This is a genomic window from Shimia thalassica, from assembly GCF_001458215.1.
In the GTDB taxonomy this organism is placed as follows: Bacteria; Pseudomonadota; Alphaproteobacteria; order Rhodobacterales; family Rhodobacteraceae; genus Shimia; species Shimia thalassica.
Genome location: NZ_CYTW01000001.1, coordinates 1,775,560 through 1,830,589 on the forward strand (window position 1 = coordinate 1,775,560; position 55,030 = coordinate 1,830,589).

Sequence of the window (55,030 nt, forward strand, 5' to 3'; positions counted from 1 at the left end):
CGATCATGTCCTGCTGCACAAAGCGGCGCCCCTGTTGGTTGCTCAGGATAAACGAGGGCAGGTTCACCTGCTTTTCCCGTGCAATCTTGATAAACGAATCCAAGGGCATTGTCCGCAATGGAACCTGATTGCCCTGAACCTCATAGGTCAATCGTGGGTCGGAAAACTTTAGAATGATCGTTCCCACGATTCCGAAGTTTTCGGATTGTTGGTCAATCGAGGTGATCTGGTCGACCTTGATCCCCACGCCGACGGTCTGTGGCTGATCCGGAATATAATAGGGTTCCCACGATCCGTTTTCGCCAAACCCCATGGCATGACCTGACGGAGACAAGGCAAGGACCGCAAGAGCTGCGTAGATCAATAGAGCCAGAGATGCGGAAAGTCGTGACGTGAAAGGCAACATAGGCGGCAACAATCCTTTGAGCAGATGCGTTAAACATCCGACAGAACCTGCCTTCTGACAACCCTTCGATTTCCAAAGAAAAGGGCCGCTCGATGGCGGCCCTTACTTTTACTGTGCTGCGCGCGACTGGCGCTTGCGCTCGTGCGGGTCAAGATAGCGCTTGCGCAAACGAATGCTGTTTGGCGTGACTTCTACCAATTCGTCGTCGTTGATATAGGCAATCGCCTCTTCCAAGGACAGTTTCATCGGAGTTGTCAGGCGAACGGCCTCGTCGGTGCCCGAGGCCCGAACGTTGGTCAGCTTTTTGCCTTTGAGCGGGTTCACTTCAAGGTCATTGTCGCGGCTGTGTTCGCCGATGATCATGCCCTGATACACCTGTTCCTGCGCGCCGATCATCATTTTGCCACGGTCTTCGAGGTTCCACAGCGCATAGGCCACGGACACACCGTCTTCCATCGAGATCAGAACACCCGAGCGACGTCCAGGAATGGCACCTTTGAAGGGGGCCCAGCCGTGGAACACACGGTTCAGAACGCCTGTGCCGCGTGTGTCGGTCAGGAATTCGCCGTGATAGCCGATCAGACCACGTGACGGCACGTGAGCGATGATACGGGTCTTGCCTGCGCCAGCGGGGCGCATTTCGACCAGTTCGCCTTTGCGTGCGCCAGTGATTTTTTCAATCACCGCACCGGAATATTCGTCATCCACGTCGATTGTGGCTTCTTCGATGGGTTCCATGCGCTGACCGTCGTCTTCCCGCATCAGAACCTGCGGACGAGAGATCGACAGTTCGAACCCTTCGCGGCGCATGTTTTCAATCAGAACACCCATCTGAAGTTCGCCACGACCGGCAACTTCAAAGGCTTCGCCGCCGGGTGTGTCCGAAATCTTGATCGCAACGTTGGATTCGGCTTCTTTCATCAGACGGTCACGGATCACGCGCGACTGAACCTTTTTACCATCGCGGCCCGCAAGGGGGCTGTCATTGATGCCAAAGGTCACGGTGATGGTGGGAGGGTCAATCGGTTGCGCATCAAGCGGTTCGTCCACGGCAAGGGCACAGATCGTGTCTGCCACGGTTGCTTTGGACATACCGGCCAAGGACACGATGTCACCGGCTTGGGCTTCTTCGATGTCCTGCTGGGCCAGACCACGGAACGCCTGAATTTTTGTGACGCGGAACTGTTCGATTTTCTGGCCCATGCGGGTCAGGGCCTGAACAGTTGCACCCACACGCAGGGTGCCGGTTTCAACTCGACCGGTCAGAATACGGCCCACAAACGGGTCAGCGCCCAATGTGGTGGCCAGCATACGGAAGTCTTCTGCTTGACGCTTGATCTGCTTTGGCTCGGGAACGTGGTTCACGATCAGGTTGAACAGGGCATGCAGGTCTTTGCGCGGGCCGTCCAGCTCTGCATCGGCCCAGCCGTTACGGCCAGAAGCATACATGTGCGGGAAGTCGAGCTGGTCATCGTTGGCATCCAGCGATGCAAACAGGTCAAAACATTCGTCCAGCGCGCGATCGGGTTCGGCGTCTGGTTTGTCGACCTTGTTCAGCACAACAATCGGACGCAGGCCAAGGGCAAGCGCCTTGGAGGTCACGAATTTGGTCTGGGGCATCGGGCCTTCGGCCGCGTCAACCAGCAGAACAACACCGTCAACCATGCTCAGAATACGTTCAACTTCGCCGCCAAAGTCGGCGTGGCCGGGCGTGTCCACGATGTTGATACGTGTGCCTTTCCACTCGACCGAAGTCGGTTTGGCGAAAATGGTGATGCCGCGCTCGCGCTCGAGATCGTTAGAGTCCATGGCGCGTTCGGCCACGTCTTGGTTTTCGCGGAATGCGCCGGACTGCTTCAGCAACTCATCCACAAGGGTGGTTTTGCCGTGGTCAACGTGCGCAATGATCGCAATGTTACGAAGATCCATTTGAGGTATGCCTTTCCTATTCGCGCCCCGCCTAACGCGGGTACACGGAAAAGGCCAGCCCTTTTAGTGCGCCACAGTCTTAGAAAACAGGTGAATGACAAGAATGCCGACAAGGATAAGCCCCATCCCGAGAACTGCGGGCAAATCCAGTTTCTGTCCAAAGACAAAATACCCGATCACGGCGATGAAGACGATGCCGAACCCCGACCAGATTGCATAGGTGATCCCGACCGGCAGAAACTTGAGTGTCATCGCCAGAAGATAGAACGAAACCGCATAAGCCACGACCACAATAACCGACGGCCACAGGCGCGAAAACTGTTGGCTCGCTTGAAGGGCAGACGTGCCGATGGTTTCCATCAAAACGGCAGCAATCAAGAGCAAATAGGCTTTTTGCATGACCAGAAACGTCCCTGTGTCGGAGTGGCTTTCTCTCAGCCCTAGACGTTTTTGATCAAATGGGAAATCCTGTTTGCGTCACGACAGTATAAATTTGCGCAACTGCCTAATTCTGTATCAGTCCAGCGGCGCGGCTGGCCTTTGGGTTTTCAAATTCATAGCCGAACATGGCGATGTCACGTTGATGGCGGCGGGCCACGATATCGACGCTTTCCGCGCAATACTCGCTGCGATAATCCCCCCAGAACGACTGGTTACGCCGGTTTTTGGGAATGGACAGCAACAGGTTATGTTTGGCTTGCAGTCGCTCGAGGTCTTCGACAAGTGCCTCCTGGCGTAAAATGTCGGGGACCCTGACAGCTTCATTTTCATCGATGAACCAGTCCGACACCTGATTGAGATAATACTGGTTGGGTTTGCCGGTGATCAGTGGATCATCGAGCCAGCGCAAATAGTCGAGAAAGGAAAAGTTGACGAACAAGGCGTGCTCGTCCGGGAGCCCCGATTTTTTGCCATCGGTGTCTTTGCGGATATAGTTGAACCAGCTCAGATGCCATTGCCACGGATTGCGAATGACCGAAAACAGGGCATAGTCGTCCAGATCCCAGCCGTTCTTTTGAAACGCATCGCGATATTGCTGCCATGTGAGGTGGCCGCGCAAATCGGGGTGGTGCAGGCTAAAGCACTTGCGGAACCTTCGGCCAAAGGATGCCCCGATGAATTTGCCCCCGCATTTCGGCGTGTGGATGAAAAGCATCTTTTTTCCGGCCTTGGGAAACAGGCGCTCGATCGGCTTTTGGGGCACATACATGGCTGTACAGTCCTTAAAGGGGCGTTTGTTCCGAAGTGGCCTGCACGGTGAGGCAAGTCAAGAGATCAGCGAGCGATATACCGGTCGCGTCTGTGATTGGTGACGATCACGATGTTCGTGACAACAGCCCCCAAAAGAGACCAGCCCACTACGGGCAGGGGGAACAGCATCAGGGCCAACGTAAAGACACAAGCGTCAAACCCCAGTTGAACCCAGCCGGCCTTGATCCCTCTGGTGTCCTGAAGCCAGACTGCGACGATGCCGACACCGCCCAGAGTGGCCCCGTGCCGGAACAGCGCCAAAAGACCCGCGCCAGCTGTCACTCCGGCCAGAACGGCGGCGGCGGCAGGATGAATGGTGCCGATGGTAAACGCCTTGGGCAGGATAAAGGTCCAGGCGGTCAGGGTGCCGACAGCCGCAAAGGTCTTGAGCGTGAACCGCAAGCCCATGCGCCACATCGCAATGCCGTAAAACGGCAGGTTCAGCACAAAGAACACGGCACCAAAACTCCAGCCGCCCCAATAGGCGCCCAGCAGGGACAGGCCCGCGATTTGTCCGGTGATGAGATGGCTGGCTTGCAGGAATTGCACCGAGAGGGCCACCAACAAAGTGCCCACGATCAACCCTTGAACGTCTTCATTCAAAGAGTGGCGGTCGGCAGGGGGTGTTTCAAGCAAGAAAGTCATGATGCGATGTGTCCCGATTGACCGCTCATGTCCAGAGGGCGCAGACGCTAAAACGCAAAACGCGATGCATAACCGGTATGCATCGCGTGAAATTTAAGCAGTCAAGGCGGGTTACCCAACCAAAGCCTTGTTCAGGTTTTCGTCGATTTTTTCGAGGAAGCCCATGGTCGTCAGCCAGCCCTGATCAGGACCAACAAGCAGTGCCAGATCCTTGGTCATGAAGCCGCTTTCAACGGTGTCGACGATGACTTTTTCCAGCGTTTCGGCAAAAGTCATCAATTCGGCATTGTCGTCCAGCTTGGCACGGTGCTTGAGACCTCCGGTCCAGGCATAGATCGAGGCGATCGAGTTGGTCGATGTTTGCTCGCCTTTCTGGTGCTGGCGATAGTGGCGCGTGACGGTGCCGTGTGCGGCCTCGGCCTCGACGATTTTCCCGTCAGGTGTCATCAACTGCGACGCCATCAACCCCAGAGAGCCGAACCCTTGGGCCACGGTGTCGGACTGTACGTCGCCGTCATAGTTCTTGCAGGCCCAGACAAATTTGCCGTTCCACTTCATGGCGCAGGCCACCATGTCATCGATCAGGCGGTGTTCGTACCAGATGCCTTTTTCCTTAAAGCGTTCTGCGAATTCTTCTTCATAAACCTGTTCGAACAGATCCTTGAAACGTCCGTCATAGGCCTTGAGGATTGTGTTCTTGGTCGATAGATACACCGGCCAGCCCACGTTCAGACCATAGTTCAAAGAGGCGCGTGCAAAATCGATGATCGAACTGTCGAGATTATACATCGCCTGATATACACCTGCGGACGGCGCGTCATAGACTTCGCGTTCGATCACGGTGCCATCTTCGCCTTCAAACTTCATGGTCAACTTGCCCGCACCGGGAAAGGTGAAATCCGTAGCTTTGTACTGATCGCCAAAGGCGTGACGCCCCACAACAATCGGAGAGGTCCAGCCCGGAACAAGGCGTGGCACGTTTTTACAGATGATGGGCTGGCGGAACACGACACCACCCAGAATGTTGCGGATCGTGCCATTGGGGCTGCGCCACATCTTTTTCAGGCCGAATTCTTCAACGCGGGCCTCGTCAGGGGTGATGGTGGCGCATTTGACCGCGACACCGACCTCTTTGGTTTTTTCGGCAGCGTCGATCGTGATCTGGTCTTCGGTACGGTCACGTTCTTCGATGCCCAGATCATAATACAGCAGGTCAATGTCCAGATAGGGCAGGATCAGCTTGTCCTTGATGAACTGCCACATGATGCGGGTCATTTCATCACCGTCCATTTCGACGATGGGATTGGCAACTTTGATCTTGGTCACGGGGATTACCCTTTTCGGTTGGCTGGGGTGTTGTCCAATCCTAGCGCAATCACAAACGGATGAAAAGGCTTTGTATGCTATTGTATACCGAAAAGAAAATCTCGGTTGTCGACCCCTCGAATAAAAGACGCTACGCTTTGACCAATTATCGGGGAAAGTGGCATGGATTCATCTAAATCAATTGGCGTTTACGAAGCTTACGGGCTGGCATGGCGACTCAAGTGGCCGTTTCTTTTGAGCAACCTCATGTTCAATGTCATGGTCACGGCCTTTGTCGCACCTTTGATGGCTCTGGTTGTGCGCATGGCGATTTCGCTGTCGGGCAATCCTGCGCTTTCAGATTTCGATATTGCTTTTTTCCTATTGTCTCCAGTGGGTTTCGGGGCGTTCTTATTGGTTATCAGTTTGGTGATCGCCCTGTCCGTGATGAATTCGGCCTTTATGATGGCGGTCGCGTTGCATGACAGAAAGACGGGGGAACACCGCTTTCAAGAGGGGTTGCTGCTTGTCTTGCCGCATCTGCCCAAGATCGCGATTTTCGGCGCGTTGCTTGTCCTGCGGGTCCTGGTCATCACCTTGCCGTTCCTGATCGCAGCGGCCTTGATCTATAAATTCCGTCTGACCGAATTCGACATCAACTATTACCTGAGCGAACATCCACCGGAATTCATGGTGTCCGTCGCGGTGATTGGCGCGATTCTTGCGGTTATGGCGTTGATTTTGCTGCGTCGGTTGCTGGGGTGGGCGGTTGCACTGCCCATGGTGATTTTCGACGGGGTGAAGCCACGGGACAGTTTCGAGCAAAGTGAGCTGCGCATGGAAGGCAACCGCCGCCTGTTGTTTGTCAGGTTGATTGGCTGGGCGATCAGCGCCTCGATCGGGTTGGCGATTGCCTTTGCCATCGTCAACTGGATGGCAGAATGGCTTATTGGGGGCGCTGCTCAGGATCTGGGCATGCTGGCTCGTATGCTGTTGATCTTTGGGCTGGTCTGGAGCGCGCTGAACCTGTTGATCACCACCATCATCAATGGGGCCTTGTGTATCATGTTAATGGACGAAGCCGATTGGCCGGGGAAAGCGGCCACGCCCGCAGAGACACCCGGTTGGGTGATGCCGGCATTGATCGGTGCAATCGTCATCACCGGGGGCGTGATGCTTGGGGCGGTGATGAACCTTAACGGATTGAAAACCCTGCAAGACGCCGAAGTGATCGCGCACCGTGGCGCGGCGGGGGCGCGGCCGGAAAACACAATGGCGTCGATCGAAAAGGCGCTTGAGGACAAAACCGATTGGGTCGAGATCGACGTTCAGGAAACAGCGGATGGCGAGGTTGTGGTCATCCACGACAGCGACTTTATGAAAATCTCCGGTGTGGATCTCAAAATCTGGGATGCGACCATGGCCGATCTGGAAGATATCGACATCGGAAGCTGGTACGGACCCGACTATGCGGATCAGCGTACACCGACCCTGCTTGAGGTTCTTGAAACCGCCAAAGGGCGCAGCAAGGTATTGATAGAATTAAAGTATTACGGTCATGATGTGATGCTGGAACAGCGGGTTTCGGACATCGTTGTTGCGGCGGGCATGGCCGATTCCGTCAAGATCATGTCCCTGAAATACGATGCGGTGCAAAAGATGAAGGCGTTGCGCCCCGAGTGGGATTCTGGGCTGTTGGCGTCGGCCTCGGTGGGGCGTGTCTGGGAACTGGACACGGATTTCCTTGCTGTGAACAAGGCGATGCTCACCCCGCGTTTGGCGCGCGAAATGAAGGAACGGGACAAGGATCTGTATGTGTGGACGGTGAACGACCCGCTGAGCATGTCCCATGTGTTGTCTTTGGGGGCGACGGGGCTGATCACGGATGAGCCGGCGATGGCGCGTGACGTGATCCGGCAACGTGCCGCGCTGAGTAATACAGAGCGTCTTATTTTGACCTTGGGCAGCCTGATGGGCGTCGATATGGAACAAAAGGTGTATCGTGATGACTCTCCGTAAACTCGTTTTTGCCGTATCTCTGGTGGTGGCAACGCCTGTATTGGCCGAAGACGCGGGCTTTCTCAAAATGTTCGAGCTGAAAAGCCACGAAAAACTGGCGGATGTGCGGGCGCAATCAACGCTTGCGCCCTTTACCACAGACGGGTGTTCCGGCGGCATGTCTGCCACGTGGTCGGTGGTGGCCCATCTGTTCCCGACGTTCGAAGACATCCATATGGAAACACCGCCATGGCAAGACTGCTGTGTCACGCATGATCGGGCCTATCACCTTGGAAACGAAGATCCGACACCAAACGCCAGTTATACCGCGCGGCTTGTCGCGGACCAGGCATTGCAGGCCTGTGTCGCAGAGACCGCCGAATCGCGCAGGGATGTTTTGAAGTCGGAATATGGCATGTCGGACAGCCAGATCGACATGGCCTTTCGCATGATCGGGGCAACCATGTATGACGCTGTGCGTTTTGGTGGCGGACCCTGTTCTGGGCTGCCGTGGCGATGGGGCTATGGCTGGCCAAGTTGCCTGATCGATTAGGGATCAGGCGGCGGCGAACCATGCCCTGATGCGTGATTGCAGATGGTCCCAAATCGCCGGGGCGCCCTTTGCGACTTTCCATCCAACGCGATCTTCAAGCTGTTGGGCGGTCACGTTATATTCAGGCCATGTCCCGCCACCAGTTTCCAGATTGCAGATCACGGGCTGGACCCGATCAATGGATTTCGCAAAGACGGCATCGTCGCTTGTCGCCGCTTCAAACTCGTCCCAAAGCGCACGCAGGGCGGTGCCTTGTTCGTCAGGCAACAGGCCAAAGATGCGGTCGGCAGCGGCCTGTTCTGCAGCTTCCATTTCGGAAATGTCGTGATCGCCGTGAATCGGGCTGTCGCCAACATCGATTTCAACAAGATCGTGAATCAGCAGCATCCGGATCACGCGGTCCAAATCGACGGGGCGCTTTGCGTGCTCGGCCAGAATCAACGCATAAAGCGCGATATGCCAACTGTGTTCGCCCGAGTTTTCACGGCGGCTCGCGTCCAGAATGCGGGTGGCGCGATAAACGGATTTGAGACCATCCGCCTCGGCCAGAAACGCCAGACGTCGTGACATATCCGTGTCTTGGTCAGGCTGCCCCCCTTTGGCCATCAGGCTGGCTTGGACAAAAGCCTCGGGGAAGCTGGATTTGAGGTAGGACGCGCGACCCGTGGACAGGTTTTCGTGCACAATGCCCATGTGATCTGCCAAAGGCTCTTTTGCGTAAAGCACCTGAAACAACGGCTGGCTGTGATCCAGCATCTTTGCAAATTGCGCATCGGGCGTTGTGCTTGCTTCGAACTCGGACCAAAGCGCGGTGAGATCCGCAGCCTGGTCTGGCGGCAAAAGACCAAACACGCGCGCGGCGGCCTCTGTTTCGGCCTGCGCCACGGCGTCCCAATCGGTGTCGAGATGAATGGGGTGGTCCCCAACATCGATTTCCACAAGATCGTGCAGCAAAAGCATGCGGATGACACGCGCTATCGATACCTCGGGGGCAGCGATAGGCGCAAAGACCAACGCATAAAGCGCAAGATGCCAGCTGTGTTCGGCCGAGTTTTCCGCCCGTGACAGGTTCATCAGGACATTAGAGCGCTCAACGGTCTTGAGCTTGTCGGCTTCGTTCAGAAACGCGATGTGTGACTCAATACGCGATGTCATGACTTTCGCAGGGCAAAACCCTTGGCCTTGAGACGGGCATCAAGCTGCGCACGTGCGCGTTCTTCAGAGATGTGAACGCGCACGGCCGTCATGAAGGCTTCGTGCATGGTTGACGAACTCGCCTCGAGGGTGGCGGCGATATCTTGAATCAACTGGTCGTCATCCAGCGCTTTTTGCGCCTCGATCACGTCCCTTGCCAGCTTGTCCGCAAGCTCGTCAAAATATGCCATGTCTTAGCGCGAGGTTTCGGTTAGGCGGCGTTTCACATACTCGGAAACATTGCCAACCATCGTGTCCATATATTCGTCTGTTTCGAAGAAATGGCCCGCACCTTCGATCTGTTGGTGCGTGATGGTGATGCCTTTTTGCTCGTGCAGTTTGCCAACGAGGTTTTCGGTGTCCGCAGGTGGGGCAACACGGTCTGCCGTTCCGTTGATCACCAGACCCGAAGACGGGCAGGGCGCGAGGAACGAGAAATCGTACATGTTTGCGGGCGGCGCGACGGAAATAAATCCGGTGATCTCGGGGCGGCGCATCAAAAGCTGCATACCGATCCAGGCCCCAAACGAGAAACCGGCAACCCAGCAATGCTTGGAGTTGTTGTTCATCGATTGGAGGTAATCAAGCGCCGAAGCTGCGTCCGACAGCTCGCCAACACCTTGGTCGTATTCGCCTTGCGAACGACCGACACCACGGAAGTTAAAGCGCAACACGGTAAAGCCCATGTTGTAGAACGCGTAGTGAAGGTTATAGACGACCTTGTTGTTCATGGTCCCGCCGAATTGCGGGTGCGGATGAAGCACGATCGCAATGGGGGCGTCACGGTCTTTTTGTGGGTGATAGCGGCCTTCGAGGCGGCCTTCGGGTCCTGGAAAAATGACCTCGGGCATGTGTGTCCCTGTCTCCTGCGCAAAGTGTGACAGAAATTCTTGACGAATTTGCTAAGTCACTTTAGAACGTTTCTAAACTTACAGACATATTGTCGGATGCGTTTCTAGCGGCTTAAGGGGTGACGCGCGTCCAGTCAATCAATTCGCTTTGGGAGGCTGCCATGAAACTATCCACGAAGGGACGTTACGCCGTCGTAGCATTGGCTGATATCGCCTTGAAAAAGGATGATGGCTTGGTGACTCTTGCCGAGATTTCAGAGCGTCAGGACATTTCATTGGCTTATCTTGAGCAGTTGTTTGTCAAACTGCGCCGCGCTGGTCTGGTCGAGAGTGTGCGCGGACCCGGCGGCGGATATCGGCTTGCAAAGACGCCGTCCGAAATTCGGGTCGTGGAAATTCTGTCGGCTGTAGATGAGACCGTATCAGCGTTGCACACGGGGGCAGGGGCTTCTGGTGGGGCGTCTGGCACACGTGCGCAGTCGTTGTCGAACCGTTTGTGGGAAGGGTTGTCTGCACAGGTTTATGTTTTTCTTCACCAGACACGCCTGTCGGATGTTGTTGGAAATGAACTGGCCCCGTGTCCTGCGCTGCCCAGCTTGTTTGCCGTGGTGGACGAGGCGTGATCTGTTTCAATTGCCATAAATCGGATGCTTTTCAGCAGGTTTGGTGTGACCAAGACCTACTGCTTTCTGGCCCATGCCAAAGGTGGCTAACATGAAGCCTCGTGTGTATCTGGACCATAATGCGACAACCCCGCTGCGCGCCGAGGCGCGGGCGGCGATGACTGACGCGATGGATGTCATTGGAAATCCATCAAGCGTGCACGCCGAAGGTCGCAAGGCCAAATCGGTTCTTGAACGGGCGCGCGCTGACGTGACGACGGCCTTTGGGGCGGATGGCGCGGATGTGATTTTTACCGCAACCGCGACCGAGGCGGCGGCCTTGGCCCTTCGGGATCGGGCATTTCATGCCGGTGATATCGAACATGATGCGGTGGCCGCTTGGGTTACTTCGGATCTGTCGGTGGGGCTGGACGGCGCGGTCACTGTAACGGAACCGGCGCAAACCGTTTTGCAGGCTGCGAATTCAGAAACGGGAATCGTGCAGAAACTGCCCGAAGGTCTGGCCGTAAGTGACATGACGCAAGCCTTTGGCAAACTGCCTGTGGCCTTTAACTGGTCTGGTTGCCAGATGGCGATGATCTCGGCGCACAAGCTGGGTGGTCCCAAGGGGATCGGTGCGTTGGTTGTCAAACGTGGCACAGACATCGAGGCCCAGATCCGGGGCGGCGGACAGGAAATGGGCCGCCGGTCGGGTACAGAAAACATCATTGGTGCGGCGGGCTTTGCGGCGGCGGCGAAAGCTGCGGCAGATGACCTCGCGAACGGGGTTTGGGATCGGGTTGCATCTCTTCGAGATTTACTGGAAGAGACCCTTGTCGCAGAAGCCGATGACACCATCTTTGTCGGAGCTGGCGTGGATCGATTGCCGAACACGCTCTGCCTCGCGACACCGGGCTGGAAAGGCGAAACGCAGGTCATGCAGATGGACCTTGCCGGATACGCCATTTCCGCCGGATCAGCCTGTTCATCGGGCAAGGTCCGCGCCAGTCGGGTGCTAAAGGCAATGGGATACGCGGAAGAGATCGCCGCAGGGGCGATCCGGGTCTCTTTGGGACCTGAATCAACAGAACAGGACGTACTGGGTTTTGCCGAAAGCTGGCTGGCCCATTACAGGAAACATCGCGCCCGCGCGGCGTAAGCGAACAGGAGAGACGATCATGGCCAGTCTGGACCAGACAGAAGTCAAAGAAGGTGTCGATCAGGAAACCGTGGATGCCGTGCGCGAAGTCGGCGGCAAATACAAATACGGTTGGGAAACCGAGATCGAAATGGAATATGCCCCCAAAGGGCTGACCGAGGACATTGTCCGCCTGATTTCCGACAAGAACGAAGAACCCGAATGGATGACCGAATGGCGTCTTGAGGCGTTCGCGCGTTGGAAAAAACTGGAAGAGCCCGACTGGGCGATGCTGGATTATCCTGAAGTCGATTTTCAGGATCAATATTACTATGCCCGTCCCAAAAGCATGGAAGAAAAGCCCAAATCGCTGGACGAGGTCGACCCAAAGCTGCTGGCGACCTATGAAAAGCTGGGTATCCCGCTGAAAGAACAGATGATTTTGGCAGGTGTCGAGGGCGCGGAAGATGCACCCGCAGAAGGCCGCAAGGTTGCTGTGGACGCTGTGTTTGACTCGGTTTCAGTCGGAACAACCTTCCAGAAAGAATTGCAGGACGCGGGCGTCATCTTCTGCTCGATCTCTGAAGCAATCCGCGAGCACCCCGAGTTGGTCAAGAAATATCTTGGCTCGGTTGTGCCTGTGTCGGACAACTTTTATGCGACGCTGAACAGTGCTGTGTTCTCGGACGGCTCGTTTGTTTACGTGCCACCAGGTGTACGCTGCCCGATGGAGCTGTCGACCTATTTCCGGATCAACGCCGAAAATACAGGTCAGTTCGAACGCACCCTGATCATTGCTGACAAAGGCTCTTACGTGTCTTACCTCGAAGGCTGTACTGCGCCTCAGCGTGACACCTCGCAACTGCACGCAGCGGTGGTCGAGATTGTCATCGAGGAAGACGCCGAAGTGAAATACTCGACCGTTCAGAACTGGTATCCCGGTGATGAAAACGGCAAAGGCGGCATCTATAACTTTGTGACCAAACGTGCCGATTGCCGTGGCGACCGTGCCAAGGTGATGTGGACACAGGTTGAAACCGGGTCTGCCGTGACATGGAAATATCCGTCGTGCATTCTGCGCGGGGACGACAGCCAGGGCGAGTTCTACTCGATCGCGATCACCAACCATTATCAACAGGCCGATACCGGCACCAAGATGATCCACCTTGGCAAAAACACCAAGTCTCGGATCGTGTCCAAAGGTATCTCGGCGGGTTTTGCCCAGAACACCTATCGCGGGCAGGTGTCGATGCACCCCAAAGCGAAAAACGGCCGGAACTACACCCAGTGTGACAGCCTGCTGATCGGTGACAAATGTGGCGCGCACACCGTGCCCTATATCGAAGTGCGCAACAACTCGGCCCGTGTCGAGCACGAAGCCACCACGTCGAAGGTGGATGATGAGCAGATGTTCTATTGCCGCCAGCGTGGCATGGACGAGGAAGAGGCCGTGGCGCTGATCGTGAATGGCTTTGCCAAGGAAGTGCTTCAGGCGCTGCCGATGGAATTTGCCATGGAAGCGCAACAGCTTGTGGCGATTTCGCTCGAAGGGTCTGTTGGCTGATGCAAAACAGGTTGGATAGGGAAGTCACAGGGGCCTTGGCTGGTTTGGGCGTGCAGATTTGCGCGTTCCAGATCACGCCGTCGGTGTCTGCTTCCCTGTTTGATCCCGTTTTTGGTGGCGACGAGGGCAAGGCCTTGTCGCGCCAGATTTCTGGTTTTGCGGACGCAAAAGGAAGATAGGCATGGAAACCATTCATCAACTTATGCAGCAGTCTGCCGGTATCGGTGCGGGCATCGCATTGGGAAGTGCCGTGGGTTTTGTTATTCGCAAAAAGCGGACCGGATCGGGCAAGGGCCTGATCGGGGGATCGGTTTTTGTGACCTCTGCCGTTTGCGGCATGGTCGCGATGGGCGCTTACATGCTGGTTCTGTATCTGGGGTTCGGATCGTGACAGTCTTTGGTGCGCAATCTTCCCCCTTTTGTTTATTAAATTTAAGCACTTGCGCCATGTACTTTGTGCGCGACGAGGACGATTGGAATGAACCAAAGCCAAGGCGGACCACAGAAGTCTTTTCAGGAACGAATTCAACGGATCAACGCGCAGCACGAAGAGGCGGCGCCACCACAAGGCGCGTCTGCGTCGCGGCGAAAACGCGCGGCCCCCGAGGACAAGCCAAAGCTGCCCGTGGTGCCCTTTCTGATTGCCGCCGTTCTGGCCGCAGCGTGCGTTCTGATTGGCAGCATTCTGGCGTTTCATATGAAAGCGATCACGCCGAATGCGCGCAACCTGTTCGAAAACTCGGCCGCCGTGCTGGGGCCGTTCGGGCTGGCGGGGCTGTTTCTGGGCGTTTTGATGATCGGGTTCGGAATGCGCGACAAGCCGCATGTTCTGGGCATCGTGGCCGGAGCGGGCGTGATGTATTTCGCCGAGCCCTACCTGGCTTATCTGCTGCCGGACCTCTGGTCGGGATTTTATACGCCACAGCATCTGGAAAACATGCTGATGCGCACCGGACTTGTTACCCCGTTGGGGCATTAAGCGGAGATTTCGCATGATTGTGACAACCACCCCCTCGGTCGAGGGCCGCAAGATTGTCAAATACAACGGCATCGTCGTCGGCGAGGCCATTATGGGCGCCAACGTGGTGCGCGATGTATTTGCGTCGATCACCGACATCGTTGGCGGTCGCTCGGGCGCATATGAAAGCAAACTGCAAGACGCGCGTGAAACCGCGTTGCGAGAACTTGAGGGCCGCGCGGTGGCCCTCGGAGCGAACGCCGTTGTCGGCGTCGATCTGGACTATGAAGTCGTGAATGGCTCAATGCTGATGGTCTCAGCAAGCGGCACGGCTGTGACATTGGGATAATAGAGCGGCTTTCGGGCCGTCTTTGGAAACGCGAAGGATGGAAAACATGCTGGAAATCAAAAACCTGCACGTCAAATTGGAAGAAGAGGACAAGCAAATCCTCAAAGGTGTCGACCTGACTGTCGAGGCAGGCAAGGTACACGCCATCATGGGGCCAAACGGGTCGGGTAAATCGACCTTGTCTTATGTTCTTTCGGGCCGCGACGGCTATGAGGTGACAGAGGGCGAAGCATCTCTGGAAGGGGAAGACCTGCTGGATCTGGACGCAGAAGAACGCGCCGCCGCTGGCCTGTTTCTGGCATTCCAGTACCCTGTGGAAATTCCCGGTGTCGGCAACATGACGTTCCTGCGCACAGCGGTAAATGCACAGCGCAAAGCGCGCGGCGAAGAAGAAATGAGCGCCACAGAGTTCCTCAAAGTGGTGCGTGCCAAGGCCAAAACTCTCAAGATCGACGCGGACATGCTGAAACGTCCTGTCAACGTGGGCTTCTCGGGTGGCGAGAAAAAGCGTAACGAAATCCTGCAGATGGCCATGCTTGAGCCAAAGATGTGCATCCTTGACGAAACAGACTCGGGTCTGGATGTTGATGCGATGAAACTGGTCTCCGAAGGCGTCAACGCGCTGCGTGACGCAGGCCGGAGCTTCCTTGTCATCACCCACTACCAGCGTCTGTTGGACCACATCAAACCTGATGTTGTGCACATCATGGCCAACGGTCGTATCGTCAAATCCGGCGGTCCCGAGCTGGCGCTTGAAGTTGAGCACAACGGATATGCCGACATTCTGGCGGAGATTGCATAATGGCCGTATCGCAACGCAAACTTGACGCCACCGAAGCGCGTTTGTCAGCGATGGCTCTGCCCGAGGGTGGTGCATGGCTGACAGAAGCCCGCGAGACCGCTTTGGCCCGCGTGCGTGACATGGGATTGCCGGCACGTCGGGACGAATACTGGAAATACACCCGTCCTGACACGTTGGTTGACGCGGCTGCCACGACAGCGGCTGTTTTCGATCATGGTGAGGCGCCGGTTTTCGGAGATATCGACCGTCTCAAGATCGTTTTTGTCGATGGTGTCTTCGATCCTGCGCAATCGGATGCGCTGGACGGGGAAAACCTGACCATTGAACGTCTGGCCGACATCGGTGCTGCGGACATTCATTGGGCCAAAGATCTTTATGGTGCCCTTGAAGCCAAGGGTCAGTCTCCGGTTGAGCGTCCTCTTGCTGCTTTGAACACCGCGTTTGCCACGGATGGCATCGTTATTCGTGCAACCGGTAAGGTGGCCCGCCCGGTGAGCCTGATTTACCAACATGTGTCGGAATCTTCTGATGTAGTGTTGCACCACATTATCAAGATGGAAGAAGGCGCAGACCTGACATTGCTTGAAAACGGTCCGGCAGCGGCACGGTTCAACAAAGTGATGGAAATCGACGTTGCAGACGGGGCAGGGTTCCACCATGTCCGCGCTCAAGGCCGAGATCACGAGCGTCGTGCCATCACCCACATGTTTGGTCGTCTGGGCAAGGAAAGCACGTTCAAATCCTTTACGCTGACGGTGAATGGCGTGATGACACGTAACGAATGCGTGCTTGAACTGACCGGTGATGACGCGATTGCACATGTGGCAGGCGCGGCGTTGGGCGATGGTGATTTCCATCACGACGACACCGTCTTTATCACGCATGACGCTGTGAACTGTGAAAGCCGTCAGGTTTACAAAAAGGTTCTGCGCAACGGCGCAACCGGTGTGTTCCAAGGGAAAATCCTTGTGCAGCCCGGCGCCCAGAAAACCGATGGCTACCAGATCAGCCAGGCGTTGTTGCTGGATGATGACAGCCAGTTTTATGCCAAGCCCGAACTGGAAATCTATGCCGATGACGTGGCCTGTTCGCATGGCTCGACCACTGGTGCGATTGACGAAGAAGGCCTGTTCTATCTGCGTGCGCGCGGGGTTCCCAAGGATATCGCAACCGATCTCATGACGCTGGCATTTCTTGCCGAAGCCGTTGCTGAAATCGAAAGCGATGAATTGTCCGAGGAAATCTCGAGCCGCCTTGAAGGTTGGCTGATCCGCCGGCGTCAGGCTTAAAAACCGGATGTCCGTAATCCGCGATATCGCTGCAACCTATGCCGGTCCACACAAGGTGGTGGACCGGCATCTGGCCATTGGAGAACGCGAAGACCGTGCTTTGGTCTTGGTGATGGCGGCCTGTCTGCTGTTTTTCGTATCCTCTTGGCCGATCAATGCCCGCATTGCCCATCTGGAAGGGCGTGAATTGAACCCGCTTCTGGGCGGTGCCTTGATGGGCTGGATCTTTATTGCGCCACTTGCCTTTTACACACTGTCTTTTGTGGTTGGCCTTGTGTTGTCCGCATTAGGTTGGAAAGGCGGCACCTATGGCAGCCGTATCGCGTTGTTCTGGGCCTTGCTGGCCTCATCGCCTCTGGTCTTGATCCACGGTCTTGTCCTTGGATTTGCCGGGCCGGGAATGGCGCAACAGGCCATCGGTTTGATATGGGTGCTGGTGTTCTTCTGGTTTTGGAGTTCCGGTCTCATGCAAGCAGGCAGGAGCGCCAAATGATTGATCTGATCAAGGTGCTGTTGGTTCAGACCCTGCGCAATCCCACGCAGGCGGGCGAACTGTTGTGCGCCATGAACCTCACACGCGAACAAGGCTGGGCGGCGCTGTTTCTGGCCTGTATTCTCAATACGCTGGCCTATTTCGCGTCGATCACCCTGTTTCCGGTTCCGCCGGAAGCCATGTTGCCGATGATGTCGACGCCGGTCATGGTGCTGGTCACCCTGTCTTCGGCAATGACGGTCAGCGTGTTCGCTCTTTTCTGGACGGGGCGGATGCTGGACGGCAAAGCCCGGTTCGGCGACATCCTCACCATGATCGCCTGGTTACAGTTCTTGCGTGTGCTGCTGCAGCTGGCCACGATTGTTCTCATGTTTATCGTTCCCGGGATCGCCTATATCCTTGTGATGGCGGCAAGCCTTTATGGTCTCTGGGTTCTGATCCACTTTCTCAAGGTGGCGCACCGGTTCAGCTCGACCGGTAAAGCCATTGTGACCCTTGTTTTAGCAACCCTTGGCATGACGATGGGCCTGTCCCTGTTCTTGTCCGTGATGGGTGTTGCAGCCATAGGAATTAGCTGATGTATGATGTCGCGAAAATTCGCCGGGACTTTCCAATTCTGTCGCGAGAAGTGAACGGTAAGCCATTGGTTTATCTTGATAACGGGGCGTCTGCACAAAAGCCGCAGGTTGTCATCGATGCCATCACGAACGCCTATTCAAATGAGTATGCCAACGTGCATCGCGGGCTGCATTTTCTGTCCAATTTGGCAACCGACAAATACGAAGCCGTGCGCGGCACAATTGCGCGGTTCCTGAACGCGAAAACCGAAGACGAGATCGTTCTGAATTCGGGCACCACCGAGGGCATCAACATGGTTGCCTATGGCTGGGCCATGCCGCGGATGCAGGCGGGCGATGAAATCATCCTGTCCGTGATGGAACACCACGCCAATATCGTGCCCTGGCACTTTTTGCGCGAACGTCAGGGCGTTGTTCTCAAATGGGTCGATGTGGACGCCACGGGTGCGCTTGATCCACAGGCCGTGATCGATGCAATTGGCCCCAAGACCAAGCTTGTCGCGGTGACACAGTGTTCCAATGTTCTGGGCACGATGGTCGACATCAAGGAAATCACCGCCGGGGCACACGCCAAGGGCGTGCCTGTTCTGGTGGATGGCTCTCAAGGCTCGGTTCATGCGCCTGTCGATGTGCAGGATCTTGATTGTGATTTCTACGCGATCACGGGGCACAAGCTCTATGGTCCGTCGGGATCCGGTGCAATCTTCTGCAAGTCCGAGCGGATGGCCGAAATGCGCCCCTTTATCGGCGGCGGAGATATGATCAAAGAGGTCTCGAAAGAGGCGGTGGTCTATAATGACCCACCCATGAAATTCGAAGCCGGCACGCCCGGAATTGTTCAGACCATCGGTCTGGGCGTCGCGCTTGAGTATATGATGGACCTTGGCATGGACAATATCGCGGCCCACGAAGCGGGCCTGCGGGACTACGCTGCGCAAAAACTGGGTGGTTTGAACTGGTTACAGGTTCAAGGCACAACCGCGGACAAGGCCGCCATCTTCTCTTTCACGCTGGACGGGGCCGCCCATGCGCATGATATTTCGACGATTCTGGACAAAAAAGGTGTCGCGGTTCGCGCTGGTCATCACTGTGCGGGTCCGTTGATGGATCATCTTGGCGTGACAGCCACCTGTCGGGCGTCTTTTGGTCTCTATAACACCACGGAAGAGGTCGACAAACTGGTCGATGCTCTCGAACTGGCTCACGAACTGTTTGCCTGAGTGCAAATAGCGATTGCGGGGCGCGCCGAGGCTGGCTATACCCCGCATAACGCACCTTTAGCTCAGCTGGATAGAGCGCTGCCCTCCGAAGGCAGAGGCCAGAGGTTCGAATCCTCTAAGGTGCGCCACTCTTTCTGTAAATTCGGTCTATGATGCTGGTTTTCCGCTCTGGAATTGGCACTTTGCATCGTTTCTGAAAGGTTCACTGCGCGATAGTGCAAAGATAGGGGCGCAGAATGCGATGCTGGATGATGGCCACCACCCAGACGCGCCGGTAGGCAAGTGCGATCTCAGCTGGGATCGTCGGCGCGTATGCCGGTGACTTAAAAACAGGTCGTCAACAGCAGGCTGAAACCCTTTATGCGCACGCAAACGAACCGGCCGGTGTCATTGTTTTGTTTACAGGCGGAATCGGGTGTTCGCGACGCTACTCTTAGTGGCGATTGAGCGGAACGGAGCAAAAATTCGCTGCAGTTGCGCCGATGTCGGCTTCAGGGTTTTCCGTCAAGATAAAGCTGGATGCCTTGTCCATCATCGACATACTCCGCTTTTATCACAGTAAGGTTGGTACTACCGCCGCCAATTCTTATACGCCCTGCCAAGTCAAAATGTCCTGCATACAGGCCCTCAAAGAATCCCTCGAAATCACCACTTCTCAGGATCAGGTGTTGATAAGGGTTTGAAAACTCTGCCAACGCAAAGAACCATTCACCTTCCAACGTTACATTTGTATCGTCGGCAAAGACAGTCTGTGCCTGACCCAAAACCCTTGAATTCTGATGTCGCCAACCTTCGGGAGCGTTTTGGCTTGCCGCAAGTGTCCTATCAGTTTCATTGCGCCTCCAGACAATCACTCTACGATTGTTCAGGGATATAATCTCCACATCTCCGGGATTGAAATCAGAGACTTTGATAATTGGTCGGCTTGCCTCTTGCCGTGCAATTACATCCGCTGACGGGAGACCCGTTCGAGCAATGAAAACAATTCCCAGAATGAGTGAGAACACCACCGCTGCCGTGGTCACGCGATATAGAGTGTTTGGACGTCGCATGCTGACAATATGTGTAGACCACATCTGCTCACCCGCAAAACCGAAATGGACCGCAAATCCGAACGGCAGCGCAAACCGATTTAGGCAACAAAGCCAAAGCGGTCATCCGAGCATCACGCAGAATCAAGCATATTGGGCTCATTCCTGCTGTTCGCGGCGCGTTTCGCCGGTGTCCGAATTAGGTCAGATGCATTGGGAAACTTGCCCGTTGGTGTTTTGATCTGGCAAGACTGCGCGTGCTGAGGTCGTGCAGTCTCTAACGAGAAACCGGTAGAGGCCTCTAGCCGCAAAGCAGGTCATCAGGCAAAGGCGTAATCGCCGCCTTTTTCGATGGCGCGTTGATATGCCGGACGCGATTGAATATGGGCCACGAAGGCGGCCAGCTTAGGCAGTTTGTCGCCAAATCCCTGTCGTATGGCGATTTCTGCGGGAAAGCTCAGCATGATGTCTGCAGCGGACAGTTCATCTTGGACGAAATGTCCGGACGGGCGCAGGATGTTTTCCATATATTCAAAGTGGCTTTTTAGCTGATGGGTGATCCGCGGGGTCAGTGGCGCGGCGGCCTCGCCAAGTTTGCTGACATAGAGGTTCAGGAGGATTGGCGTCATGGCCGAACCTTCGGCAAAGTGCATCAGTTCCAGATGGCTGATATAGGCATCCGTGTCTTTTGCGGGCACCAGTTGAGGCCCGTAGTTAGCGCAAAGATATTCTACAATCGCACCGCTTTCCGTGATGATACGGCCATCCACATCGATCATGGGCGATTTGCCCAATGGGTGTTTGGCGATCAGAGACGGGGGCGCGAGGTTTGTCACTGCATCGCGCTGGTGGATTTCGAGGTCATAGGGAACACTGAGTTCTTCCAGCAGCCATAAAACGCGCTGGGACCGAGAGTTGTTCAAGTGGTGGACCGTGATCATGACAATCTCCTGATGTTGACTGTCTGATGCTGACCTGCGTGCGATCATCATGCCAGAACAACGTTGGGTCACTTCGAAAGGTGATGGCCAATCCGCAGAAACGTTATCGGGGCTTTAGTGCGTTGGGCACAGTGTCATTGGCTTTTCACAATGGGCTGTGACAAGCTGCGGGTCTGCGTCCTGCCAGAAGCACTGGATGCCCTAATCTGATTGCAAAGGCGACACGTGATGACAAATACGAAACTGAGTGAGCCGCTGGTTCTGCGCTGTGGGGCGCGGCTGAAAAACCGGTTTTCCAAAAGTGCGATGACAGAAGCCTTTGCCGACGCAAGCGACAACCCGATCAGGGGGCATGAGGTACTTTACAAGCGGTGGGCCGAAGGGGGCATGGGCGTTCAGGTCACGGGCAACGTGATGATTGACCGGCGTTACCTCGAGCGCCCCGGCAATGTGGTTGTCGAGGACGAAAGCAACCTTGACGCGCTGCGGCGTTGGGCCGAGGCCTCCAAGGTCGACGGGTGCCAGGTCTGGATGCAAATCAGCCATCCCGGCCGGCAATGCCCGATCGTTGTGAACATGCATCCTTTGTCGCCGTCTGCCGAGAAGCTTCAGATGCTGGGGCTGTTCGGGAAACCTCGGGCGATGACACCGGAAGATATCGAAGACGCCATTGGACGGTACGCCGAAACTGCGAGAATTGCGCAAAAAGCAGGGTTTGAGGGCGTTCAGATCCACGCCGCGCACGGGTATCTGATCAGCCAGTTCTTGTCCCCGATCACCAATCGGCGGACGGACGAATGGGGCGGGCCTCTGGAAAATCGCGCACGATTTTTACGACGTGTTTACAGCGCGATACGAGACGTTGTTGGTCCGAAATTTGCCGTCGCGGTCAAACTCAATTCTGCCGACTTTCAAAAGGGTGGATTTACCCTTGAGGACAGCTGTCAGGTTGCAAGATGGCTGGAACAGGACGGCATTGATCTGATCGAACTGTCTGGTGGCACATACGAGCAAATGAGTTTTGTGAACGACGCCCCCGAAGAGCAACGCGATAGCACGAAACGGCGCGAGGCCTATTTTCTGGAGTATGCCAGAGAGGTGCGAAAGGCCGTCGATGTGCCTTTGATGGTGACGGGCGGATTTCGCAGCCTGTCAGCAATGGAAGAGGCGATTTCCGAGGACGGCATTGATGTGATTGGTCTTGCGCGGCCCTTGTGCATTCAACCGGACGCCGTTGCGTCGCTTCTCGACGGGTCGGTGGACACGATTGCAGTCAACGAAGAGGGGCTCATGATGGGGCGCGGCCGTTTTGGTGCAAATACCAAAAGCTGGCTGATCAATCTGATCAATACGGTGTCGCAGGTGGAATTTTATGCATGGCAAATGACCCGCATGTCACGCGGTCAGGCACCACAGGACAAGATACGCAACAATGCGATCGGGTATTTCTTCTGGTATCTCAACCGGACCACAATGAAGGGGCTGCGTCGCAAGTTTGTGCGCCGTGGCTAGGTGGCTGGTGCCCTAGGGCTGTTGTTGGATAGCGCGCGAGTTTCGCACGCGGCGCAAAACCAGATGGGCGATCCCACCGGCGCAATAAAGACCGAGAACCGTCATCAGCATGGCCGGTGGTCCGCCGTTCGCCAGAACCACAAGCAAGATCGGAGTGCCGATCAGGTTGCCAAGGTTGCCCATCTGGGCAACGGCCCCGTTTGCCGTGGCGCGGGCTTCGTTTGTGAGGTTGAGTTCTGGCACAGAGGCGAAACTCGCGCCCTGAATCAGACCCAGCGCCGAAAACAGGCCGATGCAAACAAACGGCAGTGAAAACCCTGCAAAAAAGAGCGCAATGGCCACCGCTGACAAGGCAAAACCCAGAACCGTGACGGCAACCGCCGAAAACCGTGAAAGCAGTGCGGACACAAAAAAACAATGAGACAGCGATGCTCACCAAGGGCAACAGGCCCGCAATTGTTGCGCGGCTTTCGGGCGGCAACAGTTCGGGCAGAAGCGTCAGCAGCGACACGAAGGTCAACGTGTAGAAAAACCACCCGACCGCAGGCGCGGCCACATTTGGCGAGCGATAGGCGTCGAGATGTTTCTTGAGGACAATAGCAAGGCTTATGCCTTCGGCAGGCAGGGAAAGGGTTGGGCCAAACCGGTTCAGGCAAACCCAGATCACCAGCCCGGTGATGACCATGTAGACCCCGTGCCCCGTCAAAAGCGCGCCAAGGCCCTGATCCTCGACAAAGGACAGACCGAACCACGCCATCAACGCAAACGAGACGCCAAAGAACGTGCTCCACAACGTCATGCACAGGCCGCGATACCGGTCCGACGCAAGCTGTGCCATCAGGGTCGGGGCCGCGACCACGATCATCAGGTGGGAGATGCCCTCAAAGACGCGGCTGAACAGCATGACAGGCAGAGCGGGCAGGGTGGACTGCCACAAAGAGATAGCCCCACCAAGAAAAAGCGCGGTGACAACCGTGCGCCCCAGACCCGCTCTTGCAACAAGAACTCCTGCCGTCATGCCCAGCACCGCCCCTACGGAGCTGATTAGGGTCAACAACCAGCCGAGTTCTGTTCCCGTGTCGGGGTATTGCAGGTGAACATAGGAAAAAGGGACCGCAAATTTTGCAAATTGCGCAGAGGCCCCAAGGCCCGCCAGCCATAAAGCAAGAACAAGAGTAACGGTGCCAAAGGAAGTGCGCGACATGGGTACGGGATAGAGGATTTGAAAGGCACCTGCCAGAGGTCGCAGCGTAATGTCAGACAGATTTCACATCATCGATACATGGTTTGGCAAGTGGGAGTCTTTACGGCTAAGCCTCTAAATATATTGTATAAATTGAATTTGTATCCGGTTTTCTCAAGGTTTTAGGGTGTCAATGCAAAAGGGTTTTCAAAAACGCCATTTTTTTGAAATTTGCCCTCTCGTCGAATGCGGGAAACTTGTTTAATCGATTGCCATGTCCATGCTTTCGACATCATTTCTGAGGATTCTAACCTCGGTCGCAGTGATCTTTGCGATGGCGGCTTCCGGATTTGCGCATTCCGGCGCACGTCCGGCTTTGAGCGCAGAGCTTGAGGCCTATGTTGCCGCGGGCGGGTCTCTTTCTGATATTTGTGGCCTTGGCGGAGAACAGGGCGGCGGGCTTGGGCAGGAGTGTTATGCCTGTCAGCTGATCGGGGCCGCGCTTGTGCCACGCGTCTGCCATGGCGTTCCCTTGGTTCTGACAGATCAAACACGTGTTCTGTCCTTTGTCGCAAAGCGCCTTCATCAACGTCATCCGCTTGATCCTGCACGTCTGACACGCGCGCCTCCAAAAGCCTGATCTCACCCATTTGAGTTCAATTTCCACCCGCAGTGTGCGGGCCAAAAGGCTTGGAGCCAACATATGACACAGACTGACACTCACGCGCAGCCGGAAGGCGGCGCCAACAAACTCTATTTCGCTGCGTGGCGCTGGCATTTTTATGCCGGGCTTTGCGTAATCCCATTTCTGACAATCCTTGCCATCACCGGCATGGCGATGTTGTGGATCGCATGGATTGACGGGCGTGACGGCGAACGCACCGCGGTCATTCCGCAAGAGATCGCCTTGCCCGTATCCGCGCAGTCCCAAGCGGCGGTGGCCGCAATTCCCGACGGTACCCTAAAGCAGTATATCGCCCCGCGCACCGATGACGTGGCCGCGTTGTTCCGCGTCGACGCAGAAGGCGACGCCATCATGGTCGCCGTTGATCCCTACACGGCCAAGGTCATCGAAACCTTTCCGCGTCGAAGCGGGTGGTATGATTTTGTCCACGGTATCCACAGTGATCTGATGCTCGGGGTGACAGGGGACAGGATGCTGGAAACCGCAGCGTCGCTGACGCTGGTGCTGATTGCGACCGGCCTTTACATGTGGTGGCCGAGACAGGCGGGCTGGCGCAAGGCGCTTGTGCCCGGCTTTGCCAAAGGGCGGGCCTTGTGGAAGTCGCTGCACGGGGTCGTCGGTATCTGGGTCTCTTTTTTTCTGGTGTTTTTCCTGATTTCGGGCCTTGCATGGGCCGGAATCTGGGGCGGCAAACTGGTGCAAGCCTGAAGCCAGTTTCCGGCCGAAAAATGGGACAATGTCCCGTTGTCGGATGAAACCCATGCCAGCATGAACCACAAACGCCGCGAGGTGCCTTGGGCGCTTGAACAAACCCCGCTGCCTGCCTCGGGAGGTGAGGCTGGTGCCGTTGGCGTGATCGGGGACATGGTCTCGATTGATGCGATTGATGCCCTTGCCCGCGAGATCGGGTTTGAGGCCCGTTACCAGTTGAACGTGCCCCAGTCCGAAACCGGTGTCTGGACCCTGAGCCGCGATTCCATGAGCACAGACAGCACCGATCCCCTGTCGGACCGCACCGTGCATGTGGATCAATTCTCGGGCAAGATCCTCGCGGATGTGCGCTATGAAGACTATTCGCTCGCGGGCAAGGCGATGGCCGTGGGCATCGCGCTTCATATGGGCACGCTCGGGTTCTGGAGCGTCGTCGCGAATACGCTGGTGTGTCTCTCGGTGATTTTCCTGAGCGTCAGCGCGATTGTGTTGTGGTGGAAGCGGCGTCCTGCCAAGGCGGGGCGTTTGTCCGCACCTCCGATGCCCAAGGAAATGCCCCTTTGGCAAGGGGCTGCTCTTGTGGGGCTTGGTGTCTCGATGGCCTTTCCAATGGCGGGGGTGGCCTTGCTCTGCGTTTTGGCGCTGGATGTTGTGATCCTGTCGAAACTGCCAAAGCTGCGTCATAGTCTGACGTGACCTCGCGTTCTGCGTCGCTTGGCAAAGGCGGCGCAGAACCTTTTCCAAAATAGCCAATCTGGCTCCATTCGGCGTACAGGCGTGGCGCTAGATTTGGGTGAGAAAACGCCGTACCCCTTACTTATTGGCAAGGTCACGAGGCAAAACATGTGCAGCGCAACAGGCACCGCAATTCCCACTGTCATGATCCAGAACGAGCGTGTTCTCGTGACCGAGTGGCGCTTTAAGAAACGGGGCGACAATACCGGCTGGCATCGCCATGCCTATGACTATGTTGTTATTCCGCAATTTGACGGGGTTCTGGAAATCGATTTGGGCAATGGCGAGCGTATCACCGCACAAATGCAAAGCGGCGTGCCCTATTTTCGCGAAATCGGTGTTGAGCACGACGTCATCAACGCAAATGACTTTGAATGTGCCTTTGTCGAAGTCGAACTTCTCGAACCTCGTAAATAATACGCTCTCATTTAAATACATGCGGGCAGACAGGCGCTCCATTGGGCAATGGATCTGATGCCGGTATTGGTGCACCCGCAGCTTGACCCAGAGGTTTTGGCCTGTGATCCTGTTATTGGCAATTTGGGCCGAAACGGAACATCGGTAAAAGGCAAGCAGGGTAAATGGGCTGGACTGGGATCATACGGTTTGGATGTGCGGGGCTGATCGCGGCGTCGGCCGTATGTGCAGAACCGGACACGCCCGAACATGATCCTTTGCCGCAAAACGTCCGGTTTTATGGACACTTTACCCCATCGGTCTTGTCTGTTGATGATGGAGTGTCACACGAGCACGATCTGGTGGACAATTCGCATTCCGGTGGGCGCATCGGGGTCTGGTGGGACGATTTTCTGGGCTACAACAACCTGCGCTTCAACGGAGAGCTCTCTCTCGGGCTGCGGTCTTCATCGGGGATCAGCCAGGGATATCAGCCAGACATCATTGATTTTGGCACACATAGTATTCGCAAACTGGAAGTGACCCTTCAAACCGACAGGTGGGGGTCCGTGTCCATCGGGCAGGGTGCGATGGGATCAGATGGTGTGACGGAATCCGATCTGTCGGGCACCTCTCTGGCGTCCCATGTCGGGATCGCGGATACGGCGGGCGGTTTTCTGTTTCGCACCGGATCAGGCACCATTTCGACCGTGCGCGTCAAGGATGCCTTTCCCACATTTGATGGCGGCCGAACACGGCGTATCCGCTATGACACGCCCGACCTGAACCTGTCGTATTTTGGAAAACTCAGGTTTGCGGCATCAATCGGGGTTGAAGACATAAACCGCATTGAAACCCTGAACGAGTCCCTGACCGACGCCGGCGTTTTCTATCACAACATGCTTGGCAATTTCAGCATTGCCGGAAGCGCCGGCCTGTCTTTGGCCGAAACCAGCACCGGACGCGAGCCACAGGTCGCCGGATCGTTCAGCATTCTGCATATTCCAACGGGGCTGAACCTGACCTCAGTAACGGGCAGCCGCAACAACGGTGGGGCCTATGGGTACACCAAGGTGGGCATCCGGCGCGACTGGTTCGGAATTGGCGAGACCCGCTTTTCGGTCGACCTCTATGAAGGATATGACACGTTTGGCAAGGGAACGCGGGCCCGTTCCGTGGGGGTCGGGATCGTGCAGGATCTGGAACGTCAGAACATCGAGGTGTTTCTGGGCTACCGCGAATACTCGGCCGACGGTGGTTCGGTTGTGAATTATCGCGACATGCAATCCGTCATGTTTGGAATGCGTTGGAAGTTTCGCAGATTGGAAAATCGCAGAAGCGTTTTCGAAGGTTTGTGGCAAGGCTAACGGAAACAATCCGCCAGTTGCCGAAAACTCGTGCAATGCCTCTTGCGCAGGCCGCTTGGGACCAATAGAAGGGCAAAAATTTTCGCCCGCGCGCGACCATGCGCGCCCTTAACCTATGGGGAACCGACATGCAGGTCACCGAGACTCTGAACGAAGGTCTGAAGCGCGCTTACGCGATCACCGTAACCGCAGACGAGCTTGACGCTAAAGTCAACGATAAGCTGGTTGAAGCTCAGCCCGAAATCGAAATGAAGGGCTTTCGCAAGGGCAAAGTCCCTATGGCGCTTCTGAAGAAGCAATTCGGCGAGCAGCTGCTGGGTGAATCGATGCAGGAAGTCATCGACGGTGCCATGAACAAGCACTTCGAAGACTCGGGCGATCGTCCTGCGATGCAGCCAAAAGTCGAAATGAAAAACGGCGAAGAGTGGAAGCCAGGCAGCGACGTAGAAGTCGAAATGGCCTACGAAGCTCTGCCCGTCATTCCAGAAGTTGACATGTCGGGTATCTCTTTGGAGAAACTGGTTGTCAAAGCTGACGACGCAGCCGTTGAAGACGCGCTGAACAATCTGGCCGAAACTGCACAAGATTTCAAATCGCGCAAAGCTGGCGTAAAAGCCAAAGACGGCGATCAGGTTGTCATGGACTTCGTGGGCAAAATCGACGGCGAAGCCTTTGAAGGCGGTTCCGGCGAAGATTTCCCACTGGTTCTGGGTTCTAACCAGTTCATCCCCGGTTTCGAAGAGCAGCTGGTTGGCGTAAAAGCCGAAGAGGAAAAAGACGTAACTGTTTCTTTCCCTGAAGATTACCAAGCGGATCACCTTGCCGGTAAAGAAGCTGTTTTCTCTTGCACCATCAAAGACGTGAAAAAGCCCGTTGCCGCGAAAATCGACGACGAGCTGGCCCAGAAATTTGGCGCAGAAGACCTCGAAGGTCTGAAAGGTCAGATCTCCGAGCGTCTCGAAGCAGAATACGCTGGTGCGGCCCGTGCCGTCATGAAGCGCGCTTTGCTTGACCAACTGGACGAGCTGGTCTCCTTCGATCTGCCACCTTCGCTGGTAGAAGCAGAAGCCGGTCAAATCGCTCACCAGCTGTGGCACGAAGAGAACCCAGAGGTTCAGGATCACAACCACCCGGAAATCGAAGCGACCGACGAGCACAACGCTCTGGCCGAGCGCCGCGTACGTCTGGGCCTGTTGTTGGCCGAGCTGGGTCAAAAAGCAGAAGTCGAAGTGACCGACGCTGAAATGACACAAGCGATCATGAACCAGGCACGTCAGTACCCTGGTCAAGAGCGTCAGTTCTTTGAATTCATCCAGCAGAACCAGCAAATGCAACAACAGCTGCGTGCGCCTTTGTTCGAAGACAAGGTTGTAGACCACGTGTTCGATCAGGCCACGATTTCTGAAAAAGAAGTCAGCAAAGACGATCTGGAAAAAGCTGTTGAGGCGCTTGAGGACGAATAAGTCCACACCGCTTTATGCTTGAAAAATCGGGACCCGGTGCAGATTTTGCACCGGGTCTTTTTTATTGCACGTGATTTATTGGCGACAGGTGTGATGTGCATTGGGACAGTGAAATTTCCTCCATCCATATGAAAAGTAACATTTATATTGGAATTGGGTTCGGGTTTGCATTTCGAAAAAACAGGAAAGCTGATCGTCGGCCTGCGACATTCACGCGCAGCGTGTGAGATGTCTGTTATCGTCCCGGCACTTTGTAATGGGTAATGCAACGGGGAAGACAAAATGAAAAACAAACTTATGGCCGAATTTTTCGGCACATTCTGGCTGGTGTTTGGCGGCTGCGGAAGTGCCGTTCTGGCCGCGGGTGTCGCGGATGTGGGTATTGGCTGGCTGGGTGTCAGTCTGGCTTTTGGTTTGACGGTTTTGACCATGGCATTTGCCGTGGGTCACATTTCCGGAGGCCACTTTAATCCGGCGGTTTCTCTGGGCCTGATGGTCGCGGGCAAATTCGACAGCAAAGAGTTGTTGCCCTATTGGGTGGCTCAGGTCATCGGCGCCATTGCCGCGGCGGTGGTGTTGTACACTATCGTGTCCGGTGCGCCGGGTTTTGAAGGGGTAGGCGGCTTTGCCTCGAACGGATATGGCGAGGCGTCACCGCAAGGGTATTCCATGATGTCCGCGCTGATCATCGAAGTAGTCCTGACGGCCTTTTTCCTGATCATCATTCTGGGGGCCACTTCTGCGGGCGCACCAGCGGGTTTTGGACCCATCGCGATTGGTCTGGGTTTGACGCTGATCCATTTGATTTCGATCCCCGTCACCAACACGTCGGTTAACCCTGCGCGCTCAACCGGCGTTGCACTGTTCGCGGATGGTCCGGCGTTGTCACAGCTTTGGCTGTTCTGGGTTGCTCCATTGGTGGGGGCTGCTCTGGGTGGATTGATCTGGAAAGCGATGAGCACAGACGACTAAACCAGTCATGTTTTTTGGAATGGGCCGCTGCGGCGTTCAGCGGCCCATTTTCTTTGGGACGCTACGAAACAATTCGCGAAGCGGAAACGCGATGCTAGGCTTTGCTGACACATACGAGCGAAGGAAACGCACCATGCCGCATCTGTCATTTGGGAAAGAAGATTTCGAGGCCTTCAAAGCGAATGACCGCGAGGGGCCCATCCATATGCTCAATCTTGTCAACCTTTTGCCAAAGGCGAAATATGAAGATGGCACCGAGGTGGACGGCGCCGAGGCCTATGCCACATACGGGCGTGAAACAGCGCCTATTTTTCAACGTGTTGGCGGCAAAATCGTTTGGCGTGGAAAGGTCGAGCAGATGTTGATCGGCCCATCCGATGACGAACAATGGGATGTGTGTTTTATTGCCGAATACCCGTCGCCTGCAGCCTTTATCGCGATGATAAGCGATCCCGAATATCGCAGGGCAATGGTTCACCGACAGGTGTCTGTCGCGGATTCCCGGTTGATCAGAATGGCCCCGACCGAGACACGCGAGACCTTTGCCGACTGATCAGGATTTCAGACCGGTCTCTTCCAGCAATCCCAGTCTTTTGGCTTCGTAATAGTAGCCTTTGGCGTACCACCCGATGGCTTCGTCGATATCACCACCTGACACCAGCCACGCGCCGCGCAGGTATTTTCCGGCATAGATCAGGTTGGTTTCCGCATCGAGAAGCCCGTCGGGCGAGCCTTTGTAGCCCATTGAGCGCGCAGTGGCCGGCAGGATTTGTAGCATCCCATAGTAGGGGCGGTTCACGGCCCACGGGCGGTGCGTGCTCTCGCGGATCGCCAGCTTGTGAAGCAATTCTGTCGGCAGCTCGTAATGGGCGGCGTATTTGTTAATCAACGCCCGTAATTCAGGTGTTTCATTGGGGTATAGCGGTGGGTTGAATTCGGACCGCTCAAGCTTTTCCGGACGGCTGGAACGACGCCCGCCACCGCACGCAGACACAAACGCAACCGCGCCGAATACCAAAAAATTGCGTCTCGAAAACACAGACATTCCAAACCTCACTAAGCGGATGTTCCGGGCTGCGACAGGCGCGAGCCGGAACCGAAAGACCGGCGCAATCAGTAGGACTGCGCCAGCTGTATTTATGAAAACAGGGTCAGTGCCCGCCCGAGAAGACCAGCATTTTGAACGGGAGCAGAACCGAACGGAACCGCAGGATCAGCGCATGGGCATATCCAACGGTATCAATGACATGCAGGCCGACATAGGCCGCTGTGCCAAGGTCCGGATCCTGCAGGCGTTCATGATTGCTTGTGTACGCGTTGACGGCGCAGCGGCTGCCGGGTGGGATGCCGTCTGCCTGACCCTCATAGAGCGGCTCGAGATAGGCGATGAGCGTTCCGGGGCGCGGATTGTCCTGCGGATCGCGAAGCGTGTCTGAGGGGCGGATTTGCCCTGCTGGGATGACATCCTGCACATTGGTGATCACCATCGGAATGATCTTGAACGGTGCTGTGATACAGGACATTTCAGCAACCATACCGGGTTTGATCACCTGTGCGGACAGCTGGCCAAATCCGGCCTGAAACCGCGTGCGTCCGCTGTCGCTTGGGACAAGGATACCGGCGGGGCGCAAGATCGGATTGATATAGTCGCCAACCCGCAGATCAAACTGTTCTATGCGCCCGTCAACGCCCGCATAGACCGTCATCTTGGACAGTTCGATTTCGGCCTGATGCAGAGCGGCTTCGGCGCTCTGGCGTTGGGCCGGAATTTGGGCTTCCAGCCGGTGCGTCGCGGATGTGACCGCTGATTTCGCCGCATCGATGCCCGCCTGTCTTTCGTTCAACAGGTTTTCCAGACGCTCGACCTCGCGCGCAGAGACCGCGGCAGAGTTTTCAAGGAACAGGGTGTTCTTGCGGTAGTATTCGTCGCTTGTCTGTTCATAGGCCGCTTCTGCGGCGTCGAGATTGGCCTTGGCAGAGCGAAGATCATCCCGCGCCAAAAGCTCGGCTGATTCAAGCTCGATCAGGTTTGCACTTGCCGTGGCTTCGGCGGCTCTTTGACGGCTGTCATTCAGCCGGAAAATGGGTTCGCCCTTTTTGATGCTTTGATTGTTGACGATCATCACTTCTTCTACGCGTCCGCTCAGCTCTGGCAGAATGGTCACGGTGCGGAAATAGGACGACACGTTTTGCGTGGACGGGTGGAAATACAAAATTGTTGTGATGAGGCTGACAGTCAGCACAAAACACGCGCTCAACCCGTAACGAAGTTCGTACCACATTGAAAACAATGTGATTTCCTGCCCGATACGTTTGCCTTGTTTGAACCGGCGAAACAGATAATCGGGAAAGATTGTCAGAAGGGAGCAGCAAATAAACTCAAGCATGGATCAGGCCTCCTCTTCTTTAGGTTCGCTCTGAGGCTGCGGTTGCGGCGCGGGCTCAGGCGATTTTTGGCGGTCCAGTGCATCCGCAATCCGTAAAAGCGGGGTCTCGTAATCGGGGATTTGGACGACGGCCAGCAGCAGCGCGGCGACCCAGTAGAGGTTATTGTGGGTGAACAGGGCAATCAGACCCAGAATGCCGACGATCTGTAATTGGGTGGCCCCAACTTTATGCGCAAGTTTTTCCGGCAATGAGTGCAGGTGAAGAAAGGCCGTCACCAACAGAAAGATCATCACAGCGACAAAAAGGATCATGTGAACCATAATTGGATCATGACCGGCCGCGTCGGGCAGGAACCCGGGAAGGTGTTCCGGAGCAAGGGGATGCAAGTTGGGGGCAGGGGTGTCTGACATACTAAGCCTGTAAAATCTTCAATAAACCTGTGAAGCCCGTTCTTTCGCGGTGCAGGTCACACGTTGATCATACCGGCCTTGATCTGGTGTTAAAAGAAAACCGGCGCGTTTGCACGCGCCGGTTCAGAATTTCAAAAAGAAATGCGGGCCGATTAGGCTTTTGTTTCTTCTTCTTCAGCTGGGGCGTCGCCCATGTCGTCGTCAGACGCAGCAGCACCGATATCGTCGAACAGTTCGGCGATTTCGAATTCTGCTTCAGCTTCTGCCTCAGCGGCCAGCTCTTGAATCGATTTGCCCGACGCTTGAAGCTCAGCTTCTTCTTGCGAACGTGCAACGTTCAATTCGATGGTGATGTCGACTTCGGGGTGCAGCAGAACGTGAACGTCGTGCAGACCCAGGTCTTTGATTGGCTTGGCCAATACAACCTGTTTCTTGTCAACAGAGAACCCACCTTCGGTTGCAGCGTCTGCGGCGTCACGAGGTGTGACCGAACCGTAGAGGGCGCCAGCATCCGATGCCGAGCGAATCACGATGAACTGTTGGCCATCGAGTTTTTCGCCAAGAGCTTCGGCTTCTTTTTTGGTTTCGAGGTTGCGTGCTTCCAGCTGTGCTTTCTGCTCTTCGAAGCTCGCAATGTTTGCGGACGAAGCAGTCAGGGCTTTGCCTTGTGGCAGCAGGAAGTTACGAGCGTAGCCGGATTTAACGTCAACGACGTCACCCATTTGGCCAAGCTTGGCAACACGTTCAAGCAGGATAACTTGCATATCAGGGTCTCCTTACTTCACTGCGTAGGGCAGAAGGGCGAGGAAACGAGCGCGTTTGATAGCACGGGCCAGTTCACGCTGCTTCTTGGCCGAAACGGCGGTGATGCGCGAAGGAACGATTTTGCCGCGCTCAGAAACGTAGCGTTGCAGAAGACGTGTGTCTTTGTAATCGATCTTCGGTGCGTTGTCGCCCGAGAAGGGGCAAACTTTACGACGGCGGAAAAACGGTTTTGCAGCCATGATTTAGTGTCCTTTCTTCAAGCGTTGATCAGCGGCGCTCGCGACGGTTGTCGCGTTCGTCACGTTTTTGCATTTGGACCGAAGGGCCCTCGGCATGTTCGTCGACCTTGATGGTCAGAACGCGCATAACGTCGTCATGCAGGCGCATCAGGCGTTCCATTTCCTGAACCGCACCGGAAGGCGCATTGGTTCTCAGGAAGGCATAGTGGCCCTTACGGTTCTTGTTGATCTTGTAGGCCATCGTTTTGACACCCCAGTATTCGCTGTCAACGACGGTGCCGCCATTGTCTGCAAGTACGGTGCTAAAGTGTTCAACGAGGCTTTCAGCTTGCGCGTTGGACAGGTCCTGGCGCGAGATGAAGACATGCTCATACAAAGGCATGTGAACTCCAGTCATTTTAAGGCGCATTTCAACGAGCGGGACTATGTTCCTTCCGCTCCCACCCACGAGAGACTGCGCGGTTCAAAAACTTTGCGAAAGGAAGGCGCTGTATAGCCGAATTCGAGAGGGTTGCAAGCCTTGTTTCCAAGGCGGGGTCTGGCGTTCGAATTTGTATCTTTGCGGCACGCTGGCAGGGTAATTCCCTTTTGCTGCCTCATTCTCGCCCGATTTCACCGCCAATCTGATCTTAGTTAATTCTTAACCCGTAATCCAAGGAGTTTCAGGGGATGGCTGCTGCATCGGAATACCTGACACAATTGAACTTGAAAACCGCCAAGCAAACGCGGTCCGGACACACGTTTCTGGTACGTGTTGCCTCGGTCGTTTTTGGCTTTGGGTTTATTTGGGCCGGGGCGGGACTTTGGTTCGTGCCGGGTTTGGAAATGGAACCTTCGATCCTTGCGTCGAAGATGGTTTTGTCTGTTTTGATGGTGACGGCCGGTGTCGGTATGACCCATATCGCAACCGAACGCGCACAGCAGGACCTGCATTTTGATCCGCGTCACCGTCAGATTCACCTCGTCGAAACACTGGCACGTGGCCGGACCAATGTTGTGCAATCGATCAATTACGAAGAGATCGGCCGTGCGGATGTAACGGATTCAAGTCTGAAATTCCTTGATCACAAAGGCCAATGCCTCCTGGAACTGCCGCTGGACGGACCACATGCCCGTCTGGACGCCATCGCACGTCTGCGCAGCCAGGCCCTTATCCAGACCTGATGTTCATTCCTCAACACGTGATGTTGAGTTCTGTTGAATTGAGGGAAGAACCGTAAGAGCGCACATTGAGGATATCTAAAACGTCTTCAATGGAGCTCCAATGAAACTTCCCCTTTTTGCAGCCGGTCTGATTGCCGCTGCCGGACTTGCCTACGCCGAACCCGAGAAATACGTGCTGGACGCCAGCCACAGCCAAATTCTGTTCAATTACAACCACCTCGGCTATTCCACCACATACGGCATGTTTTCTGGCTTTGAAGGCGAAATCATGTTCGATCAGGAAAACCCTGCTGGTTCTTCGGTAAAAGTATCCATGCCGCTCAGCTCGATGTTCACCGGTTGGGAACAACGCGATGCGCACTTTATGTCAGCAGACTTTTTCGGTGCCACCGACGGTGAGCTGGTCTCGTTCACGTCGACATCAATCGAAGTTACTGGCGACATGACCGCAAAAATCACAGGCGACCTGACCCTGAATGGCCAGACCAAATCTGTGGTTCTGGATGCCAAGCTGAACCAATCCGGCAAACACCCGATGGCCGGCAAGGAATGGGCAGGCTTTGACGCGACCACTACTTTGCTGCGCAGCGACTATGGCGTTGAAAAGTTCGCACCGTTCGTCAGCGACGAAGTTCAGGTGATGATTTCAATCGAGGCAATGAAAGCCGACTAAGGGCGCTTCATTAACCAAAAGAAAGGCCGCCGATTACCTTCGGCGGCCTTTTTCGTGTTTGGGTCGGCACTCAGAAACACGAAGATTGGCTTCGTTGTCGAGGAAGTCACCTCAGCCCTTGTCGCGCTCGGCGACAAGAGAGATATCGACGTTGACCGCAAACCCGAGAGAACTTTCGTCCGGCATATTTGCGCCGATCCCAAAGTCCAGACGGTTCAGGGTGGTTTGGCCCTGCATGGTCGCGGTGTCCCCGTTGATGGTGAGATCGAACGGTAAGGTTACCGGCTGGGACGCTCCTTTGAGCGTCAAAACACCTTCGGCCACAAAGGCGCCCGTGACGGATTTCAGAATATCCGCTTTGAAGGTCGCAACCGGATGCACCGTGACATCAAAGAAGTCTGGCCCAAGCGCCTGGTCCGTTACGGACCCCAAAGTCAGGGAATCGATGGCGATCGACACATCGACATTGCCATGTTTGTCCGAGGTGGCCGTTTCATCAAAGGTGATGGCGGCAGTCCAGTTGGTGAATTGACCGTCTACCTCAGATCCGAATTGCACCACGCTCAGATAAAGAGTGCCGTCCTGAACCTGCCAGCCGGACGCGACAGCTTGAAGTGTTGTTGCTGGGGCGGCGTCTGTGTCTGATGCCAGACCGCCTAGTCCTGCCGTTATGCCAATGCCAACAGCACCGGCCCAGATGACGAGCGCCGAAACCAAAGGTGCACGAGAGGGGGATTCAGGTTCGGGATCGGGGGCCGTGTTGGTGCCGGGCAACATCCGCTGAAGCGTCTGGTCCCGATCAATGACCGCGTGTTTCAGTGCCCCACCAACATGGGCAAGGATCGAAAGCGCCAGCACAATCATAAAGGTGAAGTGCATCATCGCGGTGATGTCAGCCAGCGCTTCGTTTTTGGGGACAAGCGGCAAATCCTGCCCCAAGGGCCAGAGGATCGGCGCGAATCCGGTTGTGGCCGCGTGATGTATCCACCCTGTGAGGGGCACCAGAAGCATCGCACCATACAAAAGCCAGTGCACAAGATGGGCTCCGAAGGCTTCAAGACGGTTGTCCGCATTCAACAGCCCGGGACGCGTTTGGCCAAGTGCCCAGAGAATACGGAGCAGGGACGTAAAGAAGGCGGCGATTCCCACCGTTTTATGCAGGCTGAACAACATGGCCTTGCGCGCGAGTTGATCGCCATCCGCAAACGGCGCGTTTTCGGCCAGCAATCCAAGAGGAAGCGCCGTCAGGATAAAAAGTGCCGTCAGCCAGTGGAACGTCTTTGTCAGACCGCCATATCGGCTTGGGGAATTGCTTAGGGGCATAAAGGGTCTCCGCCACATGTGATTGCCGTGACAATACGGGGTTAAGGGGCGGGGCGATAGCGCGTGACTTGCACATGCTTCGTGCAGGAATGCGCAAGGCCGTTGCGCCGATGCGCGACACGGGGTATCTGCCTACACGACCTAAAGTAAACGAGGATCAAATGAGCCGAGCATTCGTATTTCCAGGGCAGGGTGCCCAAACCATCGGAATGGGCAAAGCACTCGCAGATGCCTATCCTGCTGCCAAAGCCGTTTTTGACGAAGTGGATGACGCGCTGGGGGAAAAACTGAGCTCTTTGATCTGGGAAGGCGAGATTGACGCGCTGACATTGACGCAGAACGCGCAACCCGCCCTGATGGCGACCTCATTGGCGGCAATGAAGGCTTTGGAATCCGAGGGTGTCACCATCGAAGCGGCGTCTTACGTGGCGGGCCACTCGCTGGGTGAGTATTCGGCTTTGGCTGCTGCTGGCGCCCTGAGCATTTCCGACACAGCACGTTTGCTGCGGACACGCGGAGAAGCCATGCAAGCGGCTGTGCCGGTTGGTGTTGGCGCGATGGCGGCCTTGCTTGGATTGAACTTCGAGACGGCGCGTGATGTTGCCGCCGCCGCCGCAGAGGGTGATATCTGTCAGGCCGCAAACGACAACGATCCGGGACAGGTTGTTGTCTCTGGTCACAAGGGCGCTGTTGAGCGCGCTGTGCTGCTTGCCAAGGAGCAAGGCGCGAAACGCGCGGTGTTGTTGCCTGTGAGCGCGCCTTTCCACTGTGCATTGATGGGCCCCGCTGCCGAGGCAATGGCCGTTGCGCTGGCGGGTGTTGATCTGAACGAACCATCGGTGCCTGTCGTTGCGAACGTGATTGCCGAGCCGGTGAAAGATCCGGCAACGATCCGGTCTTTGTTGGTGGATCAGGTGACAGGGTCGGTACGCTGGCGCGAGTCGGTAAGCTGGATGAGCGAAAACGGCGTGACAGAGATTTGGGAAATCGGTGCGGGCAAGGCGCTTTCGGGCATGATCCGCCGTATCGATCGTTCGATTGGCTGCAAAGCGGTCGGAACGCCCGATGATGTGAAAGCCGCCGCTGAAAGCCTGGCATAACTCGAAACGACAAAGTTTCTGGCCCGTAAACCGCCATTAGGCATTGCTGGTCGAATAGGAAGAGTAAGGAATTATAAATGTTTGATCTTACTGGAAAGACCGCTCTGGTCACTGGCGCATCTGGTGGCATTGGTGGCGAAATCGCCAAAACGTTGCATGCCGCGGGCGCAACGGTTGGCCTGTCCGGCACACGCGTTGAACCTCTTGAGGCGCTGGCAGCGGAACTGGGCGAGCGCGCGCATGTTCTGCCTTGTAACCTAAGCGATTCTGAAGCGGTTGATGCCTTGCCCAAACAAGCCATCGAAGCCATGGGTCGTCTCGATATTCTGGTGAACAACGCCGGTATCACGCGCGACCAGATTTTCATGCGCATGTCGGATGAAGAGTGGCAAAGCGTTCTGGACGTAAACCTGACATCAACGATGCGCCTGTGTCGCGGTGTGATGCGTCCGATGATGAAAGCCCGTTGGGGACGGATCATCAACATTTCATCCATCGTTGGTGCCACAGGCAACCCCGGCCAGGCCAACTATGCGGCCTCTAAGGCGGGGATGGTTGGTCTCACAAAATCAATCGCTTACGAGGTGGCAAGCCGTGGCATTACCGCCAATGCCGTTGCCCCCGGATTTATCGCGACAGCGATGACTGACAAGCTGACTGATGAACAAAAAGACAAGATCAACGTTCAGATCCCAGCGGCCCGCATGGGCGCGCCCGAAGAAATTGCGGCGGCTGTCTTGTACCTTGCCAGCAACGAGGCCGGTTACGTTACCGGATCGACATTGCACGTGAATGGTGGCATGGCCATGCTGTAAGATTTCCCCGATCTGATATTTTTCAGGTTGGGGTTGTTTTTTCGCCGTCGACGCACACATGCTGAAAGCGTTTGCCTCTGCATGAACATGTGCTATAGGCGGCGGAGATTTACCAAGGGTCCCATGCTGGTTCTCTTGGAGATACCGGTTTACCGGACTTAAGAGCCGCCCCTTGGGGCACAACAGAACCCGCTACTGAAGTCACTTGGGGGCTTTCCGGGGTGGGAGATCACAGGGCCAGAGCGCCCATGACGAATGAGGAATTGACATGAGCGACGTCGCAGACCGCGTGAAAAAGATCGTTGTAGAGCACCTGGGTGTTGAAGAAGATAAAGTAACTGAAAACGCTTCGTTCATCGATGATCTGGGCGCAGACAGCCTTGACACCGTGGAACTGGTTATGGCTTTCGAAGAAGAGTTCGGCATCGAAATTCCGGACGACGCGGCAGAAACAATTCAGACTTTTGGCGACGCAGTGAAATTCATCACTGAAGCTTCCTAAGTTAGACGCCCTTTGCAGGGCATCGGAAAACCCCTGCCATCCGGCGGGGGTTTTTCTTTTTTCGATGGTGTGCGGTGCGTTGAGCGACCCGGACATGAGAGAAAATCTGCCGAAATCGGATATGCATCCTGCGGAATGTTTCCGGTAAACATGGCAGAAGCCCGCGGATAAAGCGGGTTAGACTTGCCCATCAGGGGCAAGGCACGGTAATAGCGTGCAAGAACAAAGGCGGTTTGCGAAAAACTTGGTACAAAAGTTTGCCGTAGACTGCTTGGAACCAATAGATGTTATGGGCGTTTCGTGCGCGGGTTGTTAGTCAACTTTGTCGCGAAGCGCTTTTGAGGAAAGGGCAGCTATATGCGTCGTGTCGTAGTCACAGGACTTGGACTGGTAACCCCACTGGCATGTGGTGTTGAAGAGAGCTGGTCGCGTATTTTGGATGGCAAATCGGGCGCAGGTCCGATCACCCGCTTCAATGCGGAACGGGTCGCAACAAAATATGCCTGCGAAGTACCTTATGGTGATGGATCGGACGGGACCTTTAACCCTGACGACTGGATGGCCCCGAAAGAGCGTCGCAAGGTCGATGATTTCATTCTGTATGGCGTCGCTGCGGCAACGCAAGCGGTACAGGATTCTGGCTGGATGCCCGAAGACAAGGAAGATCGTGAACGCACCGGCGTTATGATCGGATCCGGCATTGGTGGCCTGCAATCGATTGAGCAGACAACACTGTTGATGGCTGATAAAGGCCCGCGTCGTGTGTCGCCTTTCTTTATTCCCGGTGCACTGATCAACCTGATCTCGGGTCAGGTCAGCATCAAATACGGCTTTAAGGGCCCGAACCACTCGGTTGTGACCGCCTGTTCAACCGGCGCACACGCCATTGGTGATGCGTCGCGACTGATTATGCATGGTGACGCCGACGTGATGGTTGCCGGTGGTGCAGAAGCAGCGATTTGCGAGATCGGTATTGCCGGTTTCAACGCTTGTAAAGCGTTGTCGACCAGCCGCACGGAAGATCCGGCATCTGCCAGCCGCCCTTATGACGCCGATCGTGACGGGTTCGTCATGGGCGAGGGCGCAGGGATTGTGGTTCTGGAAGAATATGAGCACGCCAAAGCGCGCGGTGCGAAAATCTATGCAGAAGTTCTCGGCTATGGTCTGTCGGGTGATGCATACCACATCACGGCCCCGGCGGACGATGGCGAGGGCGGTGAGCGGTCCATGCGCGCTGCCTTGAAGAACGCGGGCCTCGAGCCGAAAGACGTCGACTATATCAACGCACACGGCACCTCGACCATGGCAGACGTGATCGAATTGGGCGCGGTTGAGCGCATGATGGGCGAGGATGCAGGTACAGTGACCATGTCGTCGACCAAATCGATGACCGGCCACCTGTTGGGCGCGGCTGGCGCGATTGAGGCGATTTTCTCGGTTCTGGCCCTGCGCGATCAGGTTGCACCACCCACAATCAATCTGGACAACCCTGCTGTTGATACGGCGGTTGATCTGGCCCCGAACAAGAAAGTTGAGCGCGAGATCAATGTTGCGCTGTCAAACTCGTTCGGATTTGGGGGCACCAACGCATCGGTGATCTTCGGAAAGGCTGACTGATGGCGCGCCATATCGCCTCGAACGCGATAACGCTGCTGATCGTGGTTGTGTTTCTCTTTGGGGGGCTGATCCTCTGGGGCAAGAACGAATACTACGCTGAGGGGCCCTTGGACGGCGCGATCTGTTTGCAGGTCGAGCGCGGCTCTAACATGAGAGCCGTGTCGCAAGACCTTGAGAAACAAGATGCAATTTCGAATGGTCTGATCTTCCGTATCGGCGTCGACTATGACGAAAAGGCTGACAAGCTGAAGGCGGGAAGCTTTTTGGTGCCTGCGGCGGCCTCGATGGAGGATATCGCAGACATCGTGACGCGTGGCGGGGCAAGCACCTGTGGAACAGAGATCGTATATCGCATTGGCGTAACCCGTCAGGGCGTTCAGGTGCGCGAGCTTGATCCGGCGCAAAACCGTTTTGTCGAAATCGCGGCGTTCAATCCGGTTGAGGATGAAGTGCCGCCCGTGTTTGTTGAAAAGCGGGACGCGGCCGATACGCGGTATCGGATTTCTGTCGCGGAAGGTGTGACCAGCTGGCAGGTTGTTGATGCGTTGAACAAAATTGATCTGCTGGAAGGTGAGGTCGAGGTGCCTGCCGAGGGTGCTCTTGCGCCTGACAGCTATGAAGTGCGCAAGGGCGATACGCGGGCGTCGGTGATCACGCGGATGCAAGAAGCGCAGTCGATTCTGGTCGCCGCAGCGTGGGAAAGCCGGTCAGAAGACACGCCATTGAAATCGCCGGAAGAGTTGTTGATTCTGGCGTCGATCATCGAAAAAGAGACTGGTGTTCCAGAAGAGCGTCGCCAAGTGGCAAGTGTTTTTGAAAACCGCTTGAACCGTGGTATGAAACTGCAAACGGACCCGACCGTGATTTATGGTGTCACCAAGGGGCAGGGTGTGCTTGGCCGTGGTTTGCGCCAGAGCGAATTGCGTCGTGAGACACCATGGAACACCTATGTGATCTTTGGTTTGCCGCCGACACCGATTGCCAATCCGGGCCGTGCGAGCCTTGAAGCGGCCGCCAATCCTGATCAGACAGAGTATATCTTCTTTGTGGCTGACGGGACGGGGGGGCACGCCTTTGCGGCGACGCTGGCCGAGCACAATCGGAACGTTGTGAAATGGCGCGAGATCGAAAAGCAGCGTAAGGAACAAAACCAGTAAGCTGTTGAAAGTCAAATTAGAAAAGGCGCGGAAGGGGAAACCTTTCCGCGCCTTTTTCGTTTGCAAACGCGGCACCGTCACGGTGCCCTAAGACCACGTCAGCCTGTTGGCACTAGAGTGATCTGTGCTGGATGGGCGTGGACGGTGGGTCACGTCCACTTGTGCGGAGGGGAACACCACGCATGAGAGGCAACGAGCATACATGGACACATTCAAACCGCCAACAGGCGAGGCGCCGCTGGATGGAGAGATCGAGCAACTGCGTCATCTGCTGTCTGACCTGAGATTTATTCTGGATGGCGCCAGAATGCGCATGAAACAGGAAGACACCCTGGCACCGGGAGAGCTGGGCAAGGCGCTGACCGAATTGCGGCATACCCTGCGTTCGGCCATTGATACGGAGAAGATTTTTGAAAAACGTCGAAAGGAAATGGACGGGATCGTCCACACCTACAAACTTGACCTCGACGAAGCCCGAACTTCGATCGGGCGCCGTCTGGCTAGCTTGCGCGCCGCAAGCAGTGAGGGACGGGTTTCTGAATGAACTCAATGAGGGAGAGCTTCTGGCTCTCCCGTATTTGTTCGAATTCTGGGCCTTTGATCATCAGTTGCCGCCAGAGGGGCATTGGAAGTCCTGGGTCATTCTTGGCGGGCGGGGTGCCGGGAAAACACGGGCTGGTGCGGAATGGGTGCGCAGTATGGTTGAAGGTGCAGGCCCCATGGATCACGGGCGCGCCAGACGGGTTGCGTTGATCGGGGAAACCATTGAGCAAGTGCGCGAAGTCATGGTCTTTGGCGATAGCGGCATTTTGGCCTGTTCGCCGCCGGACCGTACGCCGGTTTGGGAAGCCACGCGCAAACGGCTTGTTTGGCCCAACGGGGCCATTGCGCAGGTGTTTTCGGCACATGAACCCGAGAGCCTGCGTGGACCACAGTTTGATGCCGCGTGGGTTGATGAGCTGGCCAAATGGAAGAAGGCGCAAGAGACCTGGGATATGTTGCAATTCGGGCTGCGGTTGGGATCGCATCCACAGGTCTGTGTGACAACCACACCGCGCAATGTCGGCGTTCTGAAGGACCTGTTGGAGCAGGAGTCAACGGTTGTCACACATGCCGCAACAGAGGTGAACAAAGCCTTTCTGGCCGATAGTTTCCTTGAGGAAGTGCGGGCGCGATATGCGGGCACGCGGTTGGGCCGGCAAGAGTTGGATGGCGTCCTGCTGGATGAGGTTGAAGGCGCATTGTGGACACTGGCTGGGCTGGAGAAGTCCCGCGTCAAGAAAGCCCCTGACATGGATCGGATTGTGGTTGCAGTCGACCCGCCCGTCACAGGGCATGCAGGATCCGATGATTGCGGCATCATTGTTGCGGGTGTGGTGATGAACGGGCCGGTGCAGGATTGGCGGGCCTATGTTCTGGATGATGTGTCGTTACGCGCGGCGAGCCCTGCAAATTGGGCGCGTGTTGCGATAGCAGCCATGGAAACCTGGGGCGCGGACAAGCTTGTGGCGGAGGTCAATCAGGGTGGTGACCTTGTCGCCGAAGTGATCCGGCAGGTGGACCCGTTGGTCCCCTACAAGGCTGTAAGGGCGTCCCGCGGCAAGGTCGCGCGCGCCGAACCTGTGGCGGCCCTCTATGAGCAGGGAAAAGTGCACCATGTGGGTGCCTTTGACACGCTTGAGGATCAGATGAGCCAGATGGCGATGGACGGTTATTGGGGCAAAAACAGCCCTGACCGTGTCGATGCGTTGGTCTGGGCCTTGCATGAGCTGATTATCGAACCGTCGGCCAAATGGCGCCGTCCGAAAATGCGCAGCCTTTGAAATCTGCACCGTACGGTGGTCACGGACCAAATTAACAAAGTTGTGGGAAAACTGATCTTGTCCAAGGCGTTAGAGCCCGCAACGGACAGGGCAAAAGCAGGAGCGACACATATGGTATTCGACTTTCTACGCAGGCAGACAACTGAGGCTCCGGAACACAAAGCCAGCGCAACCGGACCAGTGGTCGCCTATCACAGTGCCGGTCGCGTGGCCTGGAGCCCGCGTGATACGGTGTCTCTGACCCGCACAGGGTTCAGCGGTAATCCGGTGGGGTACCGGTCGGTGAAATTGATCGCGGAAAGTGCGGCGGCTTTGCCTTTGGTTTTGCAGGATGGTCAGACGCGGTTTGAAGAGCATCCGTTGCTGGGGCTGTTGACGTCGCCCAATCTGGCGCAGGGGCGGGCCGAACTGTTTGAAACCCTGTTCGGACAGCTGTTGTTGTCAGGTGACGGATATCTCGAGGCCGTGGGGGACGACGACGCCGTGCCGCTTGAGTTGCACGTGTTGCGATCGGACCGGATGAATGTTGTTCCGGGCACGGATGGTTGGCCTGTGGCCTATGAATACAAGGTCGGGGCCAGGGCGCACCGGTTTGATGCCACGCAAAGCAACACGATTTGCCACGTGCGCAATTTCCACCCTCAGGATGACCACTACGGGTTTTCCCCGTTGCAGGCGGCGGCCATGGCGGTGGACGTTCATAATGCGGCATCGCGGTGGTCGAAGGCGCTGCTGGACAACGCGGCCCGCCCGTCTGGGGCGATTGTTTACAAAGGAATGGATGGGTCAGGCAGCCTGAGCACGGATCAGTATGACCGGTTGGTGTCTGAAATGGAAAGCCACCATCAGGGGGCGCGCAACGCCGGGCGGCCGATGTTGCTGGAAGGGGGACTCGACTGGAAACCGATGGGGTTCTCTCCGTCTGACATGGAGTTCCAGAAAACAAAGGAATCTGCCGCGCGCGAGATCGCTTTGGCCTTTGGGGTGCCGCCGATGTTGTTGGGTATCCAGGGGGATGCGACCTATGCCAATTATCAGGAAGCCAATCGGGCCTTTTATCGGCTGACGGTATTGCCCCTTGCGACGCGCGTTGCGGCAACGGTGGGCACGTGGCTGTCGCGGTTCACGGGGGAAACACTGGTTTTGAAACCCGATCTGGATCAGGTTCCGGCGCTTGCTGCGGAACGCGATGCCCAGTGGTCGCGGGTTCAGGGCGCGGATTTCCTGAGCAAAGCGGAAAAGCGCCGTCTTTTGGGGCTGCCGGCCGAGGCGGATGGGACATCGGATGGCTGAGCAAAAATACGGGTTCGAAGCCTTTGATTGTGCACCCGCCTTGCGATTGGAAGCACATGAACGGGTCGCGAAATTACAGTTCGACGGGCTGAACCGGCGTCTGGACAAGATTGAAGAGCTGATTGAGCGGCTGGAGAAGCGGCTTTGGTTGACGGTGTATGGCGTGGTGGGCGTGATCCTCGCGCAGGCGTTTCAATCGCTGCTGACGGCGACCCCCTAGCGGGCAGGATGATGGAAAGGGTGAGAGATGACAGAGAAAAGCAATCTTGAACACAAGTTCGCGCAGTTCGGGGACGAGCTGCAGGTGCAGGACGGCCATGTCATCGAAGGATATGCGAGCCTGTTTGATGCCAAGGATCAAGGCGGCGATATCGTTCAGAAGGGGGCTTATGCGGCCTCGTTGCAGCGCCTGATTGCGTCGGGGCGCGCTGTTAAGATGCTGTGGCAGCATGATCCGGCACAGCCCATCGGGGTTTGGGACGAGGTGCGCGAAGATCAGCACGGTCTTTGGGTCAAGGGACGGCTTTTGACCGAGATCGAGAAAGGGCGCGAGGCTGCTGCCCTGGTGGGTGCAGGTGCGATTGACGGATTGTCGATTGGATACCGCACCCTGCGCGCGAGCAAAGATGAAAAGGGCTGTAGGCTCTTGCAGGAACTGGAGCTTTGGGAAGTGTCACTGGTGACGTTTCCGATGTTGCCCAGTGCGCGGGTGTCCGCCAAGGGAGAAACCCTTGCGGTGGATGTGTTGCGCGAATTGGCGGCGGCCTTTGAGGGCGCCCGTCAGGAGATGAAACGCCCCTGAGGCGTTTGCATTAACCAAATCGAGGAAGAACCGATGGGTAAGACCGAGACCAAGTCTCGGACCGGAGAAGGTGTGTCTCCGGTTTCCGAGGTGAAGTCTGCTGTGACGGGTTTCATGAGCGACTTCAAAGACTTCAAAGATGACATTCACCAACGACTTCACAAACAGGAAGAACGACTGACCATGCTTGATCGTAAATCGCAAACTTTTGCACGTCCCGCACTGGCTGTGGAAACGGATTTCGAAGCCCCCCACAAGAAGGCGTTTAATGCCTATCTGCGCTCGGGCGAAGATGATGGCCTGCGAGGTCTTGAATTTGATGCCAAGTCGATGTCGACGGCAGTCAATAGCGACGGTGGATACCTTGTGGATCCGCAGACCAGCGACACGGTGAAGTCGGTGTTGAACACTACGGCATCAATCCGCGCCATTGCCAATGTGGTGAACGTAGAGGCGACGTCATACGATGTGCTGATTGACTCAACCGACGTTGGCGCAGGCTGGGCAGATGAAACCAGCGCCAGTTCGGAAACCGGAACGCCGACCATCGAACGGATCACAATTCCGCTGCATGAGCTTTCGGCGCTGCCCAAGGCGTCGCAGCGTCTGTTGGATGACAGTGCGTTCGACATTGAAGGCTGGTTGGCAGGGCGCATTGCCGACAAGTTCGCACGCGCCGAAGCCGCGGCCTTTGTGACGGGGGACGGCATTGATAAACCTACCGGATTTCTGACCCATCCGGATGTTGCGGATGCATCGTGGTCCTGGGGGCAGATCGGATATGTGGCAACCGGCGTAGACGGGGCGTTTGCCGGCGGCGATGCATTGATTGATCTGGTTTATGCGCTTGGTGCCGAATACCGCGCCAATGCAAGCTTTGTCATGAATTCCAAGACGGCAGGCGCCGTGCGCAAGCTCAAGGACAATGACGGGCGTTTCCTGTGGTCTGACGGGCTGGCGGCTGGTGAACCGGCACGTCTTCTGGGGTATCCGGTGCTGATTGCCGAAGACATGCCCGACATTGCGTCCGGCGCCAATGCCATTGCCTTTGGTGATTTTGCTTCGGGGTATACCGTTGCCGAACGCCCCGATCTGCGCGTGTTGCGCGATCCGTTCTCGGCCAAACCGCATGTTCTGTTTTATGCGACCAAGCGCATCGGGGGCGATGTCAGCGATTTTGCAGCCATCAAAGTTTTGAAGTTCTCGGTCGTTTAAGTGGCCGGGAAAGGTCAGGGCGGCCTGTGTCGCCCTGATTGACGGGCGCGTGTTCGCTTTTGCGTTGTCTGGCAATCCCCTCCGTTCGAGCGACGTATGGGACACGCGTCCAACCCTTCGGAGCAGCCGAAATATTCGGAGTAATTCCATGATGTTAGTCGAAGAAACCTCGGTGCCGTCGGCGGCCCTTCCGGTTGAAGAATTCAAGGCCCATTTGCGGTTAGGCAGCGGGTTTTCAGATGAAAGCCTTCAGGACAGTGTTCTTGAAAGCTTTTTGCGGGCGGCGATGGCCGCCATCGAGGCCCGCACAGGTAAGGTGTTGTTGGAACGGTCCTTTTCCTGGACGCTTGTGGCATGGCGCAATTCTTGTGCGCAGCCTTTGCCCACGGCGCCGGTGAATGCGATTGAATCGGTCTCTCTTGAGGATCGTCTTGGAGAGCAGGTCGTTGTCGCGTCAAGTGCGTATCGCCTGTTTCCGGACCTGCAATCGCCCGAACTGCGCCCGGTTGGAAACGCCTTGCCCACAATTCCGAATGACGGTCGTGTCGTGGTCGGGTTTCTGGCGGGCTATGGTCCCGAGTGGTCCGACCTTCCGGCAGATTTGCAGCAGGCGGTGCTGTTGTTGGCGGCGCATTATTACGAATACCGCGATGAAACAGCGTTGAGCGGAGGATGCATGCCCTTTGGTGTGACCTCTTTGATTGCGCGGTATCGTCCGGTGCGATTGGGGGCAGGCAGATGAAGGATGTGCATCTGTCGCGAAAGTTGGAACTGGAGGGCGCGCAACGTGTGTCTGACGGGGCTGGCGGGTTCGAGGAAACCTGGATCACGTTGGGCACACTGTGGGCTGATATGCGCGCCCGAACGGGACGCACGCGGGATGGTGGCGAGCTGTCGCTGTCGTCGACGGGATATCGGGTCATTGTGCGCGCCGCCCCCGTTGGTGCGCCGTCGCGCCCCGTCGCAGGGATGCGGTTTCGCGAAGGACACCGCGCGTTTGTCATCAATGCCGTGTCGGACCGTGATCCCAAGGGACGATACCTGACCTGTTTTGCAACCGAAGAGGTCGTACAATGAGCTATGCACTTTCTGAAGCCCTTCAATCGGCAATCTTTCAGCATTTACAATCGGATGTAGAGCTTTCCGCATCTTTGAACGGAGCGATTTACGACGCTGTTCCGCAAGGGGACGTACCCGCAACATATGTGATGTTAGGGGCCGAGACCGTGCGCGACCGGTCGGACATGTCCCAAAGCGGTGCAGAACATCTGCTCACGTTTTCGGTGCTGTCCTCAGAGGTAGGTTTCGCCGGGGCGAAATCAATCGCGGGACGCATCAGTGACATTTTGCAAGAGGCGGATTTGTCGTTGAGCCGAGGTCGTCTTGTCTTTCTGAAATTTGATCGTGCCACGGCACGTCGGGAAGGCAGCGCCAACACACGTCGTATCGATCTCAAATTCCGCGCGCGTGTGGAAGACAATTAATCAATCGGAGAAGAAGCTATGGGTGCCCAAAACGGCAAGGATCTTTTGATCAAAGTGGACCTGACCGGCGACGGTCAATTTGAAACCGTGGCAGGACTGCGTGCAACGCGGATCAGCTTTAACGCGGAAAGCGTGGATGTCACCAGTCTGGAGAGCCAGGGAGGTTGGCGCGAACTGCTGGCAGGGGCAGGTGTCAAAGCCGCCGCAATTTCCGGATCGGGTATTTTCAAGGATGAAAACACCGATGAGCGCACTCGTCAGATCTTTTTTGACGGCGAGATGCCAGACTTTCAGGTGATCATTCCCGATTTTGGCACAATCGAAGGTCCGTTTCAGGTGACGTCGATCGAATATGCCGGAAGCCATAACGGCGAGGCAACGTATGAGCTGTCATTGGCCTCTGCCGGGGCGCTGACATTTGTGGCGCTGTGACGATGGCGAACCCTTTTGCTGGCGAAGTGGCGCTTGTGATTGATGGGCAGCGTCACGTGCTGAAACTCACGCTTGGGGCTTTGGCGGAACTTGAGGGCGATCTGGGAAGCAGATCTCTTGTCGATCTGGTTGAGCGGTTCGAGGGCGGCGCCTTTTCAACGCGAGATGTGCTTGCGTTGATTGTGGCGGGTCTTCGCGGGGGCGGCTGGCAGGGGGATGCGTCCACCTTGCTGGCCGCAGAGATCGCCGGCGGTCCTATCCACGCCGCCAAAGTTTCGGCGCAACTGCTCGCTCGGGCGTTTGCAACGCCGGAGGGGGCCGTGTGACGATGTTCAACTGGCCAGAACTTTTGCGTGTCGGGCTTCAGGGGCTGCGACTGAAACCGGAAGAGTTCTGGGCGCTGACCCCATTTGAGCTACGGATCATGCTGGGTGAAAGCGGTGTGTCCCGAACGCTGAACCGGACCGGGCTCGAGGCTCTGCTTGAAGCCTATCCCGATAAACAAAAAGGATCCGAAGATGAGCGACACTGACGTTTTAGCGGATTTCGAGGCGCAGGTTGATGCGCTTGAGATATCTCTTGGTCAAACGGCAACCGTTGCCGCCAGTTTCGATACGGAATTGCGCAGCATGCGGCAGGCTTTGTCAGACACGGGCAAGGATGTGAAAACACTGGAGCGCGGTCTGAGCAAAGGGCTTCGTCGGGCGTTTGATGATGTGGTTTTCGACGGTGCCAAGTTGTCGGATGCGCTGAGTGACATGGCGCGGTCGATGATGAACACCGCCTATAACGCAGCGATGAAGCCGGTCACCGATCAAATTAGCGGCACCATTGCCAGCGGCATCGGGACGTTGATGCAGGGCATTCTGCCATTTCAAAACGGCGGCAGCTTTTCGCAAGGGCGGGTGATGCCCTTTGCCAATGGCGGCGTTGTGTCGGGACCTGTGAGTTTTCCGATGCGCGGCGGCATGGGTCTTATGGGGGAAGCTGGGCCAGAAGCGATCATGCCTCTGACACGGGGCGCAGATGGCAAGTTGGGTGTGCGGGCCGCAGGCGGCGCGGCGCCGGTCAATGTGGTGATGAATATCCAAACCCCTGATGCAGACAGTTTTCGACGCAGCCAGGGACAAATGGCGGCACAGATGGGGCGTGTTCTTGGGCGCGGTCAACGCAATCGGTAAGAGGGGATAAGGCAGATGGGATTTCATGAGGTCCGGTTTCCGGCAAATCTGAGTTTTGGGTCCATCGGGGGACCAGAGCGGCGCACGGATGTTGTGACGCTGGCCAACGGTTTTGAGGAACGAAACACACCATGGGCACATTCGCGTCGGCGCTATGATGCAGGGATCGGGGTTCGGTCGCTGGATGACATCGAAACGCTGATCGCCTTTTTCGAAGCCCGCCGCGGTCAGTTGTTTGCCTTTCGGTGGAAGGACTGGTCGGATTTCAAGTCGAGCAAAGCCAGCGGAGACGTGGATTACCGGGATCAGGTGATTGCCGTTGCAGACGGGGTTCAAACCGAATTCCAACTGCTCAAAACCTATAAGTCCGGCGCGCAAACCTATCAAAGACCGGTTTTCAAACCTGTTGAAGGAACCGTGCGCGTGGGTGTTGCGGGGGATGTGCTGCAAGAAGCGGAACATTTTGTCGTGGATACGAGCACGGGTCTTTTGACGTTTGAAGAGCCGCCGACACGGGATCTCGAAATTACAGCCGGGTTTGAGTTCGATGTGCCGGTGCGATTTGACACCGACATGATCCAGACCAGTGTCGCCAGTTTTCAGGCTGGCGATGTGCCCAACGTCCCAGTTGTGGAGGTCCGCGTGTGATGACGTTTCATGATGATCTTTTGCAACATCTCAAAACGGGTCTGACAACCGTGGCGCGGTGCTGGGGCATTCGTCGCACGGATGGTCAGGCGTTTGGATTTACCGATCATGATTGTGATCTGGTATTTGACGATATCACGTTTCGCGCCGACACCGGTGTCACGGCCGCTTCACTGGAGCAGACAACGGGGCTGTCGGTCGACAACACCGAGGCGCTTGGGGCTTTGAGTGATGCAAGTCTGACCGAGAGCGATATCGAGGCCGGACGTTTTGACGGGGCCGAGGTGATCTGCTGGCTTGTTAACTGGGCGGATGTGGCCCAGCGCAGTATTTTGTTTCGCGGATCCATTGGCGAGTTGCGCCGTTCCGGCGGGGCCTTCCATGCCGAATTGCGCGGTCTGACAGAGGTTCTCAATCAACCTCTGGGGCGTGTTTTCCAGAAAACTTGTTCCGCAGACGATAATAGCAGTTGCTGTCAGGGGCTAAGCGACGCTGCGGGTTATTTCGACATTCGAGACATCGAGGTGATCGAGGACAACCGCGAGTTCAAATGGGAGAACATGACAGAATACGATGCCGGTTGGTTTCAGCGCGGTCGCCTGACGGTTTTGTCGGGGGAGGCGATTGGATTGGCCGGAGCCATAAAACGGGACGTGTTCGATGGGGCACGTCGCATCATCGAGTTGTGGGAGCCGATCCGAGCCCCGATTGGGTCCGGTGTGCGGGTTCGGCTGGATGCGGGGTCCGATCATCGTTTCGAAACCAGCCGCCTCAAGTTCAACAACGCGGTCGGGTTTCGCGGATTTCCGGACATTCCCGGTGATGACTGGTTCACCACCTATCCGTCAAGCAGTGCCATTAACGATGGCGGGAGCTTGAGAGAATGAACGAGGTCGTGACGCTGGCGCGGCGCTGGATTGGCACACCTTATGTTCATCAGGCGGCCTGTATAGGGGCGGGCTGCGATTGTTTGGGGCTGATCCGCGGTATCTGGAGCGAATTGCTCGGCCACGAACCCGAGCATGTTCCGGCTTATAGCATGGATTGGTCCGAACCTCAGGGGGATGAACGCCTTTGGCGGGCGGCGCGCCGGTGGCTGATCCCATCCCCGCTTCAAGAAGAGCTGGCTGGACAGGTCTTGTTGTTTCGTATGCGTGATCGGGCCGTCGCGAAACACCTTGGGATCGCGGCAGACATAGGGGCAAACGCCAGTTTCATCCACGCCTATTCCGGACATGCGGTCACAGAAAGTCCGCTCAGCACGGCGTGGCGTCGCCGGATCGTGGCGCGGTTCAAGTTTCCTTTGGAGGTAAAGTAATATGGCAACGATGTTGTTATCTGCCGCAGGTGCGGCCATCGGAGGCTCTCTTGGCGGGGCCTTTGCAGGACTGTCTTCTGTCGCTTTGGGGCGGGTTGCGGGTGCAACATTGGGGCGCGCAATCGACCAGCGTATTCTGGGGCAGGGTGGCTCGGTCGTGGAAAGCGGCAAGGTTGACAGGTTTCGGATTTCGGGCGCCGCCGAAGGCAGTTCGATCCCGCAGGTTTACGGGCGCATGCGGGTGCCGGGCCATGTTATCTGGGCAACCCGTTTCAAGGAAACGGTCAAACGCTCTGGCGGGTCGGGCAAAGGCATGTCGTCGCAACCCGAGGTGGCAGAATACAGCTATTCTGTTTCACTGGCGCTTGCGCTTTGCAAAGGTGTTGTTTCACACGTCGGGCGTATTTGGGCAGACGGTCAGGAGATCTCACCGGAAGACCTGAATATGCGCGTTTACAAGGGCACCGAGGATCAACTGCCAGACTCGTTGATTGAAGCGGTTGAGGGGCAGGGAAAGGTGCCGGGGTATCGGGGCACGGCCTATGTGGTGATCGAAGACCTGTCGCTGGCGCAGTTTGGCAATCGCGTGCCACAGTTTTCGTTTGAGGTTTGTCGCCCGTCGCCGGTGTCTCAGGTGGATGCCGAATGGGAGCCGACACACGCCGTGCGCGGTGTTGCGTTGATACCGGGAACCGGCGAATATGCTTTGGGCACCACGTCGGTCCAATACGGGACGGGCGTGGCCTCATCCCAATCCGCGAATGAAAACACACCTGCGGGACTGACCGATTTTTCAAGCTCTTTCAAAGCGTTGGAAAACGAACTTCCCAACTGTTCCTCTATTTCACTGGTGGTGAGCTGGTTCGGCAATGATCTGCGCTGTCAAAGCTGTGACATTCAGCCAAAGGTCGAACGTGTGGCCTTTGATGGCCGTAAAATGCCTTGGTCTGTTTCTGGGCTGGGTCGTGGCCAGGCGTCAGAAGTTCCGCGCGCGGATGACCGGCCGGTCTATGGCGGAACACCCTGTGACATGTCGGTTGTCGAAGCGATTCAAAAGATGAACGACGCGGGCAAAGATGTGATGTTCTATCCGTTTATCTTGATGGAACAGATGCAAGACAACGCGTTGCCGGATCCCTGGAGTGATGCCGATACGCAAGCGGTTTTGCCGTGGCGTGGCCGGATCACGCTGGACAAGGCACCGGGCCAGACAGGCAGTGCCGATCAAAGTGCATTGGCAGACATGGAAGTCGACGCATTTTTCGGGTCTGCGCAAGTGTCGGATTTTGCCATCTCGGAAAACACCGTGACCTATTCCGGTCCTCAAGAGTGGCGCTATCGCCGGTTTATCCTGCACTATGCAGCACTTTGTAAGGCCGCGGGAGGAGTTGCGTCTTTCTGTATCGGATCAGAGATGCGCAGCCTGACGCAAATTCGCGGCCCGCAAAACGGGTTTCCCGCAGTGGCGGCCCTGTGCCAGCTTGCGGCAGACGTGCGCCAAATTCTTGGGCCCGATACAAAAATCGGATATGCCGCCGACTGGAGCGAGTATTTTGGGTATCACCCCCAAGACGGCACCGGCGACGTGTTGTTTCACCTCGACCCGCTTTGGGCGCATGATGACATCGATTTTGTGGGCATCGACAATTATATGCCGCTGTCAGATTGGCGCGATACCGACGGGCATGAAGATCAACACTGGTCGAGTATCTATAATCCGGACTATCTGCGCGCCAATGTCGCCGGTGGCGAAGGCTATGACTGGTATTACCACTCTCAAGAGGCGCGAGAGGCACAAATCCGGACCCCGATCACGGATGGCGCTTACGGCGAGCCTTGGGTCTATCGGTACAAGGATTTGGAGGGTTGGTGGCGCAATGACCACCACAACAGGGTGGCCGGTCTCAGACAGGAAGAGGCCACCGCGTGGGTGCCACAATCCAAACCGATCTGGTTCACCGAACTGGGGTGTGCAGCCATCAACAAGGGCACCAACCAGCCGAACAAGTTCATCGATCCCAAATCCTCGGAATCTTCGTTGCCGCATTATTCGGATGGACGCCGGGATGATTTTATCCAGCAGCAATACCTGCTTGCGATGCTGAGTTTTTGGGAAGATCCGAACAACAATCCTGTTTCAGACGAATACCAAAGTCCGATGGTCGATATGTCACGGGCGCATGTGTGGGCGTGGGATGCGCGGCCTTATCCGTTTTTTCCCAATCTCGGGACCATGTGGAGCGATGGTGGCAACTATGCGCGCGGGCACTGGCTAAACGGGCGCTCGACCTCGAGACCGCTGGCATCCGTCGTGCGTGAAATCTGCGAGCGGGCAGGGCTGTTTCATTTCGACGTTAGTGGCCTGTATGGTGTTGTTCAGGGCTACGTCGTGACCGATGCAGGTGATGCGCGTTCGGCGCTTCAGCCTTTGATGCTGCGCTATGGTTTTGACGCGATCGAAAGAAATGGAACCCTGCTGTTCCAGATGCGAAACGCAGCGCAGGCCTATGATCTCGAAGTTGAAACCCTTGCGGACACTTCGGAACTAAATGGCACGCTT

At 56.2% G+C, this 55,030-nt stretch carries 64 protein-coding genes, 1 tRNA gene and 2 pseudogenes (2 of these 67 running past the window's edge); 47 read left to right on the forward strand and 20 right to left on the reverse strand.

Annotation, left to right across the window (positions count from 1 at the left end):
* The 6 genes from PH7735_RS08010 to PH7735_RS08035 all read right to left on the reverse strand — a co-directional run.
* A protein-coding gene (locus tag PH7735_RS08010) for a ligand-gated ion channel (RefSeq protein WP_058310734.1) crosses the window boundary here: on the reverse strand, nt 1-406 show its 5' end (the start). Its footprint begins 674 nt before the window's first position; only the first 406 of its 1,080 coding nucleotides appear in the window; its start codon is at nt 404-406; the stop codon falls past the left edge of the window.
* Between the two features lie 108 nt (nt 407-514).
* On the reverse strand, nt 515-2,335 hold the full coding sequence (typA, locus tag PH7735_RS08015) for a translational GTPase TypA (RefSeq protein ID WP_058310735.1): 1,821 nt from the start codon (nt 2,333-2,335) through the stop codon (nt 515-517).
* Nucleotides 2,336-2,398: 63 nt separating this feature from the next.
* Nucleotides 2,399-2,734 (reverse strand): SMR family transporter, encoded by a 336-nt coding sequence (locus tag PH7735_RS08020; RefSeq protein ID WP_058310736.1) that lies wholly within the window; start codon nt 2,732-2,734, stop codon nt 2,399-2,401.
* A gap of 106 nt (nt 2,735-2,840) precedes the next feature.
* Entirely contained in the window at nt 2,841-3,545 is a 705-nt protein-coding gene (locus tag PH7735_RS08025; RefSeq protein ID WP_058310737.1) for a hypothetical protein, read from the reverse strand.
* A gap of 65 nt (nt 3,546-3,610) precedes the next feature.
* Nucleotides 3,611-4,231 carry a YitT family protein gene (locus tag PH7735_RS08030; RefSeq protein ID WP_058310738.1) on the reverse strand — a complete coding sequence of 207 codons (621 nt, stop codon included), beginning with the start codon at nt 4,229-4,231 and terminating at the stop codon, nt 3,611-3,613.
* Nucleotides 4,232-4,342: 111 nt separating this feature from the next.
* Complete coding sequence (locus tag PH7735_RS08035; RefSeq protein ID WP_058310739.1) at nt 4,343-5,557, reverse strand: NADP-dependent isocitrate dehydrogenase; 1,215 nt, start codon at nt 5,555-5,557, stop codon at nt 4,343-4,345.
* 162 nt (nt 5,558-5,719) lie between these two features.
* Here PH7735_RS08035 and PH7735_RS08040 point away from each other — a divergent pair, with 162 nt between their 5' ends.
* Both PH7735_RS08040 and PH7735_RS08045 read left to right on the forward strand, forming a co-directional pair.
* Nucleotides 5,720-7,555, forward strand: a complete 1,836-nt coding sequence (locus tag PH7735_RS08040) for a glycerophosphodiester phosphodiesterase family protein (protein ID WP_058310740.1) — start codon at nt 5,720-5,722, stop codon at nt 7,553-7,555.
* Complete coding sequence (locus PH7735_RS08045) at nt 7,542-8,087, forward strand: hypothetical protein (protein ID WP_058310741.1); 546 nt, start codon at nt 7,542-7,544, stop codon at nt 8,085-8,087. The genes PH7735_RS08040 and PH7735_RS08045 overlap by 14 nt, the downstream gene beginning before the upstream one ends.
* 3 nt (nt 8,088-8,090) lie before the next feature.
* Here the strand turns inward: PH7735_RS08045 and PH7735_RS08050 are convergent, their stop codons facing one another.
* The 3 genes from PH7735_RS08050 to PH7735_RS08060 are packed head-to-tail and all read right to left on the reverse strand — an operon-like array spanning nt 8,091 to nt 10,132.
* Nucleotides 8,091-9,242, reverse strand: coding sequence for an HD domain-containing protein (locus tag PH7735_RS08050; RefSeq protein ID WP_058310742.1), 1,152 nt, complete (start codon nt 9,240-9,242; stop codon nt 8,091-8,093).
* Entirely contained in the window at nt 9,239-9,472 is a 234-nt protein-coding gene (locus PH7735_RS08055) for a hypothetical protein (RefSeq protein ID WP_058310743.1), read from the reverse strand. Before PH7735_RS08055 ends, PH7735_RS08050 begins: the two co-directional genes overlap by 4 nt.
* A gap of 3 nt (nt 9,473-9,475) precedes the next feature.
* On the reverse strand, nt 9,476-10,132 hold the full coding sequence (locus tag PH7735_RS08060; protein ID WP_058310744.1) for an alpha/beta hydrolase: 657 nt from the start codon (nt 10,130-10,132) through the stop codon (nt 9,476-9,478).
* Between the two features lie 161 nt (nt 10,133-10,293).
* Here PH7735_RS08060 and iscR point away from each other — a divergent pair, with 161 nt between their 5' ends.
* The 13 genes from iscR to PH7735_RS08125 all read left to right on the forward strand — a co-directional run bounded on the left by iscR (nt 10,294) and on the right by PH7735_RS08125 (nt 19,253).
* Entirely contained in the window at nt 10,294-10,755 is a 462-nt protein-coding gene (iscR, locus tag PH7735_RS08065; RefSeq protein ID WP_058310745.1) for a Fe-S cluster assembly transcriptional regulator IscR, read from the forward strand.
* A 91-nt stretch (nt 10,756-10,846) separates the two neighbouring features.
* Nucleotides 10,847-11,893, forward strand: a complete 1,047-nt coding sequence (locus tag PH7735_RS08070; RefSeq protein WP_058310746.1) for a cysteine desulfurase family protein — start codon at nt 10,847-10,849, stop codon at nt 11,891-11,893.
* A 19-nt stretch (nt 11,894-11,912) separates the two neighbouring features.
* Entirely contained in the window at nt 11,913-13,436 is a 1,524-nt protein-coding gene (gene sufB, locus PH7735_RS08075; RefSeq protein ID WP_058310747.1) for a Fe-S cluster assembly protein SufB, read from the forward strand.
* A complete protein-coding gene (locus PH7735_RS08080) occupies nt 13,436-13,615 on the forward strand; it encodes a hypothetical protein (protein ID WP_058310748.1) in 180 nt (59 codons plus the stop codon). Before sufB ends, PH7735_RS08080 begins: the two co-directional genes overlap by 1 nt.
* A 2-nt stretch (nt 13,616-13,617) precedes the next feature.
* Nucleotides 13,618-13,827 carry a hypothetical protein gene (locus tag PH7735_RS08085; RefSeq protein WP_058310749.1) on the forward strand — a complete coding sequence of 70 codons (210 nt, stop codon included), beginning with the start codon at nt 13,618-13,620 and terminating at the stop codon, nt 13,825-13,827.
* An 87-nt stretch (nt 13,828-13,914) separates the two neighbouring features.
* Complete coding sequence (locus PH7735_RS08090) at nt 13,915-14,415, forward strand: hypothetical protein (protein ID WP_058310750.1); 501 nt, start codon at nt 13,915-13,917, stop codon at nt 14,413-14,415.
* A gap of 13 nt (nt 14,416-14,428) precedes the next feature.
* Entirely contained in the window at nt 14,429-14,743 is a 315-nt protein-coding gene (locus PH7735_RS08095; RefSeq protein ID WP_058310751.1) for a heavy metal-binding domain-containing protein, read from the forward strand.
* Between the two features lie 46 nt (nt 14,744-14,789).
* A complete protein-coding gene (sufC, locus tag PH7735_RS08100; protein WP_058311202.1) occupies nt 14,790-15,545 on the forward strand; it encodes a Fe-S cluster assembly ATPase SufC in 756 nt (251 codons plus the stop codon).
* Entirely contained in the window at nt 15,545-16,834 is a 1,290-nt protein-coding gene (locus PH7735_RS08105) for a SufB/SufD family protein (RefSeq protein ID WP_058310752.1), read from the forward strand. Before sufC ends, PH7735_RS08105 begins: the two co-directional genes overlap by 1 nt.
* 7 nt (nt 16,835-16,841) lie before the next feature.
* Entirely contained in the window at nt 16,842-17,327 is a 486-nt protein-coding gene (locus tag PH7735_RS08110) for a hypothetical protein (protein ID WP_058310753.1), read from the forward strand.
* Complete coding sequence (locus tag PH7735_RS08115; protein WP_058310754.1) at nt 17,324-17,905, forward strand: Yip1 family protein; 582 nt, start codon at nt 17,324-17,326, stop codon at nt 17,903-17,905. Before PH7735_RS08110 ends, PH7735_RS08115 begins: the two co-directional genes overlap by 4 nt.
* Nucleotides 17,905-19,125 (forward strand): cysteine desulfurase, encoded by a 1,221-nt coding sequence (locus PH7735_RS08120; protein WP_058310755.1) that lies wholly within the window; start codon nt 17,905-17,907, stop codon nt 19,123-19,125. The genes PH7735_RS08115 and PH7735_RS08120 overlap by 1 nt, the downstream gene beginning before the upstream one ends.
* Nucleotides 19,126-19,176: 51 nt before the next feature.
* Nucleotides 19,177-19,253 (forward strand) — tRNA-Arg (locus PH7735_RS08125).
* A 363-nt stretch (nt 19,254-19,616) separates the two neighbouring features.
* Here PH7735_RS08125 and PH7735_RS20530 read toward each other — a convergent pair.
* Nucleotides 19,617-20,201: a Rieske (2Fe-2S) protein gene (locus PH7735_RS20530; RefSeq protein WP_145865283.1), complete on the reverse strand. Its 585-nt coding sequence runs from the start codon at nt 20,199-20,201 to the stop codon at nt 19,617-19,619.
* 275 nt (nt 20,202-20,476) lie between these two features.
* Nucleotides 20,477-21,097, reverse strand: a complete 621-nt coding sequence (locus PH7735_RS08135; protein WP_058310757.1) for a glutathione S-transferase family protein — start codon at nt 21,095-21,097, stop codon at nt 20,477-20,479.
* A gap of 228 nt (nt 21,098-21,325) precedes the next feature.
* On the opposite strand from PH7735_RS08135, the gene PH7735_RS08140 reads away from it, so the two are divergent.
* Entirely contained in the window at nt 21,326-22,609 is a 1,284-nt protein-coding gene (locus tag PH7735_RS08140; protein ID WP_082645157.1) for an NADH:flavin oxidoreductase/NADH oxidase family protein, read from the forward strand.
* A gap of 12 nt (nt 22,610-22,621) precedes the next feature.
* Here PH7735_RS08140 and PH7735_RS21000 read toward each other — a convergent pair whose 3' ends face one another.
* Together PH7735_RS21000 and PH7735_RS21230 are read right to left on the reverse strand one after the other, a co-directional pair.
* Nucleotides 22,622-23,017, reverse strand: coding sequence for an MFS transporter (locus PH7735_RS21000; RefSeq protein ID WP_058310758.1), 396 nt, complete (start codon nt 23,015-23,017; stop codon nt 22,622-22,624).
* 55 nt (nt 23,018-23,072) lie between these two features.
* A pseudogene (locus PH7735_RS21230) lies at nt 23,073-23,813 on the reverse strand (MFS transporter); the annotation flags it as partial.
* Nucleotides 23,814-24,072: 259 nt separating this feature from the next.
* On the opposite strand from PH7735_RS21230, the gene PH7735_RS08155 reads away from it, so the two are divergent.
* The 7 genes and pseudogenes from PH7735_RS08155 (at nt 24,073) to PH7735_RS08185 (ending at nt 30,674) form a co-directional block, all read left to right on the forward strand.
* Entirely contained in the window at nt 24,073-24,432 is a 360-nt protein-coding gene (locus tag PH7735_RS08155) for a hypothetical protein (protein WP_145865284.1), read from the forward strand.
* Nucleotides 24,433-24,495: 63 nt separating this feature from the next.
* Nucleotides 24,496-25,884 (forward strand): annotated as a pseudogene (locus PH7735_RS08160) (PepSY-associated TM helix domain-containing protein).
* 147 nt (nt 25,885-26,031) lie between these two features.
* Nucleotides 26,032-26,340, forward strand: coding sequence for a cupin domain-containing protein (locus PH7735_RS08165; RefSeq protein ID WP_058310761.1), 309 nt, complete (start codon nt 26,032-26,034; stop codon nt 26,338-26,340).
* Between the two features lie 164 nt (nt 26,341-26,504).
* Nucleotides 26,505-27,686, forward strand: coding sequence for a porin family protein (locus PH7735_RS08170; RefSeq protein WP_058310762.1), 1,182 nt, complete (start codon nt 26,505-26,507; stop codon nt 27,684-27,686).
* Nucleotides 27,687-27,814: 128 nt separating this feature from the next.
* Nucleotides 27,815-29,149: a trigger factor gene (gene tig, locus PH7735_RS08175; RefSeq protein WP_058310763.1), complete on the forward strand. Its 1,335-nt coding sequence runs from the start codon at nt 27,815-27,817 to the stop codon at nt 29,147-29,149.
* A 282-nt stretch (nt 29,150-29,431) separates the two neighbouring features.
* Nucleotides 29,432-30,121: an aquaporin Z gene (aqpZ, locus tag PH7735_RS08180; protein WP_058310764.1), complete on the forward strand. Its 690-nt coding sequence runs from the start codon at nt 29,432-29,434 to the stop codon at nt 30,119-30,121.
* A gap of 133 nt (nt 30,122-30,254) precedes the next feature.
* Nucleotides 30,255-30,674, forward strand: coding sequence for a DUF1330 domain-containing protein (locus PH7735_RS08185; protein ID WP_058310765.1), 420 nt, complete (start codon nt 30,255-30,257; stop codon nt 30,672-30,674).
* On the opposite strand, the gene PH7735_RS08190 is transcribed toward PH7735_RS08185, so the two are convergent.
* From PH7735_RS08190 to rpsF, 6 genes are all read right to left on the reverse strand, one after another.
* A complete protein-coding gene (locus PH7735_RS08190) occupies nt 30,675-31,166 on the reverse strand; it encodes a lytic transglycosylase domain-containing protein (protein ID WP_058310766.1) in 492 nt (163 codons plus the stop codon).
* A 106-nt stretch (nt 31,167-31,272) separates the two neighbouring features.
* Nucleotides 31,273-32,508, reverse strand: a complete 1,236-nt coding sequence (locus PH7735_RS08195; RefSeq protein WP_058310767.1) for an HlyD family secretion protein — start codon at nt 32,506-32,508, stop codon at nt 31,273-31,275.
* A 3-nt stretch (nt 32,509-32,511) separates the two neighbouring features.
* Nucleotides 32,512-32,829 (reverse strand): hypothetical protein, encoded by a 318-nt coding sequence (locus PH7735_RS08200; protein WP_145865285.1) that lies wholly within the window; start codon nt 32,827-32,829, stop codon nt 32,512-32,514.
* Nucleotides 32,830-33,071: 242 nt separating this feature from the next.
* Nucleotides 33,072-33,683 (reverse strand): 50S ribosomal protein L9, encoded by a 612-nt coding sequence (gene rplI, locus PH7735_RS08205; RefSeq protein ID WP_058310769.1) that lies wholly within the window; start codon nt 33,681-33,683, stop codon nt 33,072-33,074.
* Between the two features lie 12 nt (nt 33,684-33,695).
* Nucleotides 33,696-33,923, reverse strand: a complete 228-nt coding sequence (rpsR, locus tag PH7735_RS08210; RefSeq protein WP_058310770.1) for a 30S ribosomal protein S18 — start codon at nt 33,921-33,923, stop codon at nt 33,696-33,698.
* A gap of 28 nt (nt 33,924-33,951) precedes the next feature.
* Complete coding sequence (gene rpsF / locus PH7735_RS08215; protein ID WP_058311204.1) at nt 33,952-34,305, reverse strand: 30S ribosomal protein S6; 354 nt, start codon at nt 34,303-34,305, stop codon at nt 33,952-33,954.
* A 287-nt stretch (nt 34,306-34,592) separates the two neighbouring features.
* On the opposite strand from rpsF, the gene PH7735_RS08220 reads away from it, so the two are divergent.
* Both PH7735_RS08220 and PH7735_RS08225 read left to right on the forward strand, forming a co-directional pair.
* Nucleotides 34,593-35,087 (forward strand): hypothetical protein, encoded by a 495-nt coding sequence (locus tag PH7735_RS08220; RefSeq protein WP_058310771.1) that lies wholly within the window; start codon nt 34,593-34,595, stop codon nt 35,085-35,087.
* 100 nt (nt 35,088-35,187) lie between these two features.
* Nucleotides 35,188-35,760 (forward strand): YceI family protein, encoded by a 573-nt coding sequence (locus PH7735_RS08225; protein WP_058310772.1) that lies wholly within the window; start codon nt 35,188-35,190, stop codon nt 35,758-35,760.
* Nucleotides 35,761-35,871: 111 nt separating this feature from the next.
* On the opposite strand, the gene PH7735_RS08230 is transcribed toward PH7735_RS08225, so the two are convergent.
* Nucleotides 35,872-37,083 carry a cytochrome b/b6 domain-containing protein gene (locus PH7735_RS08230; protein ID WP_058310773.1) on the reverse strand — a complete coding sequence of 404 codons (1,212 nt, stop codon included), beginning with the start codon at nt 37,081-37,083 and terminating at the stop codon, nt 35,872-35,874.
* 161 nt (nt 37,084-37,244) lie between these two features.
* On the opposite strand from PH7735_RS08230, the gene fabD reads away from it, so the two are divergent.
* From fabD to PH7735_RS08340, 22 genes are all read left to right on the forward strand, one after another.
* Nucleotides 37,245-38,183, forward strand: a complete 939-nt coding sequence (gene fabD / locus PH7735_RS08235; RefSeq protein WP_058311205.1) for an ACP S-malonyltransferase — start codon at nt 37,245-37,247, stop codon at nt 38,181-38,183.
* A gap of 77 nt (nt 38,184-38,260) precedes the next feature.
* Complete coding sequence (gene fabG / locus PH7735_RS08240; RefSeq protein WP_058310774.1) at nt 38,261-38,998, forward strand: 3-oxoacyl-[acyl-carrier-protein] reductase; 738 nt, start codon at nt 38,261-38,263, stop codon at nt 38,996-38,998.
* A 268-nt stretch (nt 38,999-39,266) separates the two neighbouring features.
* The gene (locus tag PH7735_RS08245; RefSeq protein ID WP_028091986.1) at nt 39,267-39,500 is read left to right on the forward strand and encodes an acyl carrier protein; all 234 of its coding nucleotides are present in this window, start codon (nt 39,267-39,269) and stop codon (nt 39,498-39,500) included.
* 357 nt (nt 39,501-39,857) lie between these two features.
* On the forward strand, nt 39,858-41,117 hold the full coding sequence (gene fabF / locus PH7735_RS08250; RefSeq protein ID WP_058310775.1) for a beta-ketoacyl-ACP synthase II: 1,260 nt from the start codon (nt 39,858-39,860) through the stop codon (nt 41,115-41,117).
* Nucleotides 41,117-42,274, forward strand: a complete 1,158-nt coding sequence (mltG, locus tag PH7735_RS08255; protein ID WP_058310776.1) for an endolytic transglycosylase MltG — start codon at nt 41,117-41,119, stop codon at nt 42,272-42,274. The genes fabF and mltG overlap by 1 nt, the downstream gene beginning before the upstream one ends.
* A gap of 202 nt (nt 42,275-42,476) precedes the next feature.
* On the forward strand, nt 42,477-42,818 hold the full coding sequence (locus PH7735_RS08260) for a hypothetical protein (RefSeq protein ID WP_058310777.1): 342 nt from the start codon (nt 42,477-42,479) through the stop codon (nt 42,816-42,818).
* Nucleotides 42,733-44,097 (forward strand): DNA-packaging protein, encoded by a 1,365-nt coding sequence (locus tag PH7735_RS08265; RefSeq protein ID WP_082645159.1) that lies wholly within the window; start codon nt 42,733-42,735, stop codon nt 44,095-44,097. The genes PH7735_RS08260 and PH7735_RS08265 overlap by 86 nt, the downstream gene beginning before the upstream one ends.
* 111 nt (nt 44,098-44,208) lie before the next feature.
* Nucleotides 44,209-45,390, forward strand: a complete 1,182-nt coding sequence (locus PH7735_RS08270) for a phage portal protein (protein WP_058310778.1) — start codon at nt 44,209-44,211, stop codon at nt 45,388-45,390.
* Complete coding sequence (locus PH7735_RS08275) at nt 45,383-45,610, forward strand: GTA head formation protein, RCAP_rcc01685 family (protein ID WP_058311207.1); 228 nt, start codon at nt 45,383-45,385, stop codon at nt 45,608-45,610. Before PH7735_RS08270 ends, PH7735_RS08275 begins: the two co-directional genes overlap by 8 nt.
* A gap of 27 nt (nt 45,611-45,637) precedes the next feature.
* Entirely contained in the window at nt 45,638-46,192 is a 555-nt protein-coding gene (locus PH7735_RS08280) for an HK97 family phage prohead protease (protein ID WP_058310779.1), read from the forward strand.
* A 33-nt stretch (nt 46,193-46,225) separates the two neighbouring features.
* Nucleotides 46,226-47,407 (forward strand): phage major capsid protein, encoded by a 1,182-nt coding sequence (locus PH7735_RS08285; RefSeq protein ID WP_058310780.1) that lies wholly within the window; start codon nt 46,226-46,228, stop codon nt 47,405-47,407.
* Between the two features lie 148 nt (nt 47,408-47,555).
* Entirely contained in the window at nt 47,556-48,149 is a 594-nt protein-coding gene (locus tag PH7735_RS08290) for a head-tail connector protein (RefSeq protein WP_058310781.1), read from the forward strand.
* Entirely contained in the window at nt 48,146-48,484 is a 339-nt protein-coding gene (locus tag PH7735_RS08295) for a head-tail adaptor protein (protein ID WP_058310782.1), read from the forward strand. Before PH7735_RS08290 ends, PH7735_RS08295 begins: the two co-directional genes overlap by 4 nt.
* Nucleotides 48,481-48,891 carry a DUF3168 domain-containing protein gene (locus tag PH7735_RS08300; protein ID WP_058310783.1) on the forward strand — a complete coding sequence of 137 codons (411 nt, stop codon included), beginning with the start codon at nt 48,481-48,483 and terminating at the stop codon, nt 48,889-48,891. Before PH7735_RS08295 ends, PH7735_RS08300 begins: the two co-directional genes overlap by 4 nt.
* Before the next feature lie 18 nt (nt 48,892-48,909).
* Entirely contained in the window at nt 48,910-49,323 is a 414-nt protein-coding gene (locus tag PH7735_RS08305; protein ID WP_058310784.1) for a phage major tail protein, TP901-1 family, read from the forward strand.
* A gap of 2 nt (nt 49,324-49,325) precedes the next feature.
* A complete protein-coding gene (locus PH7735_RS08310) occupies nt 49,326-49,649 on the forward strand; it encodes a gene transfer agent family protein (protein WP_058310785.1) in 324 nt (107 codons plus the stop codon).
* A gap of 2 nt (nt 49,650-49,651) precedes the next feature.
* Nucleotides 49,652-49,855 (forward strand): rcc01693 family protein, encoded by a 204-nt coding sequence (locus tag PH7735_RS08315; protein ID WP_058310786.1) that lies wholly within the window; start codon nt 49,652-49,654, stop codon nt 49,853-49,855.
* Nucleotides 49,842-50,504: an RcGTA-type gene transfer agent tail tape measure protein gene (locus PH7735_RS08320; RefSeq protein WP_058310787.1), complete on the forward strand. Its 663-nt coding sequence runs from the start codon at nt 49,842-49,844 to the stop codon at nt 50,502-50,504. The genes PH7735_RS08315 and PH7735_RS08320 overlap by 14 nt, the downstream gene beginning before the upstream one ends.
* Before the next feature lie 15 nt (nt 50,505-50,519).
* Nucleotides 50,520-51,152: a DUF2460 domain-containing protein gene (locus PH7735_RS08325; protein ID WP_058310788.1), complete on the forward strand. Its 633-nt coding sequence runs from the start codon at nt 50,520-50,522 to the stop codon at nt 51,150-51,152.
* On the forward strand, nt 51,152-52,039 hold the full coding sequence (locus PH7735_RS08330; protein ID WP_058310789.1) for a phage/gene transfer agent baseplate hub protein: 888 nt from the start codon (nt 51,152-51,154) through the stop codon (nt 52,037-52,039). The genes PH7735_RS08325 and PH7735_RS08330 overlap by 1 nt, the downstream gene beginning before the upstream one ends.
* Nucleotides 52,036-52,470 (forward strand): C40 family peptidase, encoded by a 435-nt coding sequence (locus PH7735_RS08335; protein ID WP_058310790.1) that lies wholly within the window; start codon nt 52,036-52,038, stop codon nt 52,468-52,470. Before PH7735_RS08330 ends, PH7735_RS08335 begins: the two co-directional genes overlap by 4 nt.
* A 1-nt stretch (nt 52,471) precedes the next feature.
* Nucleotides 52,472-55,030: the 5' portion of a baseplate multidomain protein megatron gene (locus PH7735_RS08340; protein WP_058310791.1), read on the forward strand. 1,371 nt of this gene lie beyond the right edge of the window; 2,559 of the gene's 3,930 nt are visible here — the first part of the coding sequence; its start codon is at nt 52,472-52,474; the stop codon falls past the right edge of the window.

Coding starts and splice junctions, on each gene's coding strand:
- typA (WP_058310735.1), bottom strand. CDS start 2,335: ATGGATCTTCGTAACATTGCGATCATTGCGCACGTTGACCACGGCAAA.
- PH7735_RS08020 (WP_058310736.1), bottom strand. CDS start 2,734: ATGCAAAAAGCCTATTTGCTCTTGATTGCTGCCGTTTTGATGGAAACC.
- PH7735_RS08025 (WP_058310737.1), bottom strand. CDS start 3,545: ATGTATGTGCCCCAAAAGCCGATCGAGCGCCTGTTTCCCAAGGCCGGA.
- PH7735_RS08030 (WP_058310738.1), bottom strand. CDS start 4,231: ATGACTTTCTTGCTTGAAACACCCCCTGCCGACCGCCACTCTTTGAAT.
- PH7735_RS08040 (WP_058310740.1), top strand. CDS start 5,720: ATGGATTCATCTAAATCAATTGGCGTTTACGAAGCTTACGGGCTGGCA.
- PH7735_RS08045 (WP_058310741.1), top strand. CDS start 7,542: ATGACTCTCCGTAAACTCGTTTTTGCCGTATCTCTGGTGGTGGCAACG.
- PH7735_RS08050 (WP_058310742.1), bottom strand. CDS start 9,242: ATGACATCGCGTATTGAGTCACACATCGCGTTTCTGAACGAAGCCGAC.
- PH7735_RS08055 (WP_058310743.1), bottom strand. CDS start 9,472: ATGGCATATTTTGACGAGCTTGCGGACAAGCTGGCAAGGGACGTGATC.
- PH7735_RS08060 (WP_058310744.1), bottom strand. CDS start 10,132: ATGCCCGAGGTCATTTTTCCAGGACCCGAAGGCCGCCTCGAAGGCCGC.
- iscR (WP_058310745.1), top strand. CDS start 10,294: ATGAAACTATCCACGAAGGGACGTTACGCCGTCGTAGCATTGGCTGAT.
- PH7735_RS08070 (WP_058310746.1), top strand. CDS start 10,847: ATGAAGCCTCGTGTGTATCTGGACCATAATGCGACAACCCCGCTGCGC.
- sufB (WP_058310747.1), top strand. CDS start 11,913: ATGGCCAGTCTGGACCAGACAGAAGTCAAAGAAGGTGTCGATCAGGAA.
- PH7735_RS08080 (WP_058310748.1), top strand. CDS start 13,436: ATGCAAAACAGGTTGGATAGGGAAGTCACAGGGGCCTTGGCTGGTTTG.
- PH7735_RS08085 (WP_058310749.1), top strand. CDS start 13,618: ATGGAAACCATTCATCAACTTATGCAGCAGTCTGCCGGTATCGGTGCG.
- PH7735_RS08090 (WP_058310750.1), top strand. CDS start 13,915: ATGAACCAAAGCCAAGGCGGACCACAGAAGTCTTTTCAGGAACGAATT.
- PH7735_RS08095 (WP_058310751.1), top strand. CDS start 14,429: ATGATTGTGACAACCACCCCCTCGGTCGAGGGCCGCAAGATTGTCAAA.
- sufC (WP_058311202.1), top strand. CDS start 14,790: ATGCTGGAAATCAAAAACCTGCACGTCAAATTGGAAGAAGAGGACAAG.
- PH7735_RS08105 (WP_058310752.1), top strand. CDS start 15,545: ATGGCCGTATCGCAACGCAAACTTGACGCCACCGAAGCGCGTTTGTCA.
- PH7735_RS08110 (WP_058310753.1), top strand. CDS start 16,842: ATGTCCGTAATCCGCGATATCGCTGCAACCTATGCCGGTCCACACAAG.
- PH7735_RS08115 (WP_058310754.1), top strand. CDS start 17,324: ATGATTGATCTGATCAAGGTGCTGTTGGTTCAGACCCTGCGCAATCCC.
- PH7735_RS08120 (WP_058310755.1), top strand. CDS start 17,905: ATGTATGATGTCGCGAAAATTCGCCGGGACTTTCCAATTCTGTCGCGA.
- PH7735_RS20530 (WP_145865283.1), bottom strand. CDS start 20,201: ATGTGGTCTACACATATTGTCAGCATGCGACGTCCAAACACTCTATAT.
- PH7735_RS08135 (WP_058310757.1), bottom strand. CDS start 21,097: ATGATCACGGTCCACCACTTGAACAACTCTCGGTCCCAGCGCGTTTTA.
- PH7735_RS08140 (WP_082645157.1), top strand. CDS start 21,326: ATGACAAATACGAAACTGAGTGAGCCGCTGGTTCTGCGCTGTGGGGCG.
- PH7735_RS08155 (WP_145865284.1), top strand. CDS start 24,073: ATGCTTTCGACATCATTTCTGAGGATTCTAACCTCGGTCGCAGTGATC.
- PH7735_RS08165 (WP_058310761.1), top strand. CDS start 26,032: ATGTGCAGCGCAACAGGCACCGCAATTCCCACTGTCATGATCCAGAAC.
- PH7735_RS08170 (WP_058310762.1), top strand. CDS start 26,505: ATGGGCTGGACTGGGATCATACGGTTTGGATGTGCGGGGCTGATCGCG.
- tig (WP_058310763.1), top strand. CDS start 27,815: ATGCAGGTCACCGAGACTCTGAACGAAGGTCTGAAGCGCGCTTACGCG.
- aqpZ (WP_058310764.1), top strand. CDS start 29,432: ATGAAAAACAAACTTATGGCCGAATTTTTCGGCACATTCTGGCTGGTG.
- PH7735_RS08185 (WP_058310765.1), top strand. CDS start 30,255: ATGCCGCATCTGTCATTTGGGAAAGAAGATTTCGAGGCCTTCAAAGCG.
- PH7735_RS08190 (WP_058310766.1), bottom strand. CDS start 31,166: ATGTCTGTGTTTTCGAGACGCAATTTTTTGGTATTCGGCGCGGTTGCG.
- PH7735_RS08195 (WP_058310767.1), bottom strand. CDS start 32,508: ATGCTTGAGTTTATTTGCTGCTCCCTTCTGACAATCTTTCCCGATTAT.
- PH7735_RS08200 (WP_145865285.1), bottom strand. CDS start 32,829: ATGGTTCACATGATCCTTTTTGTCGCTGTGATGATCTTTCTGTTGGTG.
- rplI (WP_058310769.1), bottom strand. CDS start 33,683: ATGCAAGTTATCCTGCTTGAACGTGTTGCCAAGCTTGGCCAAATGGGT.
- rpsR (WP_058310770.1), bottom strand. CDS start 33,923: ATGGCTGCAAAACCGTTTTTCCGCCGTCGTAAAGTTTGCCCCTTCTCG.
- rpsF (WP_058311204.1), bottom strand. CDS start 34,305: ATGCCTTTGTATGAGCATGTCTTCATCTCGCGCCAGGACCTGTCCAAC.
- PH7735_RS08220 (WP_058310771.1), top strand. CDS start 34,593: ATGGCTGCTGCATCGGAATACCTGACACAATTGAACTTGAAAACCGCC.
- PH7735_RS08225 (WP_058310772.1), top strand. CDS start 35,188: ATGAAACTTCCCCTTTTTGCAGCCGGTCTGATTGCCGCTGCCGGACTT.
- PH7735_RS08230 (WP_058310773.1), bottom strand. CDS start 37,083: ATGCCCCTAAGCAATTCCCCAAGCCGATATGGCGGTCTGACAAAGACG.
- fabD (WP_058311205.1), top strand. CDS start 37,245: ATGAGCCGAGCATTCGTATTTCCAGGGCAGGGTGCCCAAACCATCGGA.
- fabG (WP_058310774.1), top strand. CDS start 38,261: ATGTTTGATCTTACTGGAAAGACCGCTCTGGTCACTGGCGCATCTGGT.
- PH7735_RS08245 (WP_028091986.1), top strand. CDS start 39,267: ATGAGCGACGTCGCAGACCGCGTGAAAAAGATCGTTGTAGAGCACCTG.
- fabF (WP_058310775.1), top strand. CDS start 39,858: ATGCGTCGTGTCGTAGTCACAGGACTTGGACTGGTAACCCCACTGGCA.
- mltG (WP_058310776.1), top strand. CDS start 41,117: ATGGCGCGCCATATCGCCTCGAACGCGATAACGCTGCTGATCGTGGTT.
- PH7735_RS08260 (WP_058310777.1), top strand. CDS start 42,477: ATGGACACATTCAAACCGCCAACAGGCGAGGCGCCGCTGGATGGAGAG.
- PH7735_RS08270 (WP_058310778.1), top strand. CDS start 44,209: ATGGTATTCGACTTTCTACGCAGGCAGACAACTGAGGCTCCGGAACAC.
- PH7735_RS08275 (WP_058311207.1), top strand. CDS start 45,383: ATGGCTGAGCAAAAATACGGGTTCGAAGCCTTTGATTGTGCACCCGCC.
- PH7735_RS08280 (WP_058310779.1), top strand. CDS start 45,638: ATGACAGAGAAAAGCAATCTTGAACACAAGTTCGCGCAGTTCGGGGAC.
- PH7735_RS08285 (WP_058310780.1), top strand. CDS start 46,226: ATGGGTAAGACCGAGACCAAGTCTCGGACCGGAGAAGGTGTGTCTCCG.
- PH7735_RS08290 (WP_058310781.1), top strand. CDS start 47,556: ATGATGTTAGTCGAAGAAACCTCGGTGCCGTCGGCGGCCCTTCCGGTT.
- PH7735_RS08295 (WP_058310782.1), top strand. CDS start 48,146: ATGAAGGATGTGCATCTGTCGCGAAAGTTGGAACTGGAGGGCGCGCAA.
- PH7735_RS08300 (WP_058310783.1), top strand. CDS start 48,481: ATGAGCTATGCACTTTCTGAAGCCCTTCAATCGGCAATCTTTCAGCAT.
- PH7735_RS08305 (WP_058310784.1), top strand. CDS start 48,910: ATGGGTGCCCAAAACGGCAAGGATCTTTTGATCAAAGTGGACCTGACC.
- PH7735_RS08310 (WP_058310785.1), top strand. CDS start 49,326: ATGGCGAACCCTTTTGCTGGCGAAGTGGCGCTTGTGATTGATGGGCAG.
- PH7735_RS08315 (WP_058310786.1), top strand. CDS start 49,652: ATGTTCAACTGGCCAGAACTTTTGCGTGTCGGGCTTCAGGGGCTGCGA.
- PH7735_RS08320 (WP_058310787.1), top strand. CDS start 49,842: ATGAGCGACACTGACGTTTTAGCGGATTTCGAGGCGCAGGTTGATGCG.
- PH7735_RS08325 (WP_058310788.1), top strand. CDS start 50,520: ATGGGATTTCATGAGGTCCGGTTTCCGGCAAATCTGAGTTTTGGGTCC.
- PH7735_RS08330 (WP_058310789.1), top strand. CDS start 51,152: ATGACGTTTCATGATGATCTTTTGCAACATCTCAAAACGGGTCTGACA.
- PH7735_RS08335 (WP_058310790.1), top strand. CDS start 52,036: ATGAACGAGGTCGTGACGCTGGCGCGGCGCTGGATTGGCACACCTTAT.